The sequence below is a fragment of the Microbacterium sp. 1154 genome, from assembly GCF_031455375.1.
Taxonomy (GTDB): Bacteria; Actinomycetota; Actinomycetes; order Actinomycetales; family Microbacteriaceae; genus Microbacterium.
In genome coordinates, this window is sequence record NZ_JAVDSN010000005.1 from 109,780 (window position 1) to 160,389 (window position 50,610).

Below are 50,610 nucleotides of genomic sequence, written 5' to 3' on the forward strand. Positions count from 1 at the left end.
CAGTCCGGGTCGTCGGGGAAGGAGTGCAGGCCGAACATCGCCGCGCCCATGACCTCGGCGCCGATGCCCTCGAAGTACGCCGCGGCGTAGCGGTCGTCGACGCCGGCGGTGCCCGCGCCCGAGGTGTCGCCGAAGACGCGCTCGCGGAACGTCCTCGTCGCCACGTAGTCGGCGACCAGACGGCCCCAGTCCTCGCCCATCGGGTTCTCGGGCGAAGGGTCGGCGGGCATGGCCACCCCGTCGAGCGAGATGTTCAGATCGACGCGGACGGCCATGGCACCCCTCCGGCGGTGGGACTCAGCGGTAGTTCGTGAATTGCAGGTCGACGTCGAGGTCGGCGGCCTTCAGCAGGCGCTGCACTTCCTGCAGGTCGTCGCGCGACTTCGACTGCACGCGCAGCTCGTCGCCCTGGATCTGCGACTTGACGCCCTTGGGGCCCTCGTCGCGGATGATCTTGTTGACCTTCTTCGCGTTCTCTTGCGAGATGCCCTCCTTCAGCGTGGAGGTGATGCGGTACTCCTTGCCGCTCTGCACGGGCTCGCCGGTCTCGAGGCTCTTCAGCGAGATGCCGCGCTTGATGAGCTTGGTCTGGAACACGTCGAGCACGGCGTTGGCGCGCTCTTCGGAGTTCGCCTTGATGACGATCGAGTCACCGCTCCACGCGATGGAGGCGTCGGTGCCCTTGAAGTCGTACCGCTGCTCCACCTCTTTGTGCGCCTGGTTGAGCGCATTGTCGGCTTCCTGCCGGTCGATCTTGGAGACGATGTCGAACGAAGAATCAGCCATGGGTCGATTCTATTCGCGACCCCCGCATCCACACCCCCTCGACAGAGTCCGGCCCGCGCGGGTAGAGGGCACTCGTAGACTCGGATGCCATGCGAGCACTCACCGAAGAAGAGGTGCGGGCGGCGTTCGTCAATGCCACACCCGAGGAGCTGCGAGTCGTCGAGCTCCCGCACGACTTCGTGCTGACCGACTGGGACCACCTCGACTTCCTGGCGTGGCGCGACCCGCGCACGCGCGGCCGGGGCTACGTCATGACGGAGACCGACGGGGAGCCCACCGCCATCGTGCTGCGCGCGGCCGAGGGCCAGTCGCGGGCGCGATCGGCGATGTGCAACCTCTGCCACACGATGCAGCCTGGCGACCAGGTGTCGCTCTTCACGGCGCGCAAGGCCGGACAGGCGGGAGAGCACGGCGATACCGTCGGCACCTACATCTGCGCCGACATGTCGTGCCACGAGACCGTCCGCCTGGCAGCTCCCCTCGCCCCCAGCGAGATCCGAGCGAGCGTCGACCGCAAGATCGACGGTACCAAGCGCCGCACCGAGGACTTCGTCGCTCGCGTGCTCGACACCGCCGAGGTCTCGCGGTGACCGGGCGGGTCGTCGTCATCGGCGACGCGTTGATCGACGAGATCCGCGATGAGACGGGCGTGCGGGAGTTCGTCGGTGGGGCAGGGCTCAACGTCGCCGTGGGCCTGTCGCGGCTAGGGGTGCCGGCATCCCTCATCGCCATGGTCGGCGACGATGCGGCGGGCGAGCAGATCCGCGCGTTCCTCGACGAGCACGATGTCGAGCTGCTCGCGAGCCCCGCGGAGCACGGGTCGTCGCGCGCGGTGAGCACGCGCTCGCCGAGCGGTGAGCCCGAGTACGTCTTCAACGACGCGGCGCAGAACCGACGCGTGGCGTACGGCGAGGCCGAGCGCGCCGCGATCGCGGCCGCCCCGATGGTCGTCGTGAGCTGCTTCCCCTTCGACGATCCCGAGCAGACGTCCCTCCTGGTGGAGGCGACGGCCTCGCTCTCGACGCCCCTTGCGATCGACCCCAACCCGCGCAGCGGCATGCTCCACGACCGCGCGGAGTTCGTCCGCGGCTTCGAGCGGGCGGCATCCGGAGCCCTGCTCGTGAAGGTCGGCGAGGACGACGCGCAGCTGCTCTACGGAACGCCCCTCGACGACCTCCGCACCACGCTGGTCGACCTGGGCGTCGGCGCAGTGCTCGCCACTTACGGCGCGGGCGGTGCGGCGATCGACGCGGCAGGCACCTCGGTGTCTCGCCCCATCGCGGATCTTCCCGGACGCATCGTCGACACGATGGGCGGCGGAGACGCGGTGCTCGCCACCACGGCCGCCCTCGTGCGCGACCGACTGCCCGCGAACGCGGAGGAGTGGGATGCCGTGCTCTCGCGCGCCATGGACGTCGCCGCCGCGACCTGCCGGCACGAGGGGGCTCTGCTGCGCACGCCCGAGTGACCGGGATGGTTTCGAGCATCCCTCGCGGGATAGTAGAGTGGTCTATCGCGCCTCCGGTCGACTGAGAAAGCCGGACGGGTGCGCACCTGGCGAGTTACCCAAGCGGCCAAAGGGATCTGACTGTAAATCAGACTGCATTGCATTCGGGGGTTCGAATCCCTCACTCGCCACCACGGGGTATCCCCGTATCTCACGGAAATCATCCCCGTATCTCATTCCTCCAGGCCAGGCCCCGTTTTGGGCCTGGCCTGAGGCGTTCCCACGGCGCGTCGCCCCCCGGGCCCGTCCGGTCGTCGCGGGGCTTCGCTAGCCGAGGGCAGCCTCGAGTGTGCACGGCGCTTTGCAGCGCATACGCCCCCCGGGGGTGCCACCAACCTGCCCCGTCAGTTGGACCGCCGCAGCGTAGCGGCCTCGTCCAAATCGACGAACAATGCGTGTGGGATCAGGCCGCGATCCGAGTGTGGCCGTCATGACTGCTGCGTTCGCGGTGGACCACACACGAACGGCGGGCACAACGCAATCTTCGACGGCCCGGCGCCGTCGAAGTCACGCGCTCCGGTCAGCTTCCTCGCAAGTTGCGCACGGTTTTCACAGAACCCGAAACACTGTTCCAGAGGTGCTCCTCGGGGAAGTGGACGGTGAACTGAGTGCCGTCCCATGGTGATGCGCGGCACCAGGAAGAAGCGACTGATCCAGTGGGTGAAGTGCGGGGGGTTGTGGAAGACATTCGAGCCGTCGATCCAGGTCTCCTCGTAACCTTCCTCGATACGAATGACGGAGTCAGTGACGCCTGTGGGGGCCTCCGGATCATGACGACGCTCGCTCAAGAGCGTCACGATATTCGGGGATCCATAGCCCGCTCCGATGCCGATCCGCAGAAGCGGGACGACGCTGCGACCCATCAGCCATCTGATGACGGCCCCAAGGTAGGCCCTCGCGGCCGCGGGGTCATGCTGGGCGAGGACGACGACAATGGGGATTAGGGCAACAGCGAACTGATCTGACACAGGTCGAGCGACCCCTGGGTGGTCCCGCACGAGGGGGTAATTGCGCTACGCAAGCCCGCGTCCTGGGGGCTGAGAAGCGCGGGGAGAGCGAGGATCTCTGTCGTCCGCACCATCGTTACCGCGTAGGTGACACCGCCGGCGGGGACCCATTCACCCGGGCGAGTAGGGCCGGGCGTTCAAGGAACGGGCGGACAGCGTCGATGAGCTCCCCTGCGAGGCCGAGGAAGAGGCGGCGCGCGGAGTTCAGGTGTGTGACGTTGGGTGAGGGGGGCGCGCGGAGTTTTCGGGGAAGGTGCAGAGCGCACGCGGCGGCCAGATCCGAGCGCCCGTGCTCTCGCAGCCCGTGCACGAGGACAGCGGGTGAGACGTCGAGCCGAGTTGTCGGCTCTGTTGCGGTCAGTTCGGCCATTCCATGAGGATGCGGGTCGGAACCGTTGCTATGAACTCCGAAGCAGGTTTCAATACCCTCGATGAGGCCCCGGCGTCACCCGCCGCGTCATGTCGTCCATTAGCGAACGGGAGCCGAGGTCGCTCTCCGAAGATCGCCATTGCGGATCGCGTGAGCTTAGTTAGGCTGAGTGTATGAATAGCGCGAATCACAACTTGCGGGCGTCAGAAGTGATCGATGAGATCCGTTCCGTTGCACTGCAGCGAGATGTGGTTGCCTACACGGTAGATGCGGTCGGTCATTCACCTATGTTTGTCAATTTACCACTGGGTGACCCGGGGATCGCTTACGGCTGGATAGGGCTGTGGCGGAACTCGGCGGATATCGCAGCCGGAGTTCCCCCGCACACTGTCATCGCGTCGGGTGCGAAAGGTGATGGCGAAAAATTGCGTGATCTGATCGAGCGTTCCCACCCGCATGCTCACATAACTGAGTCGCATCAACCCGACGCGGTCGTCGTGATCTCTACGGTTGACCGGATGGTGAGCAAGCTGCAGCCCCGCCGTATTGCCGATGTAGGTCCTCTGATCGAGCGTTGGTCCGATGTCGCCAGTGCCTAGCTGAACATAAAGGGGTGCCGCCTCGGCAGCGAGCCGGCACCCCTTCCAAATCACTGGGTTGTTACAAGTTGTGCGTCGGCTCGTTGACGTACACGTTGCAGGTCAGCGTCCAGCCTGCAATCGATACCCATCCCGACATGGTCGCTCCGAACGGCTTGCCCTTCATGGCGTAACCGATATCTGTCTGGTTGCCGGAGAAGCCCGTACCCCAGAAGGCCCCGAAGTCGTACTTGCTACCGCCATAGGTCGGCCCCCACCAGACGTCGAGACCGCGGCCCGTGATGATGCCCGCCGTCGAGTGGAGTGAGTAATCGACCCTCGCACGACCGCCCGCTTGTCCGGTGTAAATATAGGCTGTTCCGCAGTTATTCGTATTGGCGGCGCGAGTCGAGATAACCCCCTCCGGTTCGTTCAATCCGCACATACGAACACCCTCATCGAGTGCTTTCTGCCGGTCGGCATCGGTCAGTTCATCGCAATTCCATTGCATACTCACCGACGTGGAGGATTCGATTGCGACTGAATCAGCTACATCGCTGCCGGAGGTTGTGCGGGCCTCCACCGGGGATGCCGCCATTGTCAAGCTCAGTGCGAGTCCGAATACGCCAGCCAGTACACCCATATTCTTTTTCAATTTTCCCCCAATTTGAAGCAATGCGTCCGGCAAACGTACAGGATTTGTTCTTGGCGCGCCGTCCCCCATTTGGGGGACGCGGTCAATCGCTGACCCGGAACGGGGTTGCTCTCATCCATTTGTATGAAGTTAGCGTCGGCAAAATTTATCCCTCGTAGGCTCCTGCCCCTCGTGTCTGCCGAGGTGTCTCGTCCAACTTGTTATTTGCCGCAGGGGGGACGGCAACTGCACCTCGAGTGCTAAGAGGATGACTTCATGCAGCCTGATGACTCACGCCGATACGCCACTGTCGTCGACGCGGTATTCAGCGTCGGTCGCGGCCATTCCAAGCCGAGCGTGTTTGGCCCCGCTTGGTTCCAGGCAGGGCCTTGACCGCGTGGCGGGTGGGCGAAACGTCAAACCCGCGCGCCGCCAAATCGGCCATGTGCAAGCACGCCAGACCTACGGCTCGGCCATCTGGGACGTGGAAATGGATGGACCCGCGCACCTCTTGCCCTGACGTCAGTGCGAACGCGCTTCTCGGCCGGCCGAGGTGCTGTGGGGGTAGATGGCGGTGGACCCGTCGAATATGGTTGCTGGCGGCCGGTGACTCGCAGCACGACTGCGCGGGCATGAGCTCGGGGCGCCGGTGGCCGGGGGCTGCAGGAACATGGGCGTGGGGGTGCTGTGGGAATAGCGGTGGGGGCCCGTGGGAAACGGCGTGGGATGTGCGCGCGCGTTCCCTTGAGGCTCAAGGGAACGGGGAGATCCGGGGAACCCCCACCAGAACACAGAGAGGGCACCCGAATCGGATGCCCTTTCTCGTTACCGGTACCCCCGGGTTCAGCCCGCCGCGAGCAGCGACTTCGACTTCGTTTCGAGGAAGGCCACGAGAGCGCCGAGGACGTTCACCTCGTTGCCGAGGTTGACGAGGGCGACGGCGCCAAGCTCGATGGTGGCGTCGCGCGCCTCCATCGTCGCCTTCCAGCTGCCTCCCCCGCCGGTGATCGGCTGGAGGTAGGTGATGGTCTTTGCCTCGCTGAGGTCGACGACGATGAGTCCGGAGTCGGGGTCGGTCTCGTCCTCTTGGTCGAGGACGCGGATGTCGCTACCGGTGAGGTAACCGAGCTCGCGGAATTCGGTCAGCCACGCCTCGAGGAGCGACTTGTCGAGCAGAGTTCGTACCGTCACGGGCCTCTCCGATCCAATCGCGCGAATGTGTCGCGCCCCCACATTATGCAGGGTCCGGAGAGGACTTCGCTCGATGGGTTTCGAGGTGATATCAGGCCACGCGAACGGGGCGGCCGGTGGGACGCGTCGTTCGCGTGGGGGTGTGGGTGGCCTGCTCGGCGGTCTCCCACGTGCGGGTGTCGATGACGAGTCCCGAGGCGGCGTTCGCCTGATCGGCGAGGGTGCGCAGGTACTCGCCCACGAGCTGCTCGGGCTCGACGGAGTCGAAGACGAAGCGCAGGGGGATGGACGGCTGCAGCCAGATGGTGGAACGGCCGGCCTCTTCGGGCGTGCCGGTCCACGTGAGGGTGAACGATTCACCCCGGCGGAGCTTGGTCGAGGCGATCACCTTGATGTATCCCATCAGGCGATCGGGCAGAACGATCGGGTCTTTGTCGGATCCGTAGTACAGCGTGGCCATGGCGATCTCCTTCGGTTGGGGACGACGGGCTGATCACTAAAATACCACGTATTTCGCAAAATTAATTAATAACGCAAAATATTCGAGATGTTCACTATGGTGGAGGTGTGGCTGGCCGGGCCGCGGAGGAGGAGGTGACGTGATGACACAGTCCTCCGCGTTGACCCTGGCGCTCGACGAATACGTCGAAGCGCGTGACGAGATGGCTGCGAAGGTGCGTGCCGATCTGGGTGTGAGCGAGTTGGAGGCAGCGGCTCTCTGCTGCATCTCCGACGAGCCCGGCATCCGCCCCTCTCACCTGCGCGTGCGCCTCGGGGTGACGCCGGCTGGGGTGACGACCCTCGTCGATCGGCTCATCGGCCGAGGTCTGCTGCGTCGTGAACTCGACGTCGACGACCGCCGTGTCAACCACATCTACCTCGAGATCGACCTGCACGCCGAGCCGTGGAATGCTCTGCGGCGCTTTCCCCGCGAGGTCGAAGCCGCCGTCCTTCTAGAACCGCGTGAAGTCGCCGAGGCTGCCGCCGTGCTGCTTCGCCGTGTCACGGAGCGGGTTCGTACGCGGGCCTGAGTCGACCTGACTCGAGTCGGACCACGAGGTCCGCGCCGGCGATGAGTCTTTCGTCGTGGCTGACGCACACGACGGTCGCGCCGCGACGGGTCTCGTCGTCGATCGCCGCGCGGTTGAGTTCGGCGCTCGCCGCGTCGAGTCCCGTCGTCGGTTCGTCGAGCAGCAGGATGTCGGCTTCCCGCGCGAGTCCCTGTGCGAGGAGGGCGCGCTGGCGTTGCCCTCCTGACAGGGACGAGAACGGATGCCGAGCCAGGTCGGCCACATCGAGTCGCTGCATCGCGCGATCGATCGCAGCCCTGTGCGCGCGCGTGAGTCGATGGAGCGGGCCGACGCGGCCCCACGCCCCGACGGTCACCACGTCGCGGACCGTGAGGGGGAGGTGTTCGCCCACGGCAGCGCGCTGCGGCACGAAGCTGCGCGAACGGTCGTCGAGCTCGACGGTGCCGGATGTCGCGGGGCGTGCGCCCGCGAGCACTTCGAGCAGCGTCGACTTGCCCGCCCCGTTGGGCCCGACGATCACCGTGAGGGCTGCCGCCGGGAGGTCGAGGTCGACGTCGTCGAGGGCCAGCGTCCCGGGGAACTCGACGCGGAGGCCGCGGGCGCGCAGTGCGGGGGTGATCATGGTCTCCATCATATGAGTTTGATAACCGTTCTCACTTGACGCTACGGTCGAACACCGTGTCCTGGCTCACCGATCCGTTCTCCCTCGAATTCGTCCAGCGTGCCCTTCTCGGCGGCGTGCTCGTCGCGGTGCTGTGCGCGGTGGCCGGTACCTGGGTGATCGTGCGGGGCATGGCCTTCCTCGGCGAAGCCCTCGCGCACGGAATGCTGCCCGGCGTGGCTCTGGCCACCGTGCTGGGGCTCCCCGTCCTGGTCGGGGCGGCGGCCAGCGCCGCGGTCATGAGTCTCGGCATCGGGGCCCTGCAGCGACGCGCGAGACACTCCTACGACACGAGCATCGGCCTGCTCTTCGTCAGCATGCTCGCTCTCGGGGTGATCGTCATCTCGCACGCGGGGAGCTTCGCGACGGATGCCACGGCGATCCTCTTCGGCGACATCCTCGCGATCACGAGCGCCGATCTCGTCGTCCTCGGGGTCGCGGTGACCGTAGGAATCGCCGCCGCGACCCTGGCGCATCGCAGCCTGGTCGCTCTCGCGATCGACGAGCGTGTCGCGCGGGTGCTGGGCCTCGGCCCGCGCCTGGCGCAGACCGTGCTGGTCGCTCTCGTGACCCTCGCGGTCGTCGCCTCGTATCAGGCCGTCGGCTCGCTGCTCGTCGTCGGGTTGCTCGTGGCCCCGGCCGTGGCGGCGCGCCAGTGGACCGAACGCATCCCCTCGACCATGGTGCTCGCGGCCGGTATCGGTTCGGCCGCCGTCGCGGTCGGGCTGCTCGTGTCGTGGCACGCCGCGACGGCCGCCGGGGCGACGATCGCCGCCACCGCGATCGCGTCCGCGGGCGTCTCGTGGCTCCTGCGCGTCGCGACGAACGAGGTGCGTCGTCGCGTCCCCGCCCTTCTCCCCGTACCCGCCTGACATTTCCGCCCGCTCCCCTGGAAAGCCCCCCATGCCCCACCCCATCCGACGCCTCGCGCCCCTCGGCGCCCTCCTGCTCGTGGCCCTGGCCGGTTGCTCCGCCCCGTCCGCGCCCTCCGCCTCGACCTCCCCTCCGCCGGTCGACACTCACGGGGAGATCGACGGTGCCGCAGAGCTCGCCGAGCCCGCTCTCGGCCTCACCTCGATCGATCCCGACGGCCGGGTCTCGCACCTCGATCTGCTCGACGAGACGACTACCGACCTCGGAACCGTGCGGGCGCCCGCCGCCGTGCATTCCGACGGGCGCTACCTCTTCTCGTCCGACGCCGACGGTGTCTCGATCGTCGACAGCGGCGTCTGGACGTGGGACCACGTCGACCACTTCCACTACTACCGGGCGCCCGCACGGGTGATCGGCGAGATCGCGGGCAAGGGTGCGGCCACCGTGGCGACCTCCAACTCGTCGACCACGGGCGGCACGGGGGTCTTCTTCCCCGACTCCGGTGAGGCCGTGCTGCTCGACACCGAGGCGCTGTCGAAAGGCGAGGTGTCCGAGAAGTTCCGCGTGACCACGGAGCCCGGCGCCGGGCTCGTCGTGCCCGCGGGGTCGTTCGCCGCGGTCGCCTCCGCCGGGGTGGTGTCGCTGCACGCGGCGGACGGCGCGGCCGTCGGTGCGACGACACCGTGCGCAGACCCCGCGGGCACCGTCACGACCCGTGTCGGAGCGGTGATCGGATGCCGCGACGGCGCCGTTCTCGTCAGCGTCGAGGGGGAACAGCCGGTGGCCGAGGTCATCCCCTATCCGTCCGGGACCACCGCCCCCCGCGCCACGACCTTCCACAATCGAGAGGGGAGACCGAGCGTCGCCGCCCTCGCGGGTGACGCCGGCATCTGGGTGCTCGACACCCGCGAGCGCGCGTGGACGCTCCTGACCGCGCCCGAGCCGCTCGTGCAGGTCACGGCCGTCGACGACAAGAACGCGAACCTCCTCGCCCTCACCGCCGGTGGTCGGGTGCTGGTGCTCGACGGCGACACCGGCGCGGTGCGCGCGGCATCCGCTCCTCTGGTGTCGCAGAGTCTCACCGCGGGACGGCCCGTGTCCCTCATCGCCGATCAGCAGCGCGCGTACCTCAACGGCCCGGCCGAGAACCGGATGTGGGAGATCGATTTCGCCGACGACGCGCGCATCGCGCGCGAATTCACCCCCGAGCGCACGCCGCTCTTCTTCGCAGAGACGGGACGCTGACATGCGCCGCACCCTCGCCGCCCTCGCCGCGGCCGCACTCCTGTGCCTCACCGGATGCGCCGGTACCGCGGCACCCGACCGCCCCCTGGTCGTGGTGACCACGAACATCCTCGGCGACGTCGTGTCGAACATCGCCGGTGACGACGTCGAGGTCCTGACGCTCATGCGTCCCGGGGCCGACCCGCACTCCTTCGAGATCTCGGCGGCCGAGGCCGCACGCCTGCGATCGGCCGACCTGCTGGTCGCCAACGGTCTCGGTCTCGAGGAGGGCCTGCAGCAGCACCTCGACGCCGCGGCCGCCGACGGGGTCAGCGCGATCGTCGCGGGAGACGCCGTGACCGTCCTGCCGTACACGTCCACCGACGCCGACGGGGCCGACGACCCGCACTTCTGGACCGACCCCGCGCAGATGATCGCCGTGGTCGATCGGCTCACACCCGCGCTCGAGAGACTCGGCGGAGCCGCAGTCACCGAGCGCTCGGTCGCCTACCGGGCGCAGCTCGAAGAGCTCGACGCCGAGATGAGCGCGGCCTTCGCGGCGGTTCCGGCCGAGCGCCGCGCCCTCGTGACCAACCACCACGTGTTCGGTTACCTCGCCGACCGGTTCGGCTTCCGCGTGATCGGGGCCGTCATCCCGGGCGGCACGACCCTCGCCGCCCCGAGCACGAGCGACCTCGCCGACCTCGTCTCGGCGATCGACGAGGCGAAGGTTCCCACGATCTTCGCCGAGTCCTCGTCTCCCGACCGGCTCGTGCGCGCGCTAGCCGAAGAAGCGGACCGACACGTCGAGGTGACCGAGCTGTTCACCGAGTCGCTCACCGACGCGTCGGGCGACGCCCCCGACTACCTGACCATGATGCGCGTCAACACGGAGCGAATCGCCACCGGGCTCTCACCCTGACGAGACCCACCCCACCGAAGAAAGAGACACGAATGCACAGCTTCTCCCTGCCCCGCGCGGGCCTGGTCGCCCTCGCGATCGGCGCCACCGTCACCCTGTCGGCCTGCGCCGGCGGCACCGCTCCCGGATCGGCGGCCCCGGCGTCGACCGCCCCGGCCGATGCGGTCACGCGCGTCGCGCTGTCGTACCCCGGCGGCATCCTGGTGCTCGACGGCGAGAGCCTCGAGACCGTCGGCGACTTCTCGTCGGAAGAGTTCACCCGCTTGAACTCCGCCGGCGACGGCCAGCACGTCATGGTGACCACGAGCAAGGGTTTCCAGGTTCTGGATGCCGGCACCTCGGCCGCCGAGCCCGAGCTCACCGACCTCGTCTTCCCGGCGTCCAAGCCCGGTCACGTGGTGACGCACGGCGGCAAGACGGTGCTGTACGCCGACGGTACGAGCGATTCGACGATCTTCGACACCGATGCCCTGCTGGCCTCCACCGAGGCGCTTCCCGAGGTCCAGACGATCCCGGGCGTCGAGGCGCACCACGGCGTCTCGATCGTGCTCGAGGACGGCTCGTTCGTCACCACCGTCGGCAACGCCAACGGCCGGACGGGCATCGTCGTGAAGGACCCGTCGGGCGCCACCGTCGCCGAGAACGCCACCTGCCCCGGTGTGCACGGCGAGGGCACGACCCAGAACGAGGTCGTAGTCTTCGGCTGCGAGAACGGCGCGCTCATCTACGCCGACGGCGAGATCACCAAGGTCGACGCTCCCGATCAGCCGTACGGCCGCATGGGCAACATCTTCGTGACCGACACCAGCCCGCTCGTGCTCGGCGACTACAAGGACGACCGAGATGCCGAGGGCTACCTGCTGCACCGTGTCGCGCTGATCGACACCGAGGCGAAGACCCAGACCGTCGTCGACATGCCCGCGGGGGCCGAGTACACGTTCCGCGACCTGGCGCGCGGCCCCGGCGACCTCGGCTACATCCTCGCGTCCGACGGCGCGATCCACGTGTTCGATCTTGAGACGGGCGCCTTCACCGACGCGTACCCCGTGATCGGGGCATGGGAGGGCCCGGCCGAGTGGCAGGACGCGCACCCCGCCATCAAGGTCTCGGGCGACACCGCTTACGTGACCGAGCCCGCGAAGAACGCCGTGCACGCGGTCGACCTCACCACGGGCGAGGTCGTGAACAGCGTGACGCTCGATCAGACGCCGAACGAGATCGCGCTGACCAAGTAACCCGTTACCGACCGCTCCGGTCGTACGCCACCTGCAGTGCCCCGTGCACCGCGCGTACGCCGGGGCGGTCGGCCGTTCCGCGGCGGACGGCCGTGAACACCTCGCGTCGGGGGCGGTCGGGGAGGCTCACGAGTCGCACGGGAGGCGTCTCGCCCGCGAAGACGAGGTCGGGGATCATCCCGACGGCATGACCGGATGCCACCAGACGGGCGTGCGCGGTGAGGTCGGCCATCTCGAAGCGCACGTCGGGCTCGAACCCGGCGGCGCGGCACTGCTGCGTCGCCCACTGCCGGGCGGCGGTGCCCACCGGTTCCATGACCCACGCGCGATCGCGCAGATCGGCGAGGGTCTCGGCGGGATCGCCGGGCGCGACGGCGAGGCGGATGGCATCCCGCCCCAGGAGGCTCCGCTCCAGCCCTTCGCGGTGCTCGCGTGTGTGGCCCGGGTACTGCTCGGCCACGGCGAGGTCGAAGCCGCGCGCGGCGACCTCGAACAGTCCCTCCTCGGGGGCGAGTTCCGCGACCTCGATGCGCAGCTGCGGTTCGCTCTCGGCCAGGGCGTCGAGCGCGCGGGGAAGCAGCCCGTGCGCGGCGGACTGCATGACGGCCAGCCGCACGGGGGCGAGCGAGGGGCGCATGCGCTCGAGTTCGGCCCGCGCGGCCTCGTCGGCGGCGAGCATGCGGGCGGCGTGGGCGGCCAACGCGGCGCCCTGCGCGGTGAGGCGGACGCGGCGCCCGTCGGGCTCGAGCAGGGGAACTCCGGCCTCTTTCTCGAGCAGAGCGAGCTGCTGCGAGATGGTCGACGGGCTGTAGGAGAGGGCGTCCGCGACGGCCGCGAGGGTGCCCCGGGCCGACAACTCGTGGAGCAGGCGCAGACGGCGCAGATCGAACACGGCATCCCTTCGGCTTCATCGATCAGTATGCATCAGGATTCATCGCTTTTCTCGAATGGACGCCAGCCTCACACTGAGAGCATCCGAGGAAGGATCGCCATGTCGCTCACCGAAGTCCCCGACACCACGTCCGGCACCACCCCCGCCGCGCTCGTCTCTGCCCACGACCTCGCCGACGAGGCGATCGCCCTCGTGCGCCAGTGGCTCGCCGAGAGCCGCGACGAGCCCGTCGACGCCGCCGCCCAGCGGCTCGCGGGCGTGCTGCGCGACCCGCACGGCCTCGACTTCACCGTCGGGTTCGTCGACGGCGTCGTGCGCCCCGAAGACGTGCGCGTCGCCGCGCGCAACCTCGCCGCTCTCACCCCGCTCATCCCGAGCTTCCTTCCGCTGCACCTCAAGGCCGCGATCCGCGTCGGCGCCTTCGCCGCGCCGATCCTCCCGCAGGTCGTCGTCCCGGCCGCCCGCACGGCCCTGCGCTCGATGGTGCGCCACCTCATCGTCGACGCCACCGACCGCAAGCTCGGCGAGGCCATCACCTCGATCCGCGGCCGGGGAGACGGCATCCGTCTCAACGTGAACCTGCTCGGCGAGGCCATCCTCGGCAAGAAAGAGGCCGCGCGTCGCCTGGCCGGCACCCGCAAGCTCCTCTCGCGCGACGACGTCGACTACGTCTCGATCAAGGTCTCGTCCACCGTCGCCCCCCACACGCCGTGGGCCTTCGACGCCGCCGTCGCCGACGCCGTCGCCGCGCTTCGGCCGCTGTATCGCGTGGCCAAAGAGACCGGCACCTTCTTGAACCTCGACATGGAGGAGTTCAAGGACCTCGACCTCACCCTCGCCGTCTTCGAGACGCTGCTCTCGGAGCAGGAGTTCCACGGCGTCGAGGCGGGCATCGTGCTGCAGGCCTACCTGCCCGACGCCCTCGCCGCGATGATCCGCCTGCAGGAATGGACCGCCGCGCGGGTGGCATCCGGGGGCGCCCCCATCAAGGTGCGCGTCGTCAAGGGCGCGAACCTTCCGATGGAGCGGGTGGATGCCGATGTGCACGACTGGCCGCTCGCCACCTGGCCCTCGAAGCAGGCGACCGACGCTTCGTACAAGGCGGTGCTCGACTACGCCCTGCGCCCCGAGCACACGAAGAACGTGCGGATCGGCGTCGCCGGACACAACCTCTTCGACGTCGCTCTTGCCTGGCTGCTCGCCGAGCGCCGCGGGGTGACCGGCGGGATCGACGTCGAGATGCTCCTCGGCATGGCCACCGCGCAGCAGGCGGTCGTCCGCCGCACGGTCGGCTCAATCCTGCTCTACACGCCCGTCGTGCACCCGCAGGAGTTCGACGTCGCCATCGCGTACCTCATCCGCCGTCTTGAAGAGGGCGCCTCGAGCGAGAACTTCATGTCGGCGGTGTTCGACCTCGACACCCACGCGGCGCTGTTCGCTCGCGAGCGCGACCGCTTCCTGGCATCCCTCGCCGACATGCCCGAGGGCGTGCCCGCGTCGAATCGCGTGCAGGACCGCACAGCCCCCGCGGCACCTGCGCCGACGCACGGCTTCCGCAACACCCCCGACTCGGATCCCGCGATCGAGGCGAACCGCGAGTGGTCGCGCGCGATCGTGGCGCGCATGGAGGGGTCGGCTCTGGGAGAGCAGACCATCGCCGACCACACGGTCACGGACGAAGCCGCGCTGAACGCGCTGATCCAGGATGCCGCGACGGCCGCCGCCGACTGGCGCGCGCTCGGAGCCGCGAAGCGCGCCGAGATCCTCCACCGCGCCGGAGACGCCCTCGAGAAGCACCGCGTCGACCTGCTCGAGGTCATGGGCGTCGAGTGCGGCAAGGTCATCGAGCAGAGCGACCCCGAGGTGTCCGAGGCGATCGACTTCGCCCACTACTACGCCGAGCAGGCGCGGACGCTCGAGACCGTCGACGGGGCGACCTTCACCCCGGCGCGTGTGACCGTGGTCACCCCGCCGTGGAACTTCCCCGTCGCGATCCCCGCGGGCTCGACCCTCGCCGCCCTCGCCGCGGGTTCCGCCGTGGTCATCAAGCCCGCGGCCCTCGCCGAGCGCTCCGGCGCCGTCATGGTCGAGGCGCTGTGGGAGGCGGGTGTGCCGCGCGAGGTGCTCAAGCTCGTGCAGGTGTCCGAGAACGACCTCGGTCGCCAGCTGCTCACGCACCCCGCCGTCGAGCGGGTCGTGCTCACCGGCGCCTACGAGACGGCGGAGCTCTTCCGCTCGTTCCGCCCCGACCTGCCGCTGCTCGCCGAGACGAGCGGCAAGAACGCCGTGATCGTCACCCCCAGCGCCGACCTCGACCTCGCGGCCAAGGACGTGGCGATGTCGGCCTTCGGTCACGCGGGGCAGAAGTGCTCGGCGGCATCCCTCGTCGTGCTCGTCGGATCGGTCGCGCGCTCGCGCCGCTTCCGCGATCAGCTCGTCGACGCCGTGACCTCCCTCGAGGTCGGGATGCCGTGGGACGAGGCCTCGCGCATCGGACCGCTCATCGAGCCCGCCCAGGGCAAGCTGCTCACCGCCCTCACGACCCTCGAGCCCGGCCAGCGCTGGGTGGTCGAGCCGCAGAAGCTCGACGACGAGGGGATGCTGTGGCGTCCCGGCATCCGCGAGGGCGTGCAGCCCGGCAGCGCCTTCCACCGCACCGAGTACTTCGGGCCGGTGCTCGGCATCATGACCGCCGAGACCCTCGACGAGGCGATCGAGATCGTCAACGCGATCGAGTACGGCCTCACCTCGGGCCTGCACGCTCTCGACGAGGCCGAGATCCAGCAGTGGCTCTCGCGCATCGAGGCCGGCAACGTCTACGTCAACCGCGGAACGACCGGTGCGATCGTGCAGCGCCAGCCCTTCGGCGGCTGGAAGAAGTCCGCCGTCGGCGCGGGCACCAAGGCCGGCGGACCGCACTACCTGTTCGGCTTCGGGGCGTGGACGGATGCCGAGACGTCGGCCTCTTCGCGGCCGGACGCCCTCGCCGCCCCCGCGCTGGCGGCCGCCCCCGCCGGAGACCGCGAGTGGCTGGCATCCGCCCTCTCGAGCGACGCCGCCGCGTGGGCTGAGGAGTTCTCGCTCGCTCGCGATGTGACGGGACTGGAGTCGGAGCAGAACGTGCTGCGCTACGCCGCGGTGCCGGTCACCGTGCGCGTCGAGGACGCGTCGGAGGCCGCGCTCGTACGCGTCGTCGCGGCGGGGGTGCGCGCCGGGTCGACCGTGACCGTCAGCGCCGCGCGCGAGCTGTCGCCCGCCGTTCGCGCGTGGCTCGAGGGAGTGGGCGTCCGTGCCGCCGTCGAGGACGCCGCCGACTGGGGTCGCCGTGCGGCTCGCCTGGCCCGCAGCGGTGGGCGCGTGCGCCTGCTGGGCGGCTCGGCCCTCGCCGTCGCCGAGGCCACGGACGGATCGCCCTCGGTCGCGGTGTATGCCGGAGAGGTCACCCGAGCCGGACACGTCGAGCTGCTGCCGTTCCTGCGGGAGCAGGCCGTGTCGATCACGGCGCACCGCTTCGGCACGCCGCGCCGGTACGAGGTGCCGCCCCTGGTGGGCTGACCGTTTCGCAGGCGGGGCCGTTCCTTGGGGGCGGCCCCGCCTTTTCCCTGGGCCCGGCCTGGGCCGCCGTGGGCGTCCCGTGCGGCGGAGACCGGCGGTGACGCGCCGGGTCGGGGTGGTGCGGGCCGGCGTGTGGGGGCCGGAGTCCGCACGCCGACGCACACGACACGCCTGTCGGGAATCCGGGCGACCGCTACGCCGTCCCCGACGTCGCGACTCGCGCGGCCGCTCTGCGCACGGATTCGGGGACCGGAACGCCCGCCGTCGTCTGCGCCGACGTGATCGGGTCGCCGGCGACGACGCGCAGCGGCAGCATGCCCGCCCACACCGACCGGTCCTCGCCGTCGTCGTCGACCTCGACGAGCGAGCCGGCATTGTCCTTCACGCTCGCCTCGGCCAGGGGCACGCGCAGCACCATCGTCGCCGCGATCTCTCTCGCGGTCATCGGGCGCACGTCGTCACTGCGCCCCGGCATGAGGTGCTCCGACAGGGTGAGCAGGGCCGCTTCCTTCTCTTCGGGAGGGACGAGGGATGCCACGGCGTGCACCACCGCGCAGCGGTACCGCATCGAGCTGTCGAAGAGCGAGCGCGCGTACTTCAGGCCCATGAGGTGCGTGATCGTGAGGCTGACGGGCGCACCCGCGGCGATGCGGCGGAAGAAGTCGCTGCCGGTCGAACCGTGGACGAGCAGGTCGTCGCCGTCGCGGCCGATGCCCACGGGAAGGGCGACCGGACGGTCGTCGCGGACGATCGCGAGGGTGGCGTAGAGGGCGGTATCGATCACGTCGTACAGGGCCGCGCGGTCGGTGCGCTGGTGGTGCGCGCCGCGGCGCACGCGGGTGAGGGGCGTGAGGGGGAGGTCTGTCATGTCTTCAGTCCACGCGAAGACATGGTCCAGGGCGTAGTCCGCTTTTCGCGCACTGTTGTAGACCAGTGACAGAATCCGAGGCATGATCTCCGCCGGCATCCTGGATCGCACCTCCGCCGTACCCCTGCACGAGCAACTCGCCCACAACCTGCGTGCGGCGATCCTGGCCGGGCGGGTGGGCGGGGGAGAGGGGGTCCCCTCGACGCGAGCCCTCGCCGCCGACCTGGGGATCGCGCGCGGCACCGCGGTCGCCGCCTACGAGATCCTCGCGGGGGAGGGGTACCTCGTGACCCGCCCCGGGGGCGGGACCGCCGTGGCCGAGATCGCCGGCGCCGCATCGCGGGAATCACCGCCGCGTCGCCCTCTCGCGCCCCCGCGCGACACCGGGGTGGATCTTCGCCCCGGCCGCCCGCACACCGCCGGGATCGCCGATGCCGCCTGGCGCTCCGCGTGGCGACGGGCGAGCGCCGCAGACCCCGCCCCCGGAGTCGACGACGTGCTCGGGGACGCGGCGTTACGGACCGAGATCGCCCGGCACCTCGGTCGAACGCGCGGGCTCGACGTCGCCCCCGACGAGGTCATCGTGACCGCGGGAACGAGCGAGGCGATGCTCGTGACGCTGCTCGCGCTCACCCCGCGCCGCAGGGGCGGCCCCCTGAGAGTGGGGATTGAGGACCCGGGCTACCCGCGCGTGCGCCGCATCCTCCGCCGACTGGGTATGGAAGCCGTGCCGGTTCCCGTGCGGGCGGGGAGCGGTCTCGATCTCGACGCCCTCGACACCCATCGCGACCTCGACGCGATGATCGTCACGCCCCATCACCATTACCCCCTGGGCAGCCGGCTCGACGCCGCCGACCGTGCGCGGCTGCTGGCCTGAGCCGCGCGATCGGGGAGTGTGGTGATCGAAGACGACTACGACAGCGAATTCCCGCACGGTCGCGCGCCCCTGCCGCCGCTGCGCCTGATCGATCCGGACCGTGTGGTGCTGATCGGGAGCCTGTCGAAGGTGCTGAGCCCGGCGCTGCGCTGCGGCTGGATCGTGTCGAGCGGTGACCTGCGCGAACGCCTGGCCGATGCCCGCGCCGACCTCGACCCGCCGGTCTCGCAGGTGCAGCAGCGTGCCCTGGCGCTGTACCTCGGCGAGGGAGCGCTCGCGCGCCACACCGCGCGGCGCCGACGCGACTACCGCCACCGTCGCCGTCTGCTGCTCGACGCCTTCGCCGAGGTGGACGGTGTGACATTGACCGCCACCGACGGGGGGCTCCACGCGGTCGTCCTCCTCGACGACGCCCCACCGGCGGCCGAGCAGGCGATCGTCGACGCGCTCGCCGCGCGCGGCATCTTGGTGTCGCCCCTGTCGGCGTACGCGGTGCGGGACACCGTCGCCGACCTGCCCCCGGGGATCGTCTTCGGCTACGCCGAGCCGTCGACGACGGCGCTGATGGGTGCCGTCGGTCAGATCATCGGGGTGATGGGCGGCGCGCTCGCCGACGAGCCCGTGCCGCGGGGGTGAGCTCACGGACGCGGGCCGTCGCGCGGAGTTCGGCGGCGACACGCCCCGGGCGGTGAGGACGGGGCGGTGTGTCGCGCCCCGCATCCGCAGGACGGTCGGAATGCCGCGGCCCGGCCTACCGACCGAGGATCTCCAACGCGGCCATCGCCGCGTTCTGGCCCCCGATCCCGCTGACCGCTCCGCCGCGTTGCGCGCTCGATCCGCACAGCAGGATCCGTGCGTGCGGGGTCGACACGCCCCAGCGTGCGGCGGGGGAGTCGGCGGGCGCCGACAGCCACGGCCACGACAGGGCACCGTGGAAGATGTCGCCGCCGACCATATTGAGCGAGTCTTCGAGGTCCCTCGTCGTGCGGGCCTCGATGCAGAGCCGTCCGTCGAACGCGCGCAGGATGCAGTCGCGCAGGGGCTCTGCGAGGACCGACTCGAGCGACGCCTGGGCGGCGGCGAGCAGACGCGCTCCCGCGGCGACCGGGTCGGCGTCGCCGACGAGCCGGTGCGGCACCTGCAGCCCGAACATCGTGAGCGTCTGCGCCCCCGACGCGCGCAACTCCTCGCCGAGGATCGACGGGTCGGTGAGCGAGTGGCAGTAGATCTCGACCGGGAGAGGCTCCGGGACGAGCCCTCCGGATGCCGCCGCATGAGCGGCATCCAACTGGGTCATGGTCTCGTTGACGTGGAACGTGCCGGCGAAGGCGGCCTCGGGGGTCACGGTCTCGTCGCGCAGGCGGGGCAGGCGCGACAGCAGCATGTTGACCTTCACCTGCGCGCCCTCCGGCTCGTCGGCGCCGGTCGTGGCGGCGCCGCCCGCCGCGAGCAATCGATCGAGCACCGCGCGGCCGACGCCGCTGAGCACGAGGTCGCCGTGGAACACCTCGGAGCGGTCGGTCATCGTGTGCACGTCGCCGTCGGGCGAGATCGAGATGACCTCGACGCCCGTGACGATCTCGGCCCCCGCCGCGCGGGCCGCTCGTTCGAGCTCGGCGGTGACCGCGCCCATACCGCCCACGGGGACGTCCCAGTCCCCGGTCCCTCCACCGATCACGTGATAGAGGAAGCAGCGGTTCTGGGCGAGCGAGGGGTCGTCCGAGGAGGCGAAGGTGCCGATGAGTCCGTCGGTGAGGGCGATACCGCGGACCAGGTCGCTGGCCAGGGAGGAGCGCAGCAGGTCGCCGAGCGGGCGGGTGGTGAGGGCCTCCCACAGCTCGTCATCGTCCACGCGCTCACGCAGGTCGTCGGCCGTGGGCAGCGGTTCGGTCATCGTCGGGAAGACCGCTCGGGCCAACGGCGCGAGACGCTCACCGAATGCCGCGAAACGCGAGGCCTCGTCGGCGCCGTCCGCGCCCAGAGCGCGCGCGAACGAGGCGGCCGTCGCCTCGGCATCCTGGGTGTCGACGAGGATGCCGCGCGTGGGGTCGGCCGGGTCGGGCGTGTACGAGGAGTACCGGCGGCGGCGCAGCTCGAGACGCAGACCCAGGTCGTCGATGATCCGCTGCGGCAGCAGGCTCACGAGGTACGAGTAGCGCGACAGGCGTGCATCGACCCCCGCCCACGGGCGCTCCGACACGGCGGCGCCACCCACGGCATCCGATCTCTCGATCACCACCACGCGGCGCCCCGCCCGGGCGAGATAGGCCGCGGAGACGAGGGCGTTGTGCCCGCCCCCCACGATGACGACGTCGTACCGGCGAGAATCCGAAGCGGTCATGAGCCCACGCTAACGACGGCGACGAATTCGCCGCAGGGGGTGGCGCACGTAGCCTGGATGCCATGACTTCCGCAGCCGACCTGCTCGAGATCGCCACGCGCATCGCCCGAGAGGCAGGGGAACTCGCCCACCGTCGTCGCCGCGAGGGCGTGACGGTCGCCGCGACCAAGTCGGCCGCCGCCGACATCGTCACCGCCGCCGACCGCGAGGTCGAGGCCTTCATCCGCGGCGAGCTCGCGCGAGAGCGGCCGGACGACGGCTTCTTCGGCGAGGAATCCGGGGCAGAAGAGGGGACGAGCGGCATCACCTGGGTCGTCGACCCCATCGACGGCACCGTCAACTACGCCTACGGCATCCCGGCCTGGGCCGTCAGCATCGCCGCTGTCGAGGGCACCGCCGAGACCGCCTCGTGGACCGCGCTCGCCGGGGCCGTCTTCAACCCCGTGACCGGCGAGCTCTTCCGGGCCTCGCGCGGCGGGGGAGCCTGGCTCGGCGACCAGCGACTGTCGGTCGGCGAAGTCGGCCCCGCCGGAGGGCTCGTCGCCACGGGCTTCGGCTACAACCCCGAGACGCACGGCCCCGCGCTGGCCCAGCTCTCGCGCGTCATGCCCATCGCCCGCGACGTGCGCCGCATCGGCGCGGCGTCCCTCGATCTGGCATCGGTGGCCGCCGGACGCGTCGACGCGTATTACGAGCGCGGCACCCAGCCGTGGGACCACGCCGCCGGCTCTCTGCTGGTCGCCGAAGCGGGCGGAATCGTCGGGGGCGCGCCCGGCGGGCGCCCGGGCAACGGCATGGTGATCGCCGCGGGCCCCGACTTCTACCGCCGTCTCGAGCCGCTCCTCGATTACGAGCGGTGACAAGGGTCGCGCCCATGGCTTTCCCAGACCAGCCGGGGTAGTGTGTTTACCAGTTCGTTATCTTCCGCAACCCGAACCTGCGGAGATGGCCAAGCCCCACAGCCCGAAGCCGTCGCTCCACGCGACACGACACGAGAGCCCTTCCGCGTTGCCGTCAGAAGCCTCTGAGACTGAGCCCGCCGTCACCCGACGGTCTCGTCGCCCCCTCTCCACGCCCGCTCCCGAGACGACCCCCCGGCTGACCCGAGCCGAGATGCGCCGTCTCGCCGCGAGCGAAAACCCCGTCGCGACGCTCGACGCAGCCGCGTCCGAGCAGAAGGCCGCCGATCCCGCACCGGTCGACGCCGACGCCGCCTCTCAGCCCGAGCTGATCGAGAGCGTCGCCGCCGCCGTCGTCGGAACCGTCATCGCCGCGACCATCGAGCCCACGCTTCCGCCTCGCGATGCCGCCGCGGTTGCCCCCGAGAAGACCCCGGATGCCACGGCCTCCGACGCCCTCGAGGTCACCGTCGTCGACGAGCAGCGTCGTTCGGACGACGTCGCGGTCATCCTGCAGAGTGCGGACGGCGCCGTCGCGACCACCCCGGTGTCGCTGCCGACCTCGCCCATCACGCTTCCGGTGAGCCGTCGCTCGCGCCGCCGCCCTCAGGCGTCGGTCATCCTCGACTCCACGGTCGACGAGGCGCCGGCCGCCGTCGAGGCCGGTGTCGCTGCAACCGAGTCCGTTGGCGCCCAGACGTCGACGCCCGTCGTCGAACAGCCCGCCGCCGCCTCGAACACCGCGGGCGACGCCGTCGCCGACGAGTTCGCCACCGCAGCGCGCCTGTTCTCGTTCACCGGCGAGACGCCCACGCAGAAGGCGGCTCCCGTCGCTCCCGCACCCGAGCCCGTCTCCGAGGGACTGCCCGCCGCGGCGGCCCCCCGGACGCGCCGCAACGTCCGCCGGATCGCGGCGACCTCGTTCTCGGTCGGCGTCATGGGCGTCGTCGGGCTCCTCACCGTCGGCATGACCATGCCCGTCAGCGCCATCGCCTCGGCGAGCGGCACCGACAGCATCACCGCCCCGGCCGCCGACACCGCCACCACGCGTCTCGCGGTCGGCGGAGACGTCGCCTCGTCCGACGGTGCGATCCAGGCCTACGTGGCCCCCGCCCAGTCTCAGGCTGCGGTGGTCGACCGTGCCGACGGCTACACCGCGACCACGTACACCAAGATGGCCGTCGACTCGGGCATCAAGTACCCCACGAATTTCTACACGAACAATCCGACGTCGCCGATCCAGTGGCCGTTCGCGGTCGGTGTGTCGATCTCGTACGGCTTCGGCATGCGCGACGGCGGTTTCCACGAGGGCGCCGACTTCGTGCCCGGCGAGGGTTCGCCTGTTCAGGCGATCGCCGACGGCACCGTCCGTATCGCGACCGAGCAGGGTGGCGCCTTCGGCGTCACGGTCCTGATCGACCACGTCATCGACGGACAGCTCGTCTCGAGCCGGTACGGCCACATGCAGTACGGCTCGCTCCAGGTCACCCCGGGGGAGAAGGTCCACGTCGGCCAGTTCCTCGGCCGCACCGGCAACACGGGTCGCTCGTTCGGCGCCCACACGCACGTCGAGATCCTCCAGAACGGCACCACCCCGATCGACCCGATCGCGTGGCTGCGTCAGCACGCCGGCGGCTGACCCTCGATTCGTAAGAGAGTGTCCCGGTCTGATATTCTCTTCTAGTTGCCCGGAGCGATCCGGGTACGCCCCGATAGCTCAGTGGCAGAGCACTTCCATGGTAAGGAAGGGGTCGTCAGTTCAATCCTGACTCGGGGCTCAAGCATCCTCATCTGCATGCAGGATGCCGTGCGGCGGGGTAGCTCAGTTGGTGAGAGCGCACGACTCATAATCGTGAGGTCGCGGGTTCAAGCCCCGCTCCCGCTACCAGAATCTCTGATCAGCCCCGGTTTCCGCCGGGGCTTTTCTTTACGGCGCACACGGGTCCTCCGGGCGGTCGCCTCGCGGCGTGGGTCGCTCCGCCCGCTCGTCGACGACAACCGGAATGCGCCTCGGCACGTCCCGGGCCGATCCGCGCGGCGTTGGCGGGGCCGAAGCGTTCACCAGGAGGGCGCGCTGGCTTCGATCGCATCCTCTCGGCCCACGAGACGCGTCTGGTGGGCGGGTCCCGAACAGCGGCAGAAGTGGCGGTGCATGGACGGAGTCCCGTCGTATTCGAAGGTGGCGCACGTTGCGGCGCTGTGTCGGCGGCCGGGAAGAGTCTGCCCGGTCACACGAGCGAACGTCCCGGGTCGCAGCCCAACCCGTGCGTGGCCGCACAGTTCGCAGACCGCCACCCTCGGAGCGGCGCTCATCGTCCCCCGGGACTGGGCGCGTGACTCGGCGACGACCACCTCGTGGCAGGGGTGGAGGAAGAGAATGCCGGTGCCCTGATGGAAGCTTTCTGGCCGTAATGCGAAGGTGTATCGGACGTCGATGGTCGGGTCATCGCGGAGTATCCGACGCACCGCCGCATCCACGCGTTCCGTCATAGCGCCCTTTCGCGGTGATGTGTCATCGCGAGAGCGTGAATGTCAGTGATTCATCGTGGCGTCGACGCGTCTCGCGCGCCTTCGCATTCTGTACAGGAACGGTAACCCCGGCATGTTCGACCTGGCAACCGCATCATGTGACCCACTTGGTGGAGATGGTGAGTCGTTTCACGGGCCCGGACGCCGTCGAGCGCGGAGATCTTCGCCCCGCCGCCGTCTCGTCGTCGCCGGGAAATAGGCGAAGAGGTCGTCGCATCGGTCGCGGGGCGCGAAGATTCTCTTCATGACGACTCTTCACGGGATCGACGGCGTCGAGGGGCGCACCCATCTTTCTCATCGCCGGTGATCCGCCGCGATCGATCTCGGAGGATGACTTCCTCTCCGGGGCGTCTCTTCCCGACCTCATCGCCCGGCTCCAACCCGGACAGCACGTGTACCTCGTCGACTACACCAGCGTGCCCGGACGTACGCGGCTGACCCGACTGGCATCGCACGACTGACGGCGACCGCCGCCGGCGACGACGCCCCCGGCGTCGCTCCGGAAGGCGAGATGCCGGGGCGTCGACGTCTCGCTGTTCCTCCAGGTCCGGGCGGTCGGGTGCTGGCCGCCCTGCCCGTCCGGGCGCGAGCGCTGAAACACGGTTGCTGCCTCTTTGTCAACAGTGCCGGGGTGAGCCGTGCGCCCGCGCCGCGCCGGTTACCGTGAAGTCGCGCGTCTGAATGGACGCGTGACCCGAAACGAATCGATACGGCACAGCCGATGACTGCACCAGCTCACCACACCTCACCCATTTCGACGGCACTCACGCGGTATCTGTTCGAGAGGGCGAGGTGCCTGACGGAGGCGCGCCGCATCATGGGGTTGAACGATGTCGACGTCGCCGCGATCCTCCACGCCGCACGCAACCCGGGCGTCCGCCCCTCCGACCTCGGGCGTCATCTCGGGGTCACGGCGGCAGGGGTTACGACCATCGTCGACCGGCTCGTGAGTCGAGACGTTCTGCGCCGCGAGGTCGACCCCGACGACCGACGGGTGATCCACGTCTTCGCGATGGTCGACCTGGCCACCGATCCCTGGAAGTGCCTCACCCGCTTCGACGACGCCTTCGAGGCGGCGCTCGCCGGCCTGGGGCTCGAGCTTCAGCAGAGCGTCGCCGCCCTCTTGGATGACGCGACCAGCTCCGCGGCGCTGAAGTAGCCCCAGCTCTACGACTCGTCGGCCCAGCGGTCCCGAGGGCGATCGTCGTCGTCGCGGGTCGGCGCCGGGCACGTCCACTCCAGCTGGAAGCCGCACTCGCGGCATTCATCGGCACCGCCGCCCTGTTCGAGCAGAGGGTGCATCGTCACCCCGCACGAGGGGCAGATCGGCTGCGCCGTGTCGTCGTAGGGGTCTCTGTAGGTCATGGCCGTCCCGCTCGTCGTCGTGGGGGAGACAACCGCGGTTTCCGCCTCGGTGTTCCCGGGGCGCACACCAGTCCGCTCCCGTTTCAGATCTCGGCCGGCTCTGGCCAGTGCACGCGCACGTCGAGGCGGCGCCGCTCGGCGGTGTCGATCCCCGAGGTCAGGAGGGTGACGAGAGCGCCCATCGCCTCTCGACCCAGCTCGTCGCCGTCGACGTCGATGGCGGGCACCTCGTCGGCGCCGATCGCCTCGGCCACGAGGCGCTCCGCGCTCACGACGACCTCGCCGGGGCAGGCGACTCCGCGGGCGCGCAGGGCGAAGACCAGGCCGAGTCCGATCGAGGTGGCGTAGGGGACGACGGCGGTGGCACCCGAGGCGACCACGGCGTCTGCGGCGGCCACGCCCGCGGCGAACGTCGCGGGGAAGGGGCCGAGCTGCGTGAGGTCGACGCGATGGGTCACGGCGCTCGAGATGGCGGCGCTGCGCTGAGCGTCTTGCCACGACCCTTCGGGACCGCCCAGGTAGGCGATCGACCGGTGGCCCGCGTCGGCGAAGCGGCGGGCGAGATCGGCGAACGCGCGCGCGGTGTCGGCCACGATCGAGGTCATCCCCTCGACCTCGCGGTCGACGAGCACGGTCGGACCGAACGTCCCGATCGAGCGAACGACGTCGTCCAGCGCGCGCGGCGCGACCACGATGCAGCCGTCGACCTGTCGCGCGAGGCGCGCGAGATCGAGCAGGTCGTCGTCGGTGTCGAGGGGGTGTACCGCGACCGTGAGCTGCAGGTCGGACTCGCGGGCCCGCGCCTGGGCACCGGCGATGATGGGGGTGAAGAACGCGTTGTCGAGGGTGGGGACGACGAGGGCGACGATGCCGCTGTTGCCGCGCGCGAGGTGGCTCGCGGCGCGGTTGGGCACGAAGCCCAGGTCGACGGCGGCCGCGCGAACGCGCGCGACGGTGTCGGGTGCGACGAGGTCGGGGCGGCTCAGGGCGCGTGAGGCGGTGGACTTCGCGACCCCCGCCCGTGCCGCGACATCGGCCAACGTCGTCACGGCGCCCCCTCCGGTCGGCGCGAACCTCGCGCACGGTCGGTTCATCCTACTGAGGGGCGACAACCGGTTGCGCCGACGCCCGTCTCGCGTTTAACACGCTGTTTACACGGATGGTCGCGTGAGGCACCGGTGGACCCCTACGGTGGAAGCAACCGGTTGCGCAACCGGTTGTCATTCCCCACCCGAACGGAGTCCGCCCGTGCTCTCACGCCGCACCGGACTGCTCGCCCTGCCCGGGCTGGCGCTGCTGCTGGTGGGATTCCTCATCCCCTCGGTGGCGATGCTCTTCGCCCCTCCCGGAGTCAGCCCGCTCGACATCTTCGCGCGGCTCGGGAGCATGCTCACCGACCCCTACGATCTCGCGATCATCGGCCGGACCGTCGGGCTCGGGCTCATCGTCACGGTCGTCTGCATCGTGCTGGGCTTCCCCATCGCCTACCTGCTGGCCCGGTCCACCTCTCGGTGGGCGGGGGTCCTGTTGGCGCTGGCGATCTTCCCCCTGCTGCTGAGCAACGTCGTGCGCACGTTCGGGTGGCTCGTGCTCCTCGGCTCGAACGGTGCGGTCGGGCAGCTCCTCGTCGGGCTCGGCATCGTCGAGAAGGCGCCCCAGCTGCTCTACACCGAGCTCGCGATCGTGCTGGGTCTCACTCAGCTCTTCCTGCCGCTCGCCGTGATCTCCTGCTACTCCGCCGTCGCCCAGGTCGACCCGGGCCTCGACGACGCCGCCCGAGGACTCGGTGCCGGACGCACTCGCACGTTCTGGGGCATCGTCGTCCCCCTGTCGGCACCCGGCATGGTGGTCGCGGCGACCCTCGTCTTCGCGGGGAGCGTCACGGCGTACACGACGCCGTACCTGCTGGGCGGATCCAGCCAGCGGATGCTCTCGACCCAGCTCTTCTCGTACTCGAGCGTCAGCATCGACTGGGCTGCCGCGAGCGCGACCGCGATCATCATGACGGTCCTGGTCTTCGCGGTCTCGGGACTGTCGGCCGTCGTCGGACGGCGGGGGGCCACCTCGTGAAGACTTCGCGCCCCGTCGCGGCATCCCTCGCCGTCGCCGGCTACGTCGTGATGATCGTGCCGATCCTGTTCGTGGTGGCCACCGCGTTCACCGGGGGGCGTTCGCTCCGCTTCCCGCCCGAGGGCTTCTCGCTCCGCTGGTTCGAAGCCGCCTTCGCGTACCGCCCCTTCGTGTCGGCACTCGTGTCGAGCCTCGAACTCGCCCTGCTGGCCACGCTCCTGGCGCTGGCCATCGGCGTCCCGGTCACCCTCGCCATCCACCGCGGCCGACTCCCCGGCAAGGGCATCGTCGAGGGGCTGTTCCTCTCGCCCCTGATCGTTCCCGAGCTCGTGGTGGGTCTGGCGCTCTACCAGCAGCTCATCATCGGTCTGCGCCTCGACAACTTCCCGGTGCTGCTCATCGGGCACACGGTCCTCATGTTGCCCTACGCGGTGCGCGTCACGGGCGCGTCGCTGGCACTGGCCGATCCCAGCGTCGAGGAAGCCGCCCGCGGTCTGGGAGCCTCGCCCATCCGTGCCTTCTTCAGCGTCACCCTGCCGCTGCTGCGCCCGGGCATCTTCTCGGCGGGGCTGCTCAGCTTCGTCACCTCGTTCAACAACGTGCCGCTGTCCCTGCTGCTCCAGAGCCGCGAGTTCCGCACGCTCCCGGTCACGATGCTCGACTACGTCCAGCAGAGCTACGACCCGATGGTCGCCGCGACCAGCACCATCATCCTCGCGGGCACGGTCGTCGTGGCCGTCATCGCCGAGCGCACGGTCGGCTTCGCCCGCATCTTCGGAGGGATCAACCGATGACCACTGCAGCAGAATTCGTCGGGGTCACCCAGCGCTTCGGCGACTTCACGGCGGTCGACGACATCGACCTCGCGATCCCCACGGGGCAGCTGACCACCTTGCTCGGACCGAGCGGATGCGGCAAGACCACGTCGCTGCGCATGCTCGCGGGGTACACCCAGCCCACCGCCGGACGCATCATGATCGCGGGAACGGATGCCACGCGCATGCCGCCCGAGAAGCGGGGACTGGGCATGGTGTTCCAGTCGTACGCCCTCTTCCCTCACATGAGCGTCGCCGAGAACGTCGGATACGGGCTCAAGCTCCGCAAGGTCCCCACGGCCGAGCGCACCCGCCGCGTCGCCGAGGCCCTCGACCTGGTGGGCCTCGGGCATCTCGCCGCGAGCCGGCCGAAGAAGCTCTCCGGCGGACAGCAGCAGCGCGTCGCCCTCGCCCGTGCGATCGCGATCACGCCCACGCTCCTGCTCCTCGACGAGCCGCTCTCGAACCTCGACGCCCGACTCCGCGTGCAGATGCGCGCCGAGATCCGCCGTATCCAGGCCGAGACGGGCCTCACCGTCGTCCTGGTCACCCACGATCAGGACGAGGCCCTCGAGATGTCGGATCGCATGGTGCTCATGCGCGCCGGGAAGATCATGCAGGAGGGCGCCCCCGTCGACGTGTTCAGCGCTCCCGCGAACCGCTTCGTCGCGGAGTTCCTCGGGTACGAGAACTTCCTCACCGCGGCCGACGGTTCTCTTCTCACGGTCCGTCCTGAGCACCTGGCGGTGGGCTCCGCCCCCGCGGTCGGCGGGCTCCACCTCGACGGTGTGGTGGCCGACGTCGCCTATCGCGGCGTCGATCGTCTGGTCACGGTCGAGACCGTCGATGCGCAGGGCACGACCGTGCGACTGGTCGCCGACGTCCGCGACGACGAGGTCACCGCGCGCCCCGGCGAGCGCGTCACCGTGTCGGCATCCGAATCCCGCCTCATCCGTCTCGCCGCCTGAGGCGAGCCTTCACCGATCCACCCGACGATCCACCCCACAGCAGGCGGGATCCCCACCCGCCGTTCGAGAGGACCTCGCATGACCCGCACCCCCACGCGCCGCATCCTCGCGGCCTCGACCGTCTTCGTCGCCACCGCCCTGGTCGTCTCCGGCTGCTCCTCGGCCGGTTCGAGTGACGCCGGCGCGAGCGACACGATCGTCGTCAGCACCTTCCCCTTCGGGGTCGAGCAGTTCCAAGAAGCGGTCATCGACCCCTTCACCGCCAAGACCGGCATCAAGGTCGAGGTCGAGACCGGCAGCAACGCCGACCGTCTGTCGCAGTTGCAGCTCGCCGCCGGCGACCCGGGGATCGACGTCATGCTGATCTCCGACACCTTCGCCGCCTCCGGGCAGGAGAAGAACCTGTTCCAGTCGTTCGACGACTCGAACGTCCCGAACCTCGCGACGATCGCCGACTTCGCGACCGAGGAGGGCTTCGACGGACCGGCCTACAGCTATCAGCTGAACGGCACGCTCTACAACACCGACGAAGTCACGGCCGCTCAGGCCGCCGACTGGTCGCTCTACGCCGACCCGGCCCTCAGCGGCCGCCTGGCCTTCCCCGACATCTCCGTGACGGCGGGGCAGCTGGCCGTCTCGGGCGTCGCCGACGCGTTCGGAAGCGGACCGTACGACGTCGACTCGGCCTACAAGACGCTCGGCGAGTGGGCTCCCGGCATCCTGCAGTTCTACTCCTCGTCGACCGAGGTGACGAACCTGCTGACGCAGGGCGAGATCGTCGCCGCCGACGCGCTCAGCGGCTTCGCGACCACCCTCATCGCCTCGGGCGAGCCCGTCGCCTGGACCGCTCCGGCGAAGGGCCGCTACATGGCCACGAACCGCGCCATGATCCCCGAGGGGGCGCCGAACGTCGAGGGGGCGTACGCCTTCATCGACTACCTGCTCTCGGCCGAAGCGCAGAGCGCCTCGGCGAAGATCGTCGGCGACCTCCCGGTCGCGCCCGACGCCGAGATCCCGGAGGCGATCACCTCCGTCGTCGGTGACATTGCCGCCGACCCCGTCGCCGCGGGCTACTCCACGCTCGACCCGGCGCAGATCCTCCCGAACCGCGCGCAGTGGGTCGAACGCTTCGCTCGCGAGGTCTCGTCCCGCTGACCCCCTGACCGGCCGTCGGAGTTCCCCCCGCTCCGGCGGCCGCCCGCCCGCCCTCGCCCTCGACGCGCGGGGCGGGCATCCATCCCCTCGACGTACGAACGGTTCCATGACCTCCGCACCACCTCTCCCCGCCGAGTACCTCCGTCGCCTGCCGAAGGCCGATCTGCACTGCCACCTGATCGGAACCGTCCGCGCGTCGACGTTCGCAGAACTCGCTCGACGCGAGTCGCTCGCGCTCCCGGCCGACCCGGAGCGCATCTTCGCCGACATCAACTCCCTTCCGCCCGACCCGTCGCTGTACCGGAACACTCGCATCCCGGTCCCGCAGGAGCGCGGTGCCGACGAACCCGCGGTGTCGTACTCGCTGTTCCAGGTCTCGAACTGGGTCGTGGAGGTGCTTCGGGATGCCGATGATCTGACGCGCATCGTCTACGAGGCGTTCGAGGATGCCCACCGCCTCAGCGGCACCCGTCACCTGGAGCTGTTCTTCGACGCCCTCCCGCCGCATCTCGAGACCCTCGGGTACGCGGGAGCGGTCGAGGCCTATGCGGAGGGCATCCGCCGGGCCGAGCGGGACTTCGGCATGACGGGCCTCATGATCCAGGGGATCGATCGCAGCCGCAGCGGCGAGGAGGCCCTCGAGGTCGTCCGCCGCGTGGTCGATCATCCGCACGAGTACGTGGCCGGCATCGGTCTCGACAACCTCGAGACGGCCGGGCCTCCCGAGCGTTTCGCCGAGGCGTACCGGCTCGCCGGCGAGGCGGGTCTGGGCCGCACGGCTCACTCGTCGGAGCACGCCCCCACCGCCGCCAACACCATCACGTGCCTGGACGTGCTGGGCTGCGATCGCATCGACCACGGGTACTACGTGCTCGAGGACGACGACGTCGTCGCGCGGATGAGAGACGAACAGGTCGCGTTCACCGTGGCATCCACCACCTCGAGGCGCTCGTGGCGGCCGTGGCGCCGCGCCTCCATCGGCGCGATGCTCGAGGCCGGGCTGAACGTCATCCCGTGCTCCGACGATCCGGGGATGTTCCCGACCACCCTGGCGTCCGAGTACGGCATCGTGTCGGAGCAGATCGGTGCCTCGGCGGAGCAGGTGCGGCGTATGGCGCTGGCGTCGTTCGAGGCGTCGTGGCTGCCGGCCGATCGACGTGCGCGGGCGGTGGCCGGCGCGGAGCGCGAGATCGCGGCGCTCGACGCCGAGTTCTCGCTCGCGGGCGCCCCGGTCCGCTCCTGAGTCCGCGTCCCGACTTGTGCCGGCGGGCATAGGCTCGGCGCATGCCGATCCCTCGCGTCGCCGCGGCCTCCGCGCCGGTGGCGGGGGTCGCATGACGGCATCCACCCCCGCTCCTGATCCCCGGCGCTGGAGCGCGCTGTCGGTCATGCTCATGGGGCAGTTCGCCGCCCTCCTCGACGTCAGCGTGACGAACGTCGCCCTGCCCTCGATCGGGCGGTCCACCGGGGCGGGCTCGAACGAGCTGCAGTGGATCGTGACCGGGTACGTGCTCGCCTTCGCCCTCGTTCCCGTCATCGGCGGGCGGTTGGGCGATCAGTGGGGGCGGCGGCGCATCTTCACGATCGCCGTGCTCGGGTTCGTGACCGCCAGCGCGGCGGTCGGTCTGGCGCCGAACGGGGGACTGCTCATCGCGGCCCGGGTCGTGCAGGGGCTGTTCGGCGGGATGATGGGGCCGCAGGTGTCGGGCTTCATCCAGAACACCTTCCCCGCGTGGGAACGGGGGCGGGCCTTCGGGCGGCTCGGCCTCACCGTCGGTGCGGGGACGGCGCTCGGTCCGGTGATCGCGGGACTGCTCATCTCGGCGGGCGGCCCCGAGATCGGCTGGCGTCTGGTGTTCTTCATCAATGTGCCGGTCGGGCTCGCCGCCGTCCTGCTCGCTCGCCGATGGGTCCCCGCCGATGAGACGTCGCCGACGGCATCCGGTCGGCGCGTCGACGTGCTCGGGGCGGCCCTGCTCGGAGCGGGGGTCCTGTGCCTGCTGTTCCCGATCGTCGAGACGGGTCAGAGCGGCGGCCCGGTCATGCTGCTGCTGCTCCTCCCCGCCGCGGGATTCCTCTTCGCTCTCGTGCGGCACGAAGCGCGCCTGACGAGGACGGATGCCGGCCCGCTGCTGGATCTGCGGCTCTTCCGCGTCCGCTCGTTCGTCACCGGCGTCGTCTTCGCCGTCGTGTTCTTCTGCAGCAACACCGGCATCCCGCTCGTGCTCGCGCTGTACTACCAGGACGGTCTCGGCTTCACCGCTCTGCAATCTGGCCTGGGCGTCACGGCCTACGCCATCGGGTCGGTGGTGGGAGCGCCCGTCGCCGGACGCTTCGTCTCCCGCGTGGGGCGCCCATTGCTCGTCGGCGCGGTCGCGGTGTTCACGAGCGTCACGGTCCTCCTCGGCCTCCTCGTGCAGACCGGAGCCGAGGAGACCGATCCGATCGGCGTCATCCTGCGGCTGTGCCTGCCCCTGTTCGTCCTCGGGGTCGCGGGCGGAGCGATCGTCACCCCGAACCAGACTCTGACCCTCGCCGACGTGGACCCCCGACGCGGCGGCGTCGCCGGGGGCGTCGTCCAGACGGCCCAGCGGGTGGGGTCGTCGATCGGACAGACGGTGCTGGGTACGACCTTCGCGCTCGCGGTCGCGGGTGCCGCCGGAGCCACCGACCCCGGTTCTCCCGCGGGGGATCCGAGCGTTTTCGCCCACGCGCTGACCCTCGCCCTGGCGGTGTCGGTGGTGTTTTCGGGATCGGCCATCGCTCTCAGTGCCATCGAGGTGCATCGACACCGGCGACGCTGACGCGAGCGGCGCGCGCGGACGTTAGCGTCGAGGCATGCACGCCCCCTCTGCCCGCCTGGGTCTCGGCCTCGCCGCCGTCGGTCGCCCGGCCTACATCACGACCGCGCGCGACAGCGACCTGGGCGACCCCGCCGCCCGCTCGATCGACGCGATGCGCGAGCGCGCGCACCTGCTGCTCGACGAGGCGTGGGCACTCGGCATCCGGTACGTCGACGCCGCCCGCTCGTACGGCCTGGCCGAGGAGTTCCTGGGGTCGTGGCTCGCCACCCACCCGGGCCGACGCGAGCACCTCACCGTGGGGTCGAAGTGGGGGTACGCCTACGTCGGGGAGTGGAGGATGGATGCCGTCGTGCACGAGCGCAAAGAACACTCGGTCGCCATGTTCGACCGGCAGTGGCCCGAGACGCTGGAAGCTCTGGGAACGGCCCCGGATCTCTACCTGGTCCACTCCGTGACGCCGGAGAGCACGGCGCTGGCCGACGCCGAACTGCTCGACCGGCTGCGCGGGCTGAAAGCCGGCGGTGTGCGGGTCGGCCTATCGACCAGCGGGCCGCACCAGGGCGAGGTTGTCCGCGCCGCTCTCGCGATCGAGGACTCCCCGTTCACGGTGGTGCAGTCGACGTGGAACCTTCTCGAGCCCTCGGTCGCCCCCGCGTTGCAGACCGCCCACGACGCCGGATGGACGATCGTCGTCAAAGAGGCCCTCGCCAACGGCGAGCTCGCCCGCGCCGAATCGGGCAGTCGCCTCGAGGCCCTGGCATCCGGGACGCCGTCCGACGTCTTCGCCCTCGGCGCCGCGTTGGCGCAGCCGTGGGCCGACATCGTGCTGAGCGGAGCGACCACTCTCGCGCACCTGCGCCGAGGCGCGCGGGCGCTACCGGTCGACACCTCGGGCGAGCTGGCGACCGATCCGATTGACTACTGGCGTCGCCGGTCGGAGCGCCCCTGGCGCTGAGCGGGGTTCAGGGTACGCAGTTGAGCGTCGCGACCGAGCCCGAGACGTTCGCCCAGGACGTCGCGATCGCCGTCGCGAGCACCGACCCGGAGGAGGAACGGGCCTGCAGGTACCCCGCCGACCGCGCGTTGGCGATCGAGCGCACGGTGATGCCGGGGGCGTACGTGCCGCAGGACGAGAACGACGCTCGCGTCCCCAAAAGGTTCGCCCCACTGAAGGCGCAGACGTTGCCGTCGGCGCAACTACCGACCGCCCGCTCGTGCTCGGACGGGACGTCTATCGTCATGCCGAGCTCGGGCCATTCCGCGTGATGCGAATCGATGACGACCCCGCCGGGGATCTCGGCGAGAGCCGTGGCGATATCGGGGTGCACCTCGTCGGTCGTGGTCATTCGGTGCGTGCCTTTCTGTCGGAGACGTCCCAGAGGGTGTAGTCGGTGATGGAACCTGCGGGCAGCTTGAGGTTGTCGTTGTCGGCGAGCAGTTCCGACTCGAATCCGACGATGCGCCCCGTGTCGGCCGATAGCAGCAGGGTCGCCTCGGAGGTGGTCAGTCCGGACGGCACCGCCGCGAGACCGACGACCGGACGACCGAGCCGGTCGAACGCCGTGCCGACCACGCGCAGTCCGGGGGCCTGATCGACGACCTCGAGCAGGGCCGCCTGCTGCGGGCCGGTGAGGGTCCACTCGCCCAGGAGCGCCCGAGCGCCGAGCATCGCGTCGCCCGCCGTGAGCTGATCCCCGGCGCCGGTCGAGGTGAGGATGAGTGTCCGCATCGCCTCGGCGGTGGGCTCGGGAGCGGTGGGGGAGAGCGGCGAGAACTGGTTCTGCACGAACTGCAGGTCGCCCACGACGGTTCCCGGCGTCGGATCGCCCGCGGGCACCGTGTCACCGGCCGCGTTAGTCGCTTCGGCGGCAGTGGTCACAACCGAGCCCGAAAGATCTGCATTCCAGCGCACGTCGATCCACTCGCGACGGAACACCGTCGCCTCGGCCTCGTCGGGCGAACCGCTGTAGTACCACCCGAGAGAGAGCGACCGTCGCTCGGGTTCGGAGGGGCCCGACCCGTCGGTCAACCGCTCCTGCGCCTGCGCGATCACCTGCGACGCGTCCTCGGACATCGAGGTGAACACGAGGGGTTCCGGGGTGAGGGCGGATGCCGGGTTCCCCGGCATCCATAGGACTCCGGTCACGATCGCGAGCACCAGGACGACGACCGCGGCGGCCGAACCCCAGGCGGCGTACGCGGGTCGGCGGCGCGTTCGCGGCGCGCTCCGCGCGAAGTCGCGAGCCCGACGCTCGGCGTCGAGAGGGATCGGTGCGTCGAGGGGCGTCCGCGCGGGATCCAGCCGGCGCAGCGCGCGGGTCAGGTCATCGTCGCTCATCGAACACCTCCTCGACGGACAGGGGTGTTCCGGACAGGAGGGGGCGGAGCTTGGCCCGCACGCGGTTCAGCCGCGTCCACACCGTCCCGGCGGTCGCGCCGACGACGAGGCCGACCTCGGCGGCCGAGAGGTCCTCCCAGTACGTGAGCCAGAGGATCTCGCGCTCCTTCTCGGACAGGCCGCGGATCGCGTCGATCAGTTTCTCGAGCATCTCGCCCTCCGACTCGTTCGAGAGGGTGCGCACCTGGTCCTCGATATGCATCCACAGTGCCCCCTCCCGGTCTCGTCGTCGGTACTCGTTCGCGATGAGGTTCCGCGCGGTGCGGTACAGCCACGGCAAACCGAACGGCTCGCGGGGATCGCGCTTGCGCCAGGCGATTTCGAAGCAATCCATCGTGAGGTCGTCGGCGGCATCGCGGTCCGACACGCGCCGCTCGATGAATCGCCGAACGGCGTTGTAGTGCTCGCGGAAGAGCGCCACGAAATCCGCGTCGTCCGTCACCGCTGTCTTTCCTCGTGCGTGTAACGGGGCTGTGTCGGTGCGCCGGCGAACCTTACGGAGGTGCGGGAGAAAAGATTTTCGGATCCGTGTGTAAGGAAAGGCGCACGTCGAACACGACATATGCGGGGGTGGGTGCCGACTCCGGCTTCGAGAAGGCACCCATACGCCCGTCGTCCGATGTTCGGGTCTGACGGCGACGGGCGAGGGGTTGCGCCTCTTGGGGACGGCGCAACCCCTCGGATCTTCTTCATGCGATCCACAATGGCAGAGACGGCGGATGCCGCGAGACCGTGCCCGTACCTCAGGCGGGATCGACCAGCAGGTTCGTGATGCGCGCCGTGGCGATCAGGCGGTCCTGGTCGTCGATCACCCGGACGTCGTAGGTGGCCAGGCGTCGACCGCGGTGGGCGGGCGTGGCCTCGGCGTGGATGCGGCCGCTCTCGGCCCCGCGGTGGTGCGTGATGTTCAGATCGACGCCGACGCACACCTTGCCGAAGGCGGAGGCGTGGATCATGGCCGCCCACGACCCCACGGCCTCGGAGAGCGCGGCCGTCGCGCCCCCGTGCAGGCGACCGAGCGACTGCGTGTTTCCCTCGACGGGCATCCACGCGCAGACCCGGTCCGCGGACTGCGCGGTCACGGTGATCCCGAGACGTTCGTCGAGGGCGCCGGGGGTGATGGTCCAGGGCGTCATGGAGGCTCCTTCCGCCGCCCTCTTGTCGGGGGCGTACCCCTCTGACACTATTACTGAACGCTCGGTCGGTAACGGTGTCGCTCGAGCCTCTTCACCCTGCCCCACAGAACAATGGAGTTCTCATGGCCTCGCTGACCTCGGCATCCGCCCCTGCCACCGGGATGAAACGGGAGGAACGGCGCGTGCTCGCCGGGACACTCGTGGGCACCTCGATCGAGTGGTACGACTTCTTCATCTACGCGCAGGCGGCCGGGCTTGTGCTCGCGCCCCTGTTCCTCGCACCGCTCGCCCAGAGCGACCCCGCCATCGCCCAGGTGCTGTCGTTCGCCACGATCGGCATCTCGTTCCTCTTCCGTCCGCTCGGCGCCGTCGTCGCCGGGTGGCTCGGCGACCGCCTCGGCCGTAAGAAGATGCTCGTGCTCACCCTCATCATGATGGGTGTCTCGACCGCGCTCATCGGCGTGCTGCCGACTTACGCCGCGATCGGAGTGGCCGCCCCCGTCCTGCTGATCCTGCTGCGGGTGCTGCAGGGCTTCTCGGCCGGCGGAGAGTGGGGTGGCGCGGCGCTGCTCTCGGTCGAGCACGCGCCCGTGCACCGCCGTGGGTACTTCGGTGCGTACCCGCAGATCGGGGTGCCGGTGGGCATGATCCTCGCCACGGCGACGCTGTGGGTGCTCACCTCGTCGATGTCCGCCGAGGCGTTCCTCGCGTGGGGCTGGCGCGTGCCGTTCCTCTTCTCGATCGTGCTCATCGTCGTCGGCTACCTCATCCGCCGCGCGGTGGAGGAGAGCCCGGTCTTCGAAGACCTCGTGCGTCGTCGCAAAGAGTCGTCCGCGCCCCTCGGGCAGCTGTTCCGCAAGAACTGGCGCGAGGTCGCTTTGACCGCGTTCGTCTTCATCGGCAATAACGCCGCCGGCTACCTGCTCATCGCGTTCTTCGCGACGTACGCGGTGTCGGTTCTGGGGATGGAACGGCCGACCGTGTTGCTCGCGACGACCCTGGCATCCTTCGGTTGGCTCGTCTTCACCCTGTGGGGAGGACGACTGTCCGACCGCCTGGGGCGCATCCGCACGTTCCAGCTCGGCTACCTGCTGCTGGCGATCTGGGCCGTTCCGATGTGGTTCCTCATTGATACCGCGAACATCTTCTGGTACTTCGTCGCGCTGTTCGTCATGACCCTCGGCCTCGGGCTGTCGTACGGGCCGCAGGCGGCGCTGTACGCCGAGATGTTTCCCGCGAACGTCCGATACTCGGGTGTCTCGATCGGCTACGCGCTCGGCGCCATCATGGGCGGCGCGTTCGCGCCGATGATCGCTGAGGCGCTGCTGCGCTCGACGGGCGCTTCGTGGACGATCGGCCTGTACATCGCGCTCGCCGCGCTCATCTCGCTCGGGGCCGTCTCGTTGATCAGGGAGACGAAGGGCGTCGACCTGCACGCCTGATCCCGGATGCCGTGCCCACGGGTGCCGAGATCACCCGACACGCTCGAGCGCACTCGTCTTTCACGACGAAAGCGCGTGATCTCGACGATTGCGGGTGATCTCGGCGCGGCGGGAGGGGTGGCGCGCGTGCGTCAGGCGGTGCGGAGGCCGTCGAGGGCGATGCGCACGATGTCTGCACTCAGACGGTCGCCGTCGACCCCGCCGCCGGGGCGGTACCACTCCACGACCGAGTTGATCATGCCGAAGAGCAAGCGTGCGGCGACCGCCGCGTCGACGTCGTCGCGCACATCGCCCTCGGCCTGGGCTTGAGCGACCAGGGCGGTGACGCGGTGGTCGAACAGACGCCGCCGTTCGAGGGCCGCCTGTTCGACCTCGCTGTTGCCCCGCACCCGCAACAGCAGGGTGACCGCGGGGAGCTGGGCCACGAGCACGTCGGTCGCCCCGGTGAGCACGAAGCGGAGGCGGTCGGAGGCCGCGCCCTCGCGGGCGCCGGGCTCGTCGAGCACGGCCTCGAGCCCGCCGAGGGCCGCCTCGAGGGCGACGGACAGCAGCTCCTCCTTCGACGAGAAGTGGTGGTAGAGAGCGGATTTGGTCAGCCCCAGCCGACGGGCGAGGTCGGACACGCTCGTCGCGTCGTATCCCTGCTCGTTGAAGAGCTGCACGGCCACGGTGAGCAGACCCTCGCGGTCGTACCCGGGGCGCCCTCGGCGCGCCGGCGCCCCGGTGGACGCGCCGGAGTCGTCGGCGGTCGCGGGTGTCGTCACGGGATCGGCGGTCACGGATTCAGTGTGTCATTTGAGCAGCGCGGAGGAGTCCGCGTGCAGCAGAGCGCGTGCCGCGTTGCCGATCACCGCACTGTACGTGGGGTACGCGAAGCGGACGCCGGCCAGGGTCGAGAGGTCGATGCCGGCCGCCATCGCGGTGGTCACCGACTGGATGACCTCGACGGCGTTCTCGCCCACCGCGTGAGCGCCGAGCACGAGCTCGCGACGGCGGTCGGCGATGAGCATGAGGAACCCGCGCTCCCGGTCGTCGATCACCGCGCGGTCGAGGTCGGCGAACCACGCGGTCGCCACGACGCACGAGGGGTCGCGGTCGCGCGCCTGCTCCTCGGTGAGGCCGACGCCGGCGTAGTCGGGGTCGGTGAACCCGCCCGCGGGGAGGAGATGGTGGGGCGTTCGCCGGTTGGCACCGAGGACGGCGTTCTCGGCCGCCGCCTCGCCCTCGAACTGCGCGGCCTGCACGAGCATGTCGCGACCGTTCGCGTCGCCCACGGCGAGGATGTGCGGGACGACCGTGCGGAAGTAGCGGTCGACCGGGATGGCGGAGCGCTCGACCTGTACCCCCGCGTTCTCGAGGCCGAGGTCTTCGACGTCGGCGGGCCAGCCGGTCGCCATGATCACGACGTCGGTGTCGACGGTGTGCGACGATCCGTCCTCGCGCCAGGCGAGGGTGAGCGATCCGTCGTCCGCGCGATCGATGCGCTCGACGGTCTCGATCCCGGTGCGCACGTCGACCCCGTGGTCCGTGAGCGATTCGGCGATCACGCGCGAGATCGAGGCATCGGATGCCATGAGCACGCGCGGCGCGACATCGAGCAGCGTGACCTCCGAGCCGAAGGAGCGGAACACCGTCACCAGCTGGGCGCCCGTGTTGCCGGCGCCGATGACGACGACGCGGCGGGGCAGCTCGGCGAGGGTGAGCACGTCTTCAGGGACGGTGGCGAGTTCGGCCCCGGGGATCGGCAGGCGGCGGGAATGACCGCCCACGCAGACCAGGATCGATTCGGCGCGGATGCGCCGACCACTGTCGAGGACGAGGGTGTGCTCGTCGGCGAAGCGCGCGCGTCCCTCGTGCACGAGATCGACGCCGGCCTCGGCGAAGCGCTCGGCCTCTCGCTTGATCGAGCGCACGGCATCCACCCGCTCGTGCACCCGCGACACTACGGCCGGCCAGTCGACCCGGGGCTCGTCGACGACGATGCCGTAGTCGTCGGCCGACCGGGTCTCACGCATGAGACGCGCCGCTTTCGCGAGCACGCGGGTGGGCACGCACCCGGTGTTGACACAGGTGCCGCCGACGCGGCCGGCCTCCAGGACGACCACCGAGGCACCGAGTTCGGCGGCGCGAAGGGCGGCGGCGGTTCCGGCGGGACCGGCTCCGATCACGGCGAGGTCGTAGCTGTCGTCGTCGTGGCTCACGGTGGTCCTCCCGGGTCGAGAGCCCCAGTCAATCCCGCCCGGATGACCTCACCGCGGGGCTTGCGCCGCGGCTCAGAACCCCTCGTAGATCTGGGTGGGCGTCAGGCCCGTGCCGCCGAGGGCGTGGACGCCCGGCGCCGGGTGCAGCTCGAAGGTGTCACCGTCATGCAGCAGCACGGCCGTGTAGTCGCCTCGGGTGTCGAGCTTGAGCTCGAAGCGCCCCGTGTCGATGAGGCGGAGGGTGACCACCGCGCCGCTGCGCGCGACGAAGCTCACCTCTTTCTCGCGCGCGTTCGGCAGGGGGATGACGGGTTCGTCCGACGAGGGCGTCGGCGAAGGGGCGGTCGTGCGTGCGTCGGCGTCCATCCTGTGAGTCTGTCACGCGGCGAGTGGTGCGGGGCCCGGAGCAGCGTGGACCGGGCCGCCGCCGTCAGCGCCCGTCTCGCCAGGAGTGCTGCGGGTCGAAGCCGAGTAGACGGCGGGCCTTCTCGATCGAGAGGAGCGTGGTGTTCTCGCCCAGGTCACCGCGGGTCTCGACGCCCGGGAACACCTCGGCCACGAGCTCGGCGTTGGGTCGCGTCATGACCGTGTCGGCCGCCGCGATGATGAAGGTGTCGAATCCGGCCGGGGCCGTATCGAGCGCGCGCTCCACGGCCTGAGCTCCGTCGCGAGCGTCGATGTACCCCCACAGGTTCCACTTGCGGGTGCGGGCGTCGTCGTCGAAGGGGAACTCGGCGTAGTCCTCGGGGACCATCACGTTCGAGAACCGCAGCGCCGTGATCGACAGTTCGGGGTTCCAGCGCACCAGCTCGACGGCCAGGCGCTCTTCGAGGGTCTTGACCAGCGAGTAGACCGACTCGGGCCTCGGCGCGTACTCCTCGTCGACGGGGATGTACGGGGGCGGGACGTCGAAGGGCAGGCCCAGCACCGTCTCGCTCGAGGCGTAGACGATCTTCTGGATGCCGAGACGCGTGGCCGCCCAGAAGACGTTGAAGGTGCTCGCCATGTTGTTGTGGAAGGTGGCGACGTCGGAGCGGATGCCCGGCGCCGGGATGGCCGCGAGGTGCACGAGGGCGTCGAAACCGTCGTGCTGGTCGTTCACCGTGGTGAGGGCGTCGACGACCTGTCCGTAGTCGGTGAGATCGACCTGGACGAAGCCCGGTCCGCGTTCGCCGCGGACGTCGAGACCGATGACGTCGTGGCCGGCGGCACGCAGCTCGCGGGCGACGACGGTGCCGAGTTTTCCGGACGAACCGGTGAGGGCGATGCGCATGGGTGTCCTTCGGGGTCGGGGTCGAGCCGACGATATCGGTGATCACCGACATCGGGCGGGTGGGTTGACCACCCCTGCCGCGACGAAGGTCGGGGCAGGGCGGGCACGGAGAGGTGCTTTGCCACGAGGAGTGCCCCCTCGTCAAGATCCCGCACTATTCCGACCCCGGGGTGTTTCGCTATGCGGACGGACCCGATTCGTGAAACGTCACGGCCCGGGACCGAGACGAACGCCGACAGGAACTCCGATGCCCTCTTTGTCCTCCGCCACCGACGCGTTCCTCGCGTCGCGCGCGGCCGACGGCGACCAGCTCGCGTTCGGGGTGCTGGTGCGACGGCATGCGCCGTTCCTCGTCGCGTTCGCGACCCGGTTGACCGGTTCGAGGGCCGACGCCGACGATTGCGTGCAAGAGGCGCTGATCACGGCGTGGCGGCGTCTGCCTGACCTCACCGATCCCGAGAAGGTGCGAAGCTGGCTGACGACCATCGTGTCGCGCAAGGCCACCGATCGCCTCCGTTCCCGGAAGATCTCGGAAGAGATCGACGAAGAGATGGTCTCCGGTCGCGACGACCCGGAACGCGCGGTCGTGGCGAGCTCTCAGATGGACGCGCTCAAAAACATCCTCGCAGAACTCCCCGAAGACCTGCGCGTCGTCTGGGTGCTGCGCGAGGTCGGCGGTCACAGCTACGACGAGATCGCCGTCGAGGTGGGCGAGTCCGCGGCCACGGTGCGCGGACGTCTCGCACGAGCGAGGAAGACGGTGTTGGAACGCATGGAGGAGTGGAGGTGACCCCAGTGAGCGAGAACAACGACGACATCGGTGGGTCGGGCTACTCCCTCGAAGACCTCTCCGCCTACCTCGATCGCGGACGCATCCCCCGTATCGCCGCCATCGAGCGCAACGCGCAGTGCCAGGCGATCCTGGCGTCGATGGAGCGGATGGGCCGGCTGTCCCGCGAGATCGTGGAGGAGCAGGCCGCCGAGCCGATCTCGGATTCCTGGTACGACAGCATCATGCGCGAGGTCATGCGCGAGTTCCGAGCCGGCCGCGACATTCCCCTGGCGCGGACCGACGACGGAGTGGAGCTGGTCGTGACCGAGGGGGCACTCTACGAGCTCATCCGCACGGTCGGAGACGGAATCGAGGGACTGCTGGTGGGTCGCGTGCGGCTCGATCAGTCCGAGCCCGATGCTCCCCTCGACGTTCGGGTGACGGTCAGCGTCCGCTTCGGACGCGCGATGAACACGGCGGTCGAGGAGATGCGCGACGGCATCCGCTCGGCGATCGAACGACACGGCGACCTCCGTGTCGGGCGGGTGGACGTCACCGTCGGCGACGTGCACCTCGACGAGGGGGAAGACTCATGACCACCATCTCCGCAGCGGAGCTGGCGCCCCGCATCGACCTGGCCGTGACCGCGGTCGAGGGGGTGCGCGAGTGCTACTCGGCGCGTCCGGTCGTGGCGCGCGCTGTCGAGCGTCTGGCCGACGTCGACGGCTCACTCGCCGAGGTCGAGGAGGCTGCCGGCGCCCGCGCGATCACGGTGTGCATCGGCGTCTCGTCGGGAGACGATGCGGCGGTCGTTGCCGCCGCCGTCGCGACGGCGGCGCGCGGAGCCGGCGGTGACGAGGTCGCCTCCTCGGTCCGAGTCCGTGTGGCCCGCTTGGTGGCGCCCGCGTCCTGAGCAGGTTCCCGGCCGAGCGAGGGGGAACCGGCTTACGCTGGAGGCACCGCCCACCCCGTCCCCGGAGGCCGAATGCCCACGCCGCCCGTCATCGCCGTCACCGGATCCACCGGAGCCGTAGGGGGCCGGGTCGCGCGTGACCTCGCCGCCCGCGGCATCCCTCAGCGTCTTCTCGTTCGTGATGCTTCGCGTGCCCCCTCGCTCGACGGAGCAGAGGTGCACGTCGCCCGGTATTCGGACGCGGATGCCGCTCGCACGGCGCTCGAGGGGGTCGAGACGCTCTTCATGGTGTCGGCCTCGGAGACGGCCGACCGCGTCGAGCACCACCGCACCTTCGTCGAGGCCGCGGCGGCCGCGGGTGTCCGTTCGATCGTCTACACCTCGTTCTTCGCCGCCGCGCCGGACGCCGTCTTCACGCTGGGGCGCGACCATGCCGCCACCGAGGAGATCATCCGCGCGTCGGGGATGCGGTACACGTTCCTGCGCGACAACTTCTACATGGACATGATGGAGCTCTTCGCCGGCGACGACGGGGTCATCCGCGGTCCCGCCCGAGACGGGCGCTGCTCCCTCGTCTCTCGTGCCGACGTGGCCGCCACCGCCGTCGCGGTGCTGCTCGACCCCGAGGCGCACGCCGACGTGACGTACGACCTCACCGGACCCGAGGCTCTGACCCTGTCCGAGGTCGCCGAGAAGATCTCGGCGGTGCGCGGCCACCGGGTGCGCTTCGTCGACGAGACCGTCGACGAGGCCTACGCCTCGAGAGCGGCCTTCGGCGCCCCGCGCTGGCAGGTCGACGCGTGGGTGAGCACGTACACCTCGATCGCGAGCGGCGACCAGGCGGCCGTCTCGGACGACGTCGAGCGCGTCACCGGTCGCCCCGCGGAGAGTTTCGAGGCGTTTCTCGGCGCCGTGTCGTGACCACCGGCGTCCTCGGGTATGCTGACGGCGTGCTGACCTGTCGCTGTTGTCGCTGAACGCCCCGCGTTCCTTTTCGACGACCCCGTCAGCCGCGCCCGCACCGGGTGCATCAACCCCCAGGACTCCATCGTGCGTTACGCCCAGAGCGTCGCCGACCTCGTCGGCAATACCCCCCTCGTCCGCCTCTCCCGTGTCACCGACGGCATCGCCGCGACGGTGCTCGCCAAGATCGAGTACTTCAACCCCGGCGGCTCGGCGAAAGACCGCATCGCGGCCAACATCATCGACGCCGCCGAGCGCGACGGTCTGCTGCAGCCCGGTGGGGTGATCGTCGAACCCACCAGCGGCAACACCGGTGTCGGTCTGGCGCTCGTCGCTCAACAGCGCGGATACCGGTGCGTCTTCGTCGTTCCCGACAAGGTCGCCGAGGACAAGCGGGCGGTGCTGCGCGCCTACGGGGCAGAGGTCGTCGTCACGCCGACGAACGTGGAGCCCGACGACCCGAACTCGTACTACAGCGTCTCCGACCGCCTCGTCCGCGAGATCCCCGGGGCGTTCAAGCCCAACCAGTACGCCAACCCCAACGGCCCGCGCAGCCACTACGAGACCACCGGTCCCGAGATCTGGCGCGACACCGACGGACGGCTCACGCACCTCGTCGCCGGCGTCGGCACGGGCGGCACCATCACCGGTACCGGTCGCTACCTGCGCGAGGTCGCGGGCGCGGCCGTGCGCATCGTCGGCGTCGACCCCGTCGGCTCGATCTACTCGGGCGGCGACATCCACGGCTACGACGTCGAGGGCGTGGGCGAGGACTTCTGGCCCCCGGCGTTCGACCCCTCCCTCGTCGACGGCTACGAGCGCGTCTCGGACGCGGAGTCCTTCGCCATGACCCGTCGCCTCGCCCGTGAGGAGGGCCTGCTCGTCGGCGGCTCCAGCGGAATGGCCGTGGTCGGCGCTCTCCGTGTGGCGCGGGATCTCCCCGCCGATGCGGTCGTGGTGGTCGTGCTCCCCGACCACGGTCGCGGCTACCTCAGCAAGATCTTCGACGACGACTGGATGATCGAGCGCGGTTACGACGTTGCACCCGTGGCATCCCTTCTTCCGACCCCCTCCGAGGAGCACTCCGCATGAGCACCCACGACGCCGCCCGCGGCTTCGACAGCCTCGCCGTCCACGCGGGACAGGCGCCCGACGAGACCACCGGCGCGGTCATCCCGCCGATCCACGTCTCGACGACCTACGCGCAGGACGGCATCGGCGGCCTCCGCGGCGGCTACGAGTACGGTCGCAGCGGCAACCCCACCCGCACGGCCCTCGAGACGCAGATCGCCGCCCTCGAGGGGGGCGCGCGAGCCCTGTCTTTCGCCTCGGGTCTCGCCGGTGAAGACGCCCTGCTGCGCGCCGCCCTCGTCCCGGGCGACGAGGTACTGCTCGGCAACGACGTCTACGGCGGCACCTACCGCCTGCTCGCGCGGGTGCTCGGCCCGTGGGGCGTGAAGCTGCGCGTCGTCGACATGAGCGACCTGGATGCCGTGGCCGCCGCCATCGCCGAGCGTGCGCCGCGGATGGTGTGGGTCGAGACCCCCAGCAACCCCATGCTGCGGATCACCGACATCGCGGGTCTCGCTCGACTCGGTCACGAGGCCGGGGCGATCGTCGTGGTCGACAACACCTTCGCGTCTCCCGCCCTGCAGCGTCCGCTCTCGCTCGGTGCCGACGTCGTCGTGCACTCGGCGACGAAGTACCTCGGCGGCCACAGCGACGTCGTGGGTGGGGCGCTGGCCTTCGCCGACGCCGACTTCGCCGAAAAGGTGCAGTTCCTGCAGTTCGCCGCCGGCGCGGTGTCGGGGCCGTTCGACGCGTATCTGACCACCCGCGGGATCAAGACGCTCGCGGTGCGCATGCAGCGTCACAGCTCCAACGCCCAGTCCGTCGCCGAGCACCTCGCCGGGCACGACCGGGTCGCGCAGGTCTACTACCCGGGTCTGCCCTCGCACCCCGGGCACGAGCTGGCGGCGCGCCAGATGAGCGGCTTCGGCGGCATCGTCTCCCTCGCGCTCGCCGACGGTGCGACCGCCCGCCGCTTCGCGGAGTCGACGCGTCTGTTCACGCTCGCGGAGTCGCTGGGCGGCGTCGAGTCGCTCGTGAACTATCCGGATGCCATGACCCACGCCTCGGTCCGCGGCACCGAACTCGCGGTGCCCGACACCATCGTGCGGCTGTCGGTGGGCATCGAGTCGGTCGACGACCTGGTGGCCGACGTCGACCAGGCGCTCGCCGCCCTCTGATCTCATCCGCGGTCCGACGAGTGCCGCCGGCACCGGTCCGCGCCCATAAACGCGATCCGCGCCCGTAAACGCATGGAGAGAGCGTTTACGGGCGCGGATTGCGTTTACGCGGGTCGTCCGGCCGAGGAGGGAACGGTCAGCGCTCGGCGCGGGCCAGGTTCTGCGTGAGTTCCGCGGCGTTCTGACGGACGACGTACGCGGGCTGATCGCGCTCGACGCGCCAGCTCTCGCTCAGGGGTCCGACGTTGACGGTGTCGAAGCCGAACTCGTCGTAGATGCGGGTCACGAGGGCGACGGCCTCGTCCGAATCGCTCGAGGTCGCGAGGGCGCGACGGTTCTCGGTCCCCGCCGGGGTGCCGTCGGTGAGGATGTCGGCCGCGGGGATGTGGTTGAACGCTTTCACGACGACCGACTCGGGCAGGTGCTCCTGCAGCATCTGCGACGTGGTCGTCTTCTTCTCGTCGAGCTCGGCGATGTGGCCGTCGCGCTCGAAGTAGTAGTTGTTCGTGTCGAGGACGGTCTTGCCCGCGAGAGGAGCGACGGGGACGTCGGCGATGGCCTTCAGCGGGACGGTGACCACGACGATGTCGCCGGCCTCGGCGGCATCCTGTGCCGTGGCTGCGCGCGCGCTGTCTCCGATCTCGGCGACGAGGTCGCTGAGGGTCTCCGGACCCCGCGAGTTCGCGATCACGACGTCGTAGCCGTTCTTCGTGAAGCCCCGTGCGAGGGCCGAGCCGATGTGTCCTGCTCCGATGATTCCTACGGTAGTCATGGAGGCTCAGAACCGGATCGAGCGCTGGCGCATTCCCGGGCGGTAACAAAACTTCAGCAACTTAAATTGTTAGCACGGCTAGTAATTCCAGTCAACCGGTCCGGTTCGTGGACGGCGTCCGTTTATCGTCATCTTGTCGCACCCTCACGCGAGTGGTCGCAGTCCGGTGTTCGGGTCACCGTCCTGCTTGACCTGTGAGGGCGACGGCCCCCGGTGGACGCGGCTTCGGACCACCGGGGGCCGCTTTCTTTTCCGGCACCGCTTCTTTTCCGTCACCGCCCGGGCACGATACGCGCCGGTGGGAGACTGGATGCCGGCGGGATCGGTCTCGCCCCGACCTCGAGGAACCGCTCCGTGACGACCGCAACCCGCCCGCCCCGCACCGTCCGCTTCTACGCCGTCTGCGTCGGCGTCGGTCTGCTCGCCGGTCTCATGTCGGGCCTCTTCGGCGTGGGCGGCGGCACGGTCATCGTCCCGCTCCTCGTGCTTCTGCTGGGCTTCGACCAGCGTCTCGGCGCGGGTACCTCGCTCGCCGCGATCGTCCCCACGGCGTCGGTCGGCGTCATCACCTACGCCGTCGACGGCCACGTCGCCTGGCTGCCTGCGCTCATCCTCGCCGCCGGAGCCGTGGGCGGGGCGCAGATCGGCACCTGGCTGCTGCCCAAGCTCTCGCAGACCGCCCTGCGCTGGTCCTTCGTCGCCTTCCTGCTCGCGGTCATCGTGAGCCTCTACTTCGTCATCCCCTCCCGAGAAGCCGAGCTCGTCCTCACCTGGATCACCGGCCCCGCGCTGGCCGTGCTCGGTGTGATCACCGGCATCCTCGCGGGGCTGCTCGGCGTCGGCGGCGGCATCATCGTGGTCCCCGCCCTCCTGCTGTTCTTCGGAACGAGCGACCTGGTCGCCAAGGGCACCTCGCTGCTCATGATGATCCCGACCGCGGTGTCGGGGACGGTCGGCAACCTCCGCCGGTCGAACGTCGACCTGCCGGCGGCGCTGTGCGTCGGGCTCGCGGCGTGCGCGACGACCGCCGTGGGCGCGTTGATCGCCAAGGCCGTCGACCCCTTCGTCGCCAACGTGCTGTTCTCGATCTTCCTCGTGTTCATCGCTTCGCAGATCGCCGTGAAGGCCGTACGCGGCCGTCATCAGCGCTGACCCACCCCGGCCCTGCGAGCCCGCTCGGTACACTGGGGGAGTGCCCGTGAACCCCGAACTCGTCGGTCGAGTCTTCCCGCCGACCGCCCCGTACCTGGTCGGACGAGAGAAGGTGCGCGAGTTCGCCCGTGCCGTCTTCGCCGACGCCCCGCAGCACTCCGACCCCGAAGCCGCCCGTGCCCTCGGGTACGCCGACGTGGTCGCGCCGCCGACCTTCGCGATGGTCGTTCAGGACCTCGCTCTCCAGCAGCTGCTCGCCGACCCCGACTCGGGTATCGAGCTGTCGCGTCTGGTGCACGCGGAGCAGCGCTTCCGGTACACGCGACCGATCGTCGCGGGTGACGAGCTCGTCGCGACGCAGTCGGTCACCGGCATCCGCTCCATCGGCGGCAACGCGATGATCACGAGCGAAGCCGAGATCGTGGATGCCGACGGCGCCCACGTCGTGACCACCACCAGCGTCCTTCTCGCCGGGGAGGCCGGAGCATGACCGCGTTCACCGTCGGAGAGGTCGTCGCCGAGCGTTCGGTGCACCTGACCCGCGAGTCGCTCGTGCGGTACGCCGGGGCCTCGGGCGACTTCAACCCCATCCACTACCGCGACGACGTCGCCGCCGCCGTGGGCCTTCCCGGCGTGCTCGCGCACGGCATGCTCACCATGGGCATCGCGGTCGGCACCCTGACCGAGGCGCTCGGAGACTCCGGTCGCATCGCCGAGTACGGCGTGCGCTTCACCCGGCCCGTCGTGGTCGACCCCGAGACCGGAGCCGACCTGCACGTCAGCGCCAAGGTCGGAGCCGTCGACGACGAGACCGCGCGCATCGACCTCACCGTGACGTTCGCCGAGACCACCGTGCTCGGCAAGGCGCAGGTGCGGGTGCGGCTGTCCTGATGCCCGAGGTCGCGCCCGTCCCCCTCTCGCAACTGACCACCCTGCGCACGGGGGGTGAACCCGCCCGACTCATCGAGGCCACGACCCGCGACGAGCTGGTCGACGCCCTCCGCGAGGTGTGGGCGCAGGGCGAGCCGTGGTTCGTCCTCGGCGGTGGGTCGAACATGTTCGTCGGTGACGAGCCGTTCGAGGGCACCGTGATCCGGGTGCGCACGACCGGCATCGACGAGCTCCCGGGGTCGCGCGCCGACACGGTGCGGCTCAGGGTGCAGGCCGGCCATGACTGGGACGCCCTCGTCGCCGAGACGGTCGAGCGCGGGCTCGCCGGCATTGAGACCATGTCGGGAATCCCCGGCACGGTCGGCGCGGCGCCCGTGCAGAACGTCGGGGCGTACGGACAGGAGATCGTGCAGACCCTCGTCGAGGTGGAGCTGGTCGACGAGTCGACGGGTGAGGTCTCGACCGTGCCGGCGTCGGAGCTCGGCCTGGGCTTTCGCACCTCGGTGCTGAAGCACCACTACGGCTCGGTGCCCGAGCGGCCCGCGGTCATCCTGTCGGTGACCCTCGAACTCGAGCGCGTCGGCGGCGAGGAGCGGCCCATCGCGGGCGAGCAGTTGCGCGGCGCCCTGGGCCTCGAGGCCGATCAGGCGGTGTCGCTGCGGTGGATCCGCGACCACGTGCTCGCGACCCGCGCCCGCAAGGGCATGGTGCTCGACGCCGAAGACCCCGACACCTGGAGCGCCGGCTCGTTCTTCCAGAACGCGATCGTGTCGGAGGCCTTCGCTCGCACCCTTCCCGCGGAATGCCCGAAGTGGCCCCTCGCGCCGGTGCTCGATCCCGTCACGGTCATCCCCCTCGCCGCCTTCGACGGCATCCTGCCCCCGCCCCCCATCGTGTCGCGCGACGTCAAGGTGAGCGCGGCGTGGTTGATCGAGAACGCCGGGCTTCGCCGGGGCTTCCGGTTCCCGCGCTCGCGCGCGGGCCTGTCGACCAAGCACACGCTCGCCCTGACGAACCGCGGCGAGGCGACGGCGGCCGAGATCGCCGAGCTCGCCCGCTTCGTTCAGAGCCGCGTGGCCTCCGAGTTCGGCCTCGTCCTGCAGCCCGAGCCCGTGCTGATCAACGTAGAGCTGTAGTCGTCCCCCCCCCCCCCCCCCCCCCCCCCCCGGGGGGGGGGGGGGGGGGGGGGGGGGGGGGGGGGCGGGGCGGGGGGGGGGGGGGGCGGGGGGGGCGGGTGCCACACGCCCCCCCCCACCACAAAATAGCCGACGGGGGGCCCCACCACCCCCCC

Annotated in this window: 51 protein-coding genes, 3 tRNA genes and 1 pseudogene (1 of these 55 only partly in view); 34 read left to right on the forward strand and 21 right to left on the reverse strand. The window is 70.2% G+C overall.

Going from position 1 to position 50,610, the window contains the following annotated elements; translation table 11 throughout:
• Both J2X55_RS15095 and J2X55_RS15100 read right to left on the reverse strand, forming a co-directional pair.
• Positions 1-275: the 5' end (the start) of a dihydrofolate reductase family protein gene (locus J2X55_RS15095; protein WP_309824401.1), read on the reverse strand. The gene continues 367 nt to the left of window position 1, outside the view; the window shows 275 of its 642 coding nt (coding positions 1-275); the start codon lies at positions 273-275; its stop codon lies beyond the left edge, outside the window.
• A gap of 22 nt (positions 276-297) precedes the next feature.
• On the reverse strand, positions 298-786 hold the full coding sequence (locus J2X55_RS15100; RefSeq protein ID WP_056223933.1) for a YajQ family cyclic di-GMP-binding protein: 489 nt from the start codon (positions 784-786) through the stop codon (positions 298-300).
• 89 nt (positions 787-875) lie between these two features.
• On the opposite strand from J2X55_RS15100, the gene J2X55_RS15105 reads away from it, so the two are divergent.
• The 3 genes from J2X55_RS15105 (at position 876) to J2X55_RS15115 (ending at position 2,427) form a co-directional block, all read left to right on the forward strand.
• Positions 876-1,376: an FBP domain-containing protein gene (locus J2X55_RS15105; protein ID WP_309824405.1), complete on the forward strand. Its 501-nt coding sequence runs from the start codon at positions 876-878 to the stop codon at positions 1,374-1,376.
• Complete coding sequence (locus tag J2X55_RS15110; protein WP_309824406.1) at positions 1,373-2,254, forward strand: PfkB family carbohydrate kinase; 882 nt, start codon at positions 1,373-1,375, stop codon at positions 2,252-2,254. The genes J2X55_RS15105 and J2X55_RS15110 overlap by 4 nt, the downstream gene beginning before the upstream one ends.
• Before the next feature lie 88 nt (positions 2,255-2,342).
• Positions 2,343-2,427, forward strand: a tRNA-Tyr gene (locus J2X55_RS15115).
• A gap of 294 nt (positions 2,428-2,721) precedes the next feature.
• Here J2X55_RS15115 and J2X55_RS15120 read toward each other — a convergent pair.
• On the reverse strand, positions 2,722-3,156 hold the full coding sequence (locus J2X55_RS15120; RefSeq protein WP_309824408.1) for a hypothetical protein: 435 nt from the start codon (positions 3,154-3,156) through the stop codon (positions 2,722-2,724).
• Between the two features lie 687 nt (positions 3,157-3,843).
• Between J2X55_RS15120 and J2X55_RS15125 the strand changes: the two genes are divergently transcribed.
• Positions 3,844-4,269 carry a hypothetical protein gene (locus tag J2X55_RS15125; protein WP_309824410.1) on the forward strand — a complete coding sequence of 142 codons (426 nt, stop codon included), beginning with the start codon at positions 3,844-3,846 and terminating at the stop codon, positions 4,267-4,269.
• Between the two features lie 61 nt (positions 4,270-4,330).
• Here the strand turns inward: J2X55_RS15125 and J2X55_RS15130 are convergent, their stop codons facing one another.
• The 3 genes from J2X55_RS15130 to J2X55_RS15140 all read right to left on the reverse strand — a co-directional run bounded on the left by J2X55_RS15130 (position 4,331) and on the right by J2X55_RS15140 (position 6,533).
• Entirely contained in the window at positions 4,331-4,936 is a 606-nt protein-coding gene (locus tag J2X55_RS15130; RefSeq protein ID WP_309824413.1) for a hypothetical protein, read from the reverse strand.
• 789 nt (positions 4,937-5,725) lie between these two features.
• Positions 5,726-6,073, reverse strand: a complete 348-nt coding sequence (locus J2X55_RS15135; RefSeq protein WP_210112240.1) for a hypothetical protein — start codon at positions 6,071-6,073, stop codon at positions 5,726-5,728.
• A 91-nt stretch (positions 6,074-6,164) separates the two neighbouring features.
• Positions 6,165-6,533 (reverse strand): hypothetical protein, encoded by a 369-nt coding sequence (locus tag J2X55_RS15140; protein ID WP_115919619.1) that lies wholly within the window; start codon positions 6,531-6,533, stop codon positions 6,165-6,167.
• Between the two features lie 142 nt (positions 6,534-6,675).
• On the opposite strand from J2X55_RS15140, the gene J2X55_RS15145 reads away from it, so the two are divergent.
• Positions 6,676-7,104 (forward strand): MarR family transcriptional regulator, encoded by a 429-nt coding sequence (locus tag J2X55_RS15145; RefSeq protein WP_309824415.1) that lies wholly within the window; start codon positions 6,676-6,678, stop codon positions 7,102-7,104.
• On the opposite strand, the gene aztA is transcribed toward J2X55_RS15145, so the two are convergent.
• On the reverse strand, positions 7,076-7,726 hold the full coding sequence (gene aztA / locus J2X55_RS15150; RefSeq protein ID WP_220338175.1) for a zinc ABC transporter ATP-binding protein AztA: 651 nt from the start codon (positions 7,724-7,726) through the stop codon (positions 7,076-7,078). The two genes, J2X55_RS15145 and aztA, sit on opposite strands and share 29 nt — an antisense overlap.
• A 56-nt stretch (positions 7,727-7,782) precedes the next feature.
• On the opposite strand from aztA, the gene aztB reads away from it, so the two are divergent.
• From aztB to aztD, 4 genes are read left to right on the forward strand one after another with little or no spacing between them, the layout of a single operon-like run.
• Complete coding sequence (gene aztB / locus J2X55_RS15155; RefSeq protein ID WP_115919613.1) at positions 7,783-8,637, forward strand: zinc ABC transporter permease AztB; 855 nt, start codon at positions 7,783-7,785, stop codon at positions 8,635-8,637.
• Positions 8,638-8,668: 31 nt separating this feature from the next.
• Positions 8,669-9,883, forward strand: a complete 1,215-nt coding sequence (locus tag J2X55_RS15160; protein ID WP_309824418.1) for an ABC transporter — start codon at positions 8,669-8,671, stop codon at positions 9,881-9,883.
• Position 9,884: 1 nt separating this feature from the next.
• Positions 9,885-10,784, forward strand: a complete 900-nt coding sequence (aztC, locus tag J2X55_RS15165) for a zinc ABC transporter substrate-binding protein AztC (RefSeq protein WP_309824420.1) — start codon at positions 9,885-9,887, stop codon at positions 10,782-10,784.
• Positions 10,785-10,816: 32 nt separating this feature from the next.
• Entirely contained in the window at positions 10,817-12,019 is a 1,203-nt protein-coding gene (gene aztD, locus J2X55_RS15170; protein ID WP_309824421.1) for a zinc metallochaperone AztD, read from the forward strand.
• 4 nt (positions 12,020-12,023) lie between these two features.
• Here aztD and J2X55_RS15175 read toward each other — a convergent pair whose 3' ends face one another.
• A complete protein-coding gene (locus J2X55_RS15175) occupies positions 12,024-12,911 on the reverse strand; it encodes a LysR family transcriptional regulator (protein ID WP_309824422.1) in 888 nt (295 codons plus the stop codon).
• Positions 12,912-13,010: 99 nt separating this feature from the next.
• Between J2X55_RS15175 and J2X55_RS15180 the strand changes: the two genes are divergently transcribed.
• Positions 13,011-16,466: a bifunctional proline dehydrogenase/L-glutamate gamma-semialdehyde dehydrogenase gene (locus tag J2X55_RS15180; RefSeq protein WP_309824423.1), complete on the forward strand. Its 3,456-nt coding sequence runs from the start codon at positions 13,011-13,013 to the stop codon at positions 16,464-16,466.
• 193 nt (positions 16,467-16,659) lie between these two features.
• On the opposite strand, the gene J2X55_RS15185 is transcribed toward J2X55_RS15180, so the two are convergent.
• Positions 16,660-17,334 (reverse strand): pyridoxamine 5'-phosphate oxidase family protein, encoded by a 675-nt coding sequence (locus tag J2X55_RS15185; protein WP_115919601.1) that lies wholly within the window; start codon positions 17,332-17,334, stop codon positions 16,660-16,662.
• Between the two features lie 82 nt (positions 17,335-17,416).
• Here J2X55_RS15185 and J2X55_RS15190 point away from each other — a divergent pair.
• A pseudogene (locus tag J2X55_RS15190) lies at positions 17,417-18,847 on the forward strand (PLP-dependent aminotransferase family protein).
• Between the two features lie 115 nt (positions 18,848-18,962).
• On the opposite strand, the gene J2X55_RS15195 reads toward J2X55_RS15190, so the two are convergent.
• The gene (locus tag J2X55_RS15195) at positions 18,963-20,552 is read right to left on the reverse strand and encodes an NAD(P)/FAD-dependent oxidoreductase (RefSeq protein ID WP_309824425.1); all 1,590 of its coding nucleotides are present in this window, start codon (positions 20,550-20,552) and stop codon (positions 18,963-18,965) included.
• A 62-nt stretch (positions 20,553-20,614) separates the two neighbouring features.
• Between J2X55_RS15195 and J2X55_RS15200 the strand changes: the two genes are divergently transcribed.
• The 5 genes from J2X55_RS15200 to J2X55_RS15220 all read left to right on the forward strand — a co-directional run bounded on the left by J2X55_RS15200 (position 20,615) and on the right by J2X55_RS15220 (position 25,139).
• Positions 20,615-21,412 carry an inositol monophosphatase family protein gene (locus tag J2X55_RS15200; protein WP_115919595.1) on the forward strand — a complete coding sequence of 266 codons (798 nt, stop codon included), beginning with the start codon at positions 20,615-20,617 and terminating at the stop codon, positions 21,410-21,412.
• Positions 21,413-21,665: 253 nt separating this feature from the next.
• Entirely contained in the window at positions 21,666-23,090 is a 1,425-nt protein-coding gene (locus J2X55_RS15205) for a peptidoglycan DD-metalloendopeptidase family protein (protein ID WP_309824428.1), read from the forward strand.
• A gap of 67 nt (positions 23,091-23,157) precedes the next feature.
• A tRNA-Thr gene (locus J2X55_RS15210) sits at positions 23,158-23,229 on the forward strand.
• Between the two features lie 33 nt (positions 23,230-23,262).
• Positions 23,263-23,339: transfer RNA gene (locus J2X55_RS15215), tRNA-Met, on the forward strand.
• Between the two features lie 1,458 nt (positions 23,340-24,797).
• Positions 24,798-25,139 carry a MarR family transcriptional regulator gene (locus J2X55_RS15220; RefSeq protein WP_181906516.1) on the forward strand — a complete coding sequence of 114 codons (342 nt, stop codon included), beginning with the start codon at positions 24,798-24,800 and terminating at the stop codon, positions 25,137-25,139.
• 8 nt (positions 25,140-25,147) lie between these two features.
• Here the strand turns inward: J2X55_RS15220 and J2X55_RS15225 are convergent, their stop codons facing one another.
• A complete protein-coding gene (locus J2X55_RS15225; protein WP_115919587.1) occupies positions 25,148-25,345 on the reverse strand; it encodes a zf-TFIIB domain-containing protein in 198 nt (65 codons plus the stop codon).
• A gap of 83 nt (positions 25,346-25,428) precedes the next feature.
• A complete protein-coding gene (locus J2X55_RS15230) occupies positions 25,429-26,394 on the reverse strand; it encodes a LacI family DNA-binding transcriptional regulator (RefSeq protein WP_309824431.1) in 966 nt (321 codons plus the stop codon).
• A gap of 199 nt (positions 26,395-26,593) precedes the next feature.
• Here J2X55_RS15230 and J2X55_RS15235 point away from each other — a divergent pair, with 199 nt between their 5' ends.
• The 7 genes from J2X55_RS15235 (at position 26,594) to J2X55_RS15265 (ending at position 34,112) form a co-directional block, all read left to right on the forward strand.
• Positions 26,594-27,415 carry an ABC transporter permease gene (locus J2X55_RS15235; RefSeq protein WP_115919583.1) on the forward strand — a complete coding sequence of 274 codons (822 nt, stop codon included), beginning with the start codon at positions 26,594-26,596 and terminating at the stop codon, positions 27,413-27,415.
• Complete coding sequence (locus J2X55_RS15240; protein ID WP_309824434.1) at positions 27,412-28,209, forward strand: ABC transporter permease; 798 nt, start codon at positions 27,412-27,414, stop codon at positions 28,207-28,209. The genes J2X55_RS15235 and J2X55_RS15240 overlap by 4 nt, the downstream gene beginning before the upstream one ends.
• Entirely contained in the window at positions 28,206-29,198 is a 993-nt protein-coding gene (locus J2X55_RS15245) for an ABC transporter ATP-binding protein (RefSeq protein WP_115919579.1), read from the forward strand. The genes J2X55_RS15240 and J2X55_RS15245 overlap by 4 nt, the downstream gene beginning before the upstream one ends.
• Before the next feature lie 78 nt (positions 29,199-29,276).
• Positions 29,277-30,353, forward strand: a complete 1,077-nt coding sequence (locus tag J2X55_RS15250; RefSeq protein WP_309824436.1) for an ABC transporter substrate-binding protein — start codon at positions 29,277-29,279, stop codon at positions 30,351-30,353.
• Between the two features lie 106 nt (positions 30,354-30,459).
• Positions 30,460-31,596, forward strand: a complete 1,137-nt coding sequence (locus J2X55_RS15255) for a hypothetical protein (RefSeq protein ID WP_309824438.1) — start codon at positions 30,460-30,462, stop codon at positions 31,594-31,596.
• 91 nt (positions 31,597-31,687) lie between these two features.
• On the forward strand, positions 31,688-33,157 hold the full coding sequence (locus J2X55_RS15260; RefSeq protein ID WP_309824440.1) for an MFS transporter: 1,470 nt from the start codon (positions 31,688-31,690) through the stop codon (positions 33,155-33,157).
• A gap of 34 nt (positions 33,158-33,191) precedes the next feature.
• Positions 33,192-34,112 carry an aldo/keto reductase gene (locus J2X55_RS15265; RefSeq protein ID WP_309824442.1) on the forward strand — a complete coding sequence of 307 codons (921 nt, stop codon included), beginning with the start codon at positions 33,192-33,194 and terminating at the stop codon, positions 34,110-34,112.
• A 7-nt stretch (positions 34,113-34,119) separates the two neighbouring features.
• Here J2X55_RS15265 and J2X55_RS15270 read toward each other — a convergent pair whose 3' ends face one another.
• The 4 genes from J2X55_RS15270 to J2X55_RS15285 all read right to left on the reverse strand — a co-directional run bounded on the left by J2X55_RS15270 (position 34,120) and on the right by J2X55_RS15285 (position 36,691).
• Positions 34,120-34,503: a hypothetical protein gene (locus J2X55_RS15270; RefSeq protein WP_115919567.1), complete on the reverse strand. Its 384-nt coding sequence runs from the start codon at positions 34,501-34,503 to the stop codon at positions 34,120-34,122.
• Positions 34,500-35,495, reverse strand: coding sequence for a hypothetical protein (locus J2X55_RS15275; protein WP_115919565.1), 996 nt, complete (start codon positions 35,493-35,495; stop codon positions 34,500-34,502). Before J2X55_RS15275 ends, J2X55_RS15270 begins: the two co-directional genes overlap by 4 nt.
• Positions 35,482-35,997 (reverse strand): sigma-70 family RNA polymerase sigma factor, encoded by a 516-nt coding sequence (locus J2X55_RS15280; protein WP_309824444.1) that lies wholly within the window; start codon positions 35,995-35,997, stop codon positions 35,482-35,484. Before J2X55_RS15280 ends, J2X55_RS15275 begins: the two co-directional genes overlap by 14 nt.
• Positions 35,998-36,298: 301 nt before the next feature.
• A complete protein-coding gene (locus tag J2X55_RS15285) occupies positions 36,299-36,691 on the reverse strand; it encodes a PaaI family thioesterase (RefSeq protein ID WP_309824447.1) in 393 nt (130 codons plus the stop codon).
• A 122-nt stretch (positions 36,692-36,813) separates the two neighbouring features.
• Here J2X55_RS15285 and J2X55_RS15290 point away from each other — a divergent pair, with 122 nt between their 5' ends.
• On the forward strand, positions 36,814-38,133 hold the full coding sequence (locus tag J2X55_RS15290) for an MFS transporter (RefSeq protein WP_309824449.1): 1,320 nt from the start codon (positions 36,814-36,816) through the stop codon (positions 38,131-38,133).
• A gap of 131 nt (positions 38,134-38,264) precedes the next feature.
• On the opposite strand, the gene J2X55_RS15295 is transcribed toward J2X55_RS15290, so the two are convergent.
• The 4 genes from J2X55_RS15295 to J2X55_RS15310 form a co-directional block, all read right to left on the reverse strand.
• Complete coding sequence (locus tag J2X55_RS15295) at positions 38,265-38,912, reverse strand: TetR/AcrR family transcriptional regulator (RefSeq protein WP_309824450.1); 648 nt, start codon at positions 38,910-38,912, stop codon at positions 38,265-38,267.
• A gap of 12 nt (positions 38,913-38,924) precedes the next feature.
• Positions 38,925-40,334: an NAD(P)/FAD-dependent oxidoreductase gene (locus J2X55_RS15300; RefSeq protein WP_309824451.1), complete on the reverse strand. Its 1,410-nt coding sequence runs from the start codon at positions 40,332-40,334 to the stop codon at positions 38,925-38,927.
• A 72-nt stretch (positions 40,335-40,406) separates the two neighbouring features.
• Positions 40,407-40,700 carry a hypothetical protein gene (locus J2X55_RS15305; RefSeq protein ID WP_115919555.1) on the reverse strand — a complete coding sequence of 98 codons (294 nt, stop codon included), beginning with the start codon at positions 40,698-40,700 and terminating at the stop codon, positions 40,407-40,409.
• A gap of 64 nt (positions 40,701-40,764) precedes the next feature.
• Positions 40,765-41,607 carry an NAD(P)-dependent oxidoreductase gene (locus J2X55_RS15310; protein ID WP_309824453.1) on the reverse strand — a complete coding sequence of 281 codons (843 nt, stop codon included), beginning with the start codon at positions 41,605-41,607 and terminating at the stop codon, positions 40,765-40,767.
• 247 nt (positions 41,608-41,854) lie between these two features.
• Between J2X55_RS15310 and J2X55_RS15315 the strand changes: the two genes are divergently transcribed.
• From J2X55_RS15315 to J2X55_RS15340, 6 genes are all read left to right on the forward strand, one after another.
• Positions 41,855-42,397: a sigma-70 family RNA polymerase sigma factor gene (locus J2X55_RS15315; RefSeq protein WP_309824454.1), complete on the forward strand. Its 543-nt coding sequence runs from the start codon at positions 41,855-41,857 to the stop codon at positions 42,395-42,397.
• Positions 42,394-42,975, forward strand: coding sequence for an Asp23/Gls24 family envelope stress response protein (locus J2X55_RS15320; protein WP_210112207.1), 582 nt, complete (start codon positions 42,394-42,396; stop codon positions 42,973-42,975). Before J2X55_RS15315 ends, J2X55_RS15320 begins: the two co-directional genes overlap by 4 nt.
• On the forward strand, positions 42,972-43,292 hold the full coding sequence (locus J2X55_RS15325; RefSeq protein WP_115919547.1) for a hypothetical protein: 321 nt from the start codon (positions 42,972-42,974) through the stop codon (positions 43,290-43,292). The genes J2X55_RS15320 and J2X55_RS15325 overlap by 4 nt, the downstream gene beginning before the upstream one ends.
• Before the next feature lie 72 nt (positions 43,293-43,364).
• On the forward strand, positions 43,365-44,213 hold the full coding sequence (locus tag J2X55_RS15330; protein ID WP_309824456.1) for an SDR family oxidoreductase: 849 nt from the start codon (positions 43,365-43,367) through the stop codon (positions 44,211-44,213).
• Between the two features lie 129 nt (positions 44,214-44,342).
• The gene (locus J2X55_RS15335; RefSeq protein ID WP_309824459.1) at positions 44,343-45,347 is read left to right on the forward strand and encodes a pyridoxal-phosphate dependent enzyme; all 1,005 of its coding nucleotides are present in this window, start codon (positions 44,343-44,345) and stop codon (positions 45,345-45,347) included.
• A complete protein-coding gene (locus J2X55_RS15340; RefSeq protein WP_115919541.1) occupies positions 45,344-46,504 on the forward strand; it encodes a cystathionine gamma-synthase in 1,161 nt (386 codons plus the stop codon). Before J2X55_RS15335 ends, J2X55_RS15340 begins: the two co-directional genes overlap by 4 nt.
• A gap of 136 nt (positions 46,505-46,640) precedes the next feature.
• Here J2X55_RS15340 and J2X55_RS15345 read toward each other — a convergent pair whose 3' ends face one another.
• Complete coding sequence (locus J2X55_RS15345; protein ID WP_115919539.1) at positions 46,641-47,276, reverse strand: NADPH-dependent F420 reductase; 636 nt, start codon at positions 47,274-47,276, stop codon at positions 46,641-46,643.
• Between the two features lie 354 nt (positions 47,277-47,630).
• Here J2X55_RS15345 and J2X55_RS15350 point away from each other — a divergent pair, with 354 nt between their 5' ends.
• The 4 genes from J2X55_RS15350 to J2X55_RS15365 are packed head-to-tail and all read left to right on the forward strand — an operon-like array spanning position 47,631 to position 50,455.
• Entirely contained in the window at positions 47,631-48,428 is a 798-nt protein-coding gene (locus J2X55_RS15350; protein ID WP_309824461.1) for a sulfite exporter TauE/SafE family protein, read from the forward strand.
• A gap of 40 nt (positions 48,429-48,468) precedes the next feature.
• Entirely contained in the window at positions 48,469-48,918 is a 450-nt protein-coding gene (locus J2X55_RS15355) for a MaoC family dehydratase N-terminal domain-containing protein (protein ID WP_309824463.1), read from the forward strand.
• Positions 48,915-49,319, forward strand: a complete 405-nt coding sequence (locus J2X55_RS15360) for a MaoC/PaaZ C-terminal domain-containing protein (protein WP_210112199.1) — start codon at positions 48,915-48,917, stop codon at positions 49,317-49,319. Before J2X55_RS15355 ends, J2X55_RS15360 begins: the two co-directional genes overlap by 4 nt.
• On the forward strand, positions 49,319-50,455 hold the full coding sequence (locus tag J2X55_RS15365; protein ID WP_309824467.1) for a UDP-N-acetylmuramate dehydrogenase: 1,137 nt from the start codon (positions 49,319-49,321) through the stop codon (positions 50,453-50,455). Before J2X55_RS15360 ends, J2X55_RS15365 begins: the two co-directional genes overlap by 1 nt.
• Positions 50,456-50,610: the final 155 nt, after the last annotated feature.

Coding starts and splice junctions, on each gene's coding strand:
- J2X55_RS15100 (WP_056223933.1), bottom strand. CDS start 786: ATGGCTGATTCTTCGTTCGACATCGTCTCCAAGATCGACCGGCAGGAA.
- J2X55_RS15105 (WP_309824405.1), top strand. CDS start 876: ATGCGAGCACTCACCGAAGAAGAGGTGCGGGCGGCGTTCGTCAATGCC.
- J2X55_RS15120 (WP_309824408.1), bottom strand. CDS start 3,156: ATGGGTCGCAGCGTCGTCCCGCTTCTGCGGATCGGCATCGGAGCGGGC.
- J2X55_RS15125 (WP_309824410.1), top strand. CDS start 3,844: ATGAATAGCGCGAATCACAACTTGCGGGCGTCAGAAGTGATCGATGAG.
- J2X55_RS15140 (WP_115919619.1), bottom strand. CDS start 6,533: ATGGCCACGCTGTACTACGGATCCGACAAAGACCCGATCGTTCTGCCC.
- J2X55_RS15145 (WP_309824415.1), top strand. CDS start 6,676: ATGACACAGTCCTCCGCGTTGACCCTGGCGCTCGACGAATACGTCGAA.
- aztA (WP_220338175.1), bottom strand. CDS start 7,726: ATGATCACCCCCGCACTGCGCGCCCGCGGCCTCCGCGTCGAGTTCCCC.
- J2X55_RS15160 (WP_309824418.1), top strand. CDS start 8,669: ATGCCCCACCCCATCCGACGCCTCGCGCCCCTCGGCGCCCTCCTGCTC.
- aztC (WP_309824420.1), top strand. CDS start 9,885: ATGCGCCGCACCCTCGCCGCCCTCGCCGCGGCCGCACTCCTGTGCCTC.
- aztD (WP_309824421.1), top strand. CDS start 10,817: ATGCACAGCTTCTCCCTGCCCCGCGCGGGCCTGGTCGCCCTCGCGATC.
- J2X55_RS15180 (WP_309824423.1), top strand. CDS start 13,011: ATGTCGCTCACCGAAGTCCCCGACACCACGTCCGGCACCACCCCCGCC.
- J2X55_RS15185 (WP_115919601.1), bottom strand. CDS start 17,334: ATGACAGACCTCCCCCTCACGCCCCTCACCCGCGTGCGCCGCGGCGCG.
- J2X55_RS15195 (WP_309824425.1), bottom strand. CDS start 20,552: ATGACCGCTTCGGATTCTCGCCGGTACGACGTCGTCATCGTGGGGGGC.
- J2X55_RS15200 (WP_115919595.1), top strand. CDS start 20,615: ATGACTTCCGCAGCCGACCTGCTCGAGATCGCCACGCGCATCGCCCGA.
- J2X55_RS15205 (WP_309824428.1), top strand. CDS start 21,666: ATGCGCCGTCTCGCCGCGAGCGAAAACCCCGTCGCGACGCTCGACGCA.
- J2X55_RS15220 (WP_181906516.1), top strand. CDS start 24,798: ATGGGGTTGAACGATGTCGACGTCGCCGCGATCCTCCACGCCGCACGC.
- J2X55_RS15225 (WP_115919587.1), bottom strand. CDS start 25,345: ATGACCTACAGAGACCCCTACGACGACACGGCGCAGCCGATCTGCCCC.
- J2X55_RS15245 (WP_115919579.1), top strand. CDS start 28,206: ATGACCACTGCAGCAGAATTCGTCGGGGTCACCCAGCGCTTCGGCGAC.
- J2X55_RS15250 (WP_309824436.1), top strand. CDS start 29,277: ATGACCCGCACCCCCACGCGCCGCATCCTCGCGGCCTCGACCGTCTTC.
- J2X55_RS15255 (WP_309824438.1), top strand. CDS start 30,460: ATGACCTCCGCACCACCTCTCCCCGCCGAGTACCTCCGTCGCCTGCCG.
- J2X55_RS15260 (WP_309824440.1), top strand. CDS start 31,688: ATGACGGCATCCACCCCCGCTCCTGATCCCCGGCGCTGGAGCGCGCTG.
- J2X55_RS15265 (WP_309824442.1), top strand. CDS start 33,192: ATGCACGCCCCCTCTGCCCGCCTGGGTCTCGGCCTCGCCGCCGTCGGT.
- J2X55_RS15270 (WP_115919567.1), bottom strand. CDS start 34,503: ATGACCACGACCGACGAGGTGCACCCCGATATCGCCACGGCTCTCGCC.
- J2X55_RS15275 (WP_115919565.1), bottom strand. CDS start 35,495: ATGAGCGACGATGACCTGACCCGCGCGCTGCGCCGGCTGGATCCCGCG.
- J2X55_RS15285 (WP_309824447.1), bottom strand. CDS start 36,691: ATGACGCCCTGGACCATCACCCCCGGCGCCCTCGACGAACGTCTCGGG.
- J2X55_RS15290 (WP_309824449.1), top strand. CDS start 36,814: ATGGCCTCGCTGACCTCGGCATCCGCCCCTGCCACCGGGATGAAACGG.
- J2X55_RS15305 (WP_115919555.1), bottom strand. CDS start 40,700: ATGGACGCCGACGCACGCACGACCGCCCCTTCGCCGACGCCCTCGTCG.
- J2X55_RS15310 (WP_309824453.1), bottom strand. CDS start 41,607: ATGCGCATCGCCCTCACCGGTTCGTCCGGAAAACTCGGCACCGTCGTC.
- J2X55_RS15315 (WP_309824454.1), top strand. CDS start 41,855: ATGCCCTCTTTGTCCTCCGCCACCGACGCGTTCCTCGCGTCGCGCGCG.
- J2X55_RS15325 (WP_115919547.1), top strand. CDS start 42,972: ATGACCACCATCTCCGCAGCGGAGCTGGCGCCCCGCATCGACCTGGCC.
- J2X55_RS15330 (WP_309824456.1), top strand. CDS start 43,365: ATGCCCACGCCGCCCGTCATCGCCGTCACCGGATCCACCGGAGCCGTA.
- J2X55_RS15340 (WP_115919541.1), top strand. CDS start 45,344: ATGAGCACCCACGACGCCGCCCGCGGCTTCGACAGCCTCGCCGTCCAC.
- J2X55_RS15345 (WP_115919539.1), bottom strand. CDS start 47,276: ATGACTACCGTAGGAATCATCGGAGCAGGACACATCGGCTCGGCCCTC.
- J2X55_RS15360 (WP_210112199.1), top strand. CDS start 48,915: ATGACCGCGTTCACCGTCGGAGAGGTCGTCGCCGAGCGTTCGGTGCAC.
- J2X55_RS15365 (WP_309824467.1), top strand. CDS start 49,319: ATGCCCGAGGTCGCGCCCGTCCCCCTCTCGCAACTGACCACCCTGCGC.